At 73.4% G+C, this 45666-nt stretch carries 42 protein-coding genes; 12 read left to right on the top strand and 30 right to left on the bottom strand.

The annotated features are described in order from the left end of the window. Positions 1-152 precede the first annotated feature (152 nt). Positions 153-710, top strand: coding sequence for an SRPBCC family protein (locus NR073_RS09305; protein WP_069942043.1), 558 nt, complete (start codon positions 153-155; stop codon positions 708-710). 150 nt (positions 711-860) lie between these two features. On the opposite strand, the gene NR073_RS09300 is transcribed toward NR073_RS09305, so the two are convergent. Together NR073_RS09300 and NR073_RS09295 are read right to left on the bottom strand one after the other, a co-directional pair. Continuing rightward, positions 861-1178 (bottom strand): putative quinol monooxygenase, encoded by a 318-nt coding sequence (locus NR073_RS09300; protein ID WP_036316747.1) that lies wholly within the window; start codon positions 1176-1178, stop codon positions 861-863. Next, the gene (locus tag NR073_RS09295; RefSeq protein ID WP_256748767.1) at positions 1175-1615 is read right to left on the bottom strand and encodes a hotdog fold thioesterase; all 441 of its coding nucleotides are present in this window, start codon (positions 1613-1615) and stop codon (positions 1175-1177) included. Before NR073_RS09295 ends, NR073_RS09300 begins: the two co-directional genes overlap by 4 nt. Before the next feature lie 48 nt (positions 1616-1663). Between NR073_RS09295 and NR073_RS09290 the strand changes: the two genes are divergently transcribed. Beyond that, positions 1664-2566, top strand: coding sequence for an alpha/beta fold hydrolase (locus NR073_RS09290; RefSeq protein WP_145950798.1), 903 nt, complete (start codon positions 1664-1666; stop codon positions 2564-2566). Between the two features lie 154 nt (positions 2567-2720). Here NR073_RS09290 and adhP read toward each other — a convergent pair whose 3' ends face one another. The 4 genes from adhP to NR073_RS09270 form a co-directional block, all read right to left on the bottom strand. Next, entirely contained in the window at positions 2721-3752 is a 1032-nt protein-coding gene (gene adhP / locus NR073_RS09285) for an alcohol dehydrogenase AdhP (RefSeq protein WP_122054738.1), read from the bottom strand. A 54-nt stretch (positions 3753-3806) separates the two neighbouring features. Next, entirely contained in the window at positions 3807-5330 is a 1524-nt protein-coding gene (locus NR073_RS09280; RefSeq protein WP_036316755.1) for an aldehyde dehydrogenase family protein, read from the bottom strand. 121 nt (positions 5331-5451) lie between these two features. Further along, positions 5452-6921 carry a GAF domain-containing protein gene (locus NR073_RS09275; RefSeq protein ID WP_256748766.1) on the bottom strand — a complete coding sequence of 490 codons (1470 nt, stop codon included), beginning with the start codon at positions 6919-6921 and terminating at the stop codon, positions 5452-5454. Then, positions 6918-7355, bottom strand: coding sequence for a DUF779 domain-containing protein (locus NR073_RS09270; RefSeq protein ID WP_036339549.1), 438 nt, complete (start codon positions 7353-7355; stop codon positions 6918-6920). The genes NR073_RS09275 and NR073_RS09270 overlap by 4 nt, the downstream gene beginning before the upstream one ends. A gap of 297 nt (positions 7356-7652) precedes the next feature. Between NR073_RS09270 and NR073_RS09265 the strand changes: the two genes are divergently transcribed. Next, positions 7653-8213, top strand: coding sequence for a GNAT family N-acetyltransferase (locus NR073_RS09265; protein WP_036341622.1), 561 nt, complete (start codon positions 7653-7655; stop codon positions 8211-8213). A gap of 32 nt (positions 8214-8245) precedes the next feature. Here the strand turns inward: NR073_RS09265 and NR073_RS09260 are convergent, their stop codons facing one another. After that, a complete protein-coding gene (locus tag NR073_RS09260) occupies positions 8246-9901 on the bottom strand; it encodes a thiamine pyrophosphate-dependent enzyme (RefSeq protein ID WP_036341620.1) in 1656 nt (551 codons plus the stop codon). A 167-nt stretch (positions 9902-10068) separates the two neighbouring features. Between NR073_RS09260 and NR073_RS09255 the strand changes: the two genes are divergently transcribed. Continuing rightward, on the top strand, positions 10069-10845 hold the full coding sequence (locus NR073_RS09255; RefSeq protein ID WP_078025677.1) for a CGNR zinc finger domain-containing protein: 777 nt from the start codon (positions 10069-10071) through the stop codon (positions 10843-10845). Between the two features lie 96 nt (positions 10846-10941). Beyond that, complete coding sequence (locus NR073_RS09250) at positions 10942-11928, top strand: L-lactate dehydrogenase (protein ID WP_129867186.1); 987 nt, start codon at positions 10942-10944, stop codon at positions 11926-11928. Positions 11929-11938: 10 nt separating this feature from the next. Here NR073_RS09250 and NR073_RS09245 read toward each other — a convergent pair whose 3' ends face one another. The 4 genes from NR073_RS09245 to NR073_RS09230 all read right to left on the bottom strand — a co-directional run bounded on the left by NR073_RS09245 (position 11939) and on the right by NR073_RS09230 (position 15540). Continuing rightward, the gene (locus NR073_RS09245) at positions 11939-12340 is read right to left on the bottom strand and encodes a hypothetical protein (RefSeq protein WP_049144854.1); all 402 of its coding nucleotides are present in this window, start codon (positions 12338-12340) and stop codon (positions 11939-11941) included. Positions 12341-12530: 190 nt separating this feature from the next. Beyond that, complete coding sequence (locus NR073_RS09240; RefSeq protein ID WP_010079963.1) at positions 12531-13112, bottom strand: hypothetical protein; 582 nt, start codon at positions 13110-13112, stop codon at positions 12531-12533. Between the two features lie 60 nt (positions 13113-13172). Beyond that, positions 13173-14585 carry an MATE family efflux transporter gene (locus tag NR073_RS09235; RefSeq protein WP_135040410.1) on the bottom strand — a complete coding sequence of 471 codons (1413 nt, stop codon included), beginning with the start codon at positions 14583-14585 and terminating at the stop codon, positions 13173-13175. A gap of 1 nt (position 14586) precedes the next feature. After that, positions 14587-15540 carry a CPBP family intramembrane glutamic endopeptidase gene (locus tag NR073_RS09230; protein WP_036317511.1) on the bottom strand — a complete coding sequence of 318 codons (954 nt, stop codon included), beginning with the start codon at positions 15538-15540 and terminating at the stop codon, positions 14587-14589. Between the two features lie 143 nt (positions 15541-15683). Between NR073_RS09230 and NR073_RS09225 the strand changes: the two genes are divergently transcribed. Then, a complete protein-coding gene (locus tag NR073_RS09225; protein WP_020621736.1) occupies positions 15684-16097 on the top strand; it encodes a VOC family protein in 414 nt (137 codons plus the stop codon). Positions 16098-16107: 10 nt separating this feature from the next. Here NR073_RS09225 and NR073_RS09220 read toward each other — a convergent pair whose 3' ends face one another. The 14 genes from NR073_RS09220 to NR073_RS09150 form a co-directional block, all read right to left on the bottom strand. Then, a complete protein-coding gene (locus tag NR073_RS09220) occupies positions 16108-17619 on the bottom strand; it encodes a SulP family inorganic anion transporter (RefSeq protein WP_256748765.1) in 1512 nt (503 codons plus the stop codon). A 63-nt stretch (positions 17620-17682) separates the two neighbouring features. Next, entirely contained in the window at positions 17683-18777 is a 1095-nt protein-coding gene (locus NR073_RS09215) for a hypothetical protein (RefSeq protein WP_049147055.1), read from the bottom strand. 16 nt (positions 18778-18793) lie between these two features. Further along, positions 18794-19480, bottom strand: coding sequence for an ABC transporter ATP-binding protein (locus NR073_RS09210; RefSeq protein ID WP_020621739.1), 687 nt, complete (start codon positions 19478-19480; stop codon positions 18794-18796). Then, positions 19477-20532, bottom strand: coding sequence for a hypothetical protein (locus tag NR073_RS09205; protein ID WP_020621740.1), 1056 nt, complete (start codon positions 20530-20532; stop codon positions 19477-19479). The genes NR073_RS09210 and NR073_RS09205 overlap by 4 nt, the downstream gene beginning before the upstream one ends. Then, positions 20529-21275: a hypothetical protein gene (locus NR073_RS09200; protein WP_227717954.1), complete on the bottom strand. Its 747-nt coding sequence runs from the start codon at positions 21273-21275 to the stop codon at positions 20529-20531. Before NR073_RS09200 ends, NR073_RS09205 begins: the two co-directional genes overlap by 4 nt. A gap of 13 nt (positions 21276-21288) precedes the next feature. Beyond that, a complete protein-coding gene (locus tag NR073_RS09195; protein ID WP_020621742.1) occupies positions 21289-21459 on the bottom strand; it encodes a hypothetical protein in 171 nt (56 codons plus the stop codon). Between the two features lie 372 nt (positions 21460-21831). Then, positions 21832-23937: an ABC transporter ATP-binding protein gene (locus tag NR073_RS09190; protein ID WP_049147053.1), complete on the bottom strand. Its 2106-nt coding sequence runs from the start codon at positions 23935-23937 to the stop codon at positions 21832-21834. Continuing rightward, on the bottom strand, positions 23934-25691 hold the full coding sequence (locus NR073_RS09185; RefSeq protein ID WP_141843677.1) for an ABC transporter ATP-binding protein: 1758 nt from the start codon (positions 25689-25691) through the stop codon (positions 23934-23936). The genes NR073_RS09190 and NR073_RS09185 overlap by 4 nt, the downstream gene beginning before the upstream one ends. Positions 25692-26207: 516 nt before the next feature. Beyond that, entirely contained in the window at positions 26208-26483 is a 276-nt protein-coding gene (locus NR073_RS09175; protein ID WP_044659303.1) for a metal-sensitive transcriptional regulator, read from the bottom strand. Positions 26484-26555: 72 nt separating this feature from the next. Next, positions 26556-27338 carry a sulfite exporter TauE/SafE family protein gene (locus NR073_RS09170; RefSeq protein WP_080696032.1) on the bottom strand — a complete coding sequence of 261 codons (783 nt, stop codon included), beginning with the start codon at positions 27336-27338 and terminating at the stop codon, positions 26556-26558. A 6-nt stretch (positions 27339-27344) separates the two neighbouring features. Continuing rightward, on the bottom strand, positions 27345-27938 hold the full coding sequence (locus NR073_RS09165; RefSeq protein WP_052007121.1) for a rhodanese-like domain-containing protein: 594 nt from the start codon (positions 27936-27938) through the stop codon (positions 27345-27347). Positions 27939-27972: 34 nt separating this feature from the next. Further along, on the bottom strand, positions 27973-29376 hold the full coding sequence (locus tag NR073_RS09160) for an MBL fold metallo-hydrolase (RefSeq protein WP_036384546.1): 1404 nt from the start codon (positions 29374-29376) through the stop codon (positions 27973-27975). Between the two features lie 301 nt (positions 29377-29677). Then, positions 29678-30946: a phosphatidylserine/phosphatidylglycerophosphate/cardiolipin synthase family protein gene (locus NR073_RS09155; protein WP_036316196.1), complete on the bottom strand. Its 1269-nt coding sequence runs from the start codon at positions 30944-30946 to the stop codon at positions 29678-29680. A 24-nt stretch (positions 30947-30970) separates the two neighbouring features. Next, the gene (locus NR073_RS09150; RefSeq protein WP_098094091.1) at positions 30971-31945 is read right to left on the bottom strand and encodes an acyl-CoA thioesterase; all 975 of its coding nucleotides are present in this window, start codon (positions 31943-31945) and stop codon (positions 30971-30973) included. Positions 31946-32065: 120 nt separating this feature from the next. Here NR073_RS09150 and NR073_RS09145 point away from each other — a divergent pair, with 120 nt between their 5' ends. Next, positions 32066-32674 carry a HEAT repeat domain-containing protein gene (locus tag NR073_RS09145; protein ID WP_020628173.1) on the top strand — a complete coding sequence of 203 codons (609 nt, stop codon included), beginning with the start codon at positions 32066-32068 and terminating at the stop codon, positions 32672-32674. 10 nt (positions 32675-32684) lie between these two features. Then, positions 32685-33896 carry a 23S rRNA (uracil(747)-C(5))-methyltransferase RlmC gene (gene rlmC / locus NR073_RS09140; RefSeq protein ID WP_256748764.1) on the top strand — a complete coding sequence of 404 codons (1212 nt, stop codon included), beginning with the start codon at positions 32685-32687 and terminating at the stop codon, positions 33894-33896. 16 nt (positions 33897-33912) lie between these two features. On the opposite strand, the gene NR073_RS09135 is transcribed toward rlmC, so the two are convergent. Beyond that, a complete protein-coding gene (locus NR073_RS09135) occupies positions 33913-34548 on the bottom strand; it encodes a hypothetical protein (protein WP_141843669.1) in 636 nt (211 codons plus the stop codon). Positions 34549-34789: 241 nt separating this feature from the next. On the opposite strand from NR073_RS09135, the gene NR073_RS09130 reads away from it, so the two are divergent. Further along, positions 34790-38167: a beta-phosphoglucomutase family hydrolase gene (locus NR073_RS09130; RefSeq protein ID WP_256748763.1), complete on the top strand. Its 3378-nt coding sequence runs from the start codon at positions 34790-34792 to the stop codon at positions 38165-38167. A 128-nt stretch (positions 38168-38295) separates the two neighbouring features. On the opposite strand, the gene NR073_RS09125 is transcribed toward NR073_RS09130, so the two are convergent. The 3 genes from NR073_RS09125 to NR073_RS09115 form a co-directional block, all read right to left on the bottom strand. Beyond that, positions 38296-39645 carry a sensor histidine kinase gene (locus tag NR073_RS09125; protein WP_256748762.1) on the bottom strand — a complete coding sequence of 450 codons (1350 nt, stop codon included), beginning with the start codon at positions 39643-39645 and terminating at the stop codon, positions 38296-38298. Further along, positions 39642-40307 carry a response regulator transcription factor gene (locus NR073_RS09120; RefSeq protein WP_036382382.1) on the bottom strand — a complete coding sequence of 222 codons (666 nt, stop codon included), beginning with the start codon at positions 40305-40307 and terminating at the stop codon, positions 39642-39644. The genes NR073_RS09125 and NR073_RS09120 overlap by 4 nt, the downstream gene beginning before the upstream one ends. 286 nt (positions 40308-40593) lie before the next feature. Continuing rightward, on the bottom strand, positions 40594-42039 hold the full coding sequence (locus tag NR073_RS09115; RefSeq protein ID WP_256748761.1) for an L-lactate permease: 1446 nt from the start codon (positions 42037-42039) through the stop codon (positions 40594-40596). A gap of 81 nt (positions 42040-42120) precedes the next feature. Between NR073_RS09115 and NR073_RS09110 the strand changes: the two genes are divergently transcribed. From NR073_RS09110 to NR073_RS09100, 3 genes are all read left to right on the top strand, one after another. After that, the gene (locus tag NR073_RS09110) at positions 42121-43275 is read left to right on the top strand and encodes a nitronate monooxygenase (protein ID WP_256748760.1); all 1155 of its coding nucleotides are present in this window, start codon (positions 42121-42123) and stop codon (positions 43273-43275) included. 65 nt (positions 43276-43340) lie between these two features. Next, positions 43341-44684, top strand: coding sequence for a histidine kinase (locus tag NR073_RS09105; RefSeq protein WP_256748759.1), 1344 nt, complete (start codon positions 43341-43343; stop codon positions 44682-44684). Between the two features lie 56 nt (positions 44685-44740). Continuing rightward, the gene (locus NR073_RS09100) at positions 44741-45433 is read left to right on the top strand and encodes a response regulator transcription factor (RefSeq protein ID WP_012751126.1); all 693 of its coding nucleotides are present in this window, start codon (positions 44741-44743) and stop codon (positions 45431-45433) included. Between the two features lie 33 nt (positions 45434-45466). Here the strand turns inward: NR073_RS09100 and NR073_RS09095 are convergent. Further along, the coding region (locus tag NR073_RS09095) for an integrase core domain-containing protein (protein ID WP_256748728.1) at positions 45467-45666 on the bottom strand (200 nt) is incomplete at its 5' end.

The following is a 45666-nucleotide window of genomic DNA, read 5'->3' as shown; positions in this document are numbered from 1 at the left end:
CATGTCCCCAGGGTCTCAGCTGACTCGTGCATCTATTCTCAGACACGCCCTAGGCCCGGGGCGGGCCCCCGGCAAGAGTGCTGTGGTGTCCCGCCGAGGGGGTGCCGTCGCCTCCACTTCCGGTGTCCGCGGCGGTTCCTAGACTGGGCGGCATGAACACCGAGCCGACCCCCTCGTCCGCCACCCCCGAGACCGAGTCCGCCGCCGCGCCGTCGTCGTCCGGGCTGCCGCAGGCCGCCCCGCAGGCGGCGTGGCCCGAGCGCGTGGAGACCGGCGAGCACCAGGTGTCCTACCGGGCCACCGTGGCCGCGCCGGCGCACGAGCTGTGGGCGATGCTCGCGGACCCGCACCGCCATCACGAGGCGGACGGGTCCGGGACCGTGCGGCCGAAGGTGAGCGGGCCGCACCGGCTGGCCGTGGGCGACCGGTTCCGCGTGGCCATGCGGAAGTACGGGGTGCCGTACACGATGACGCTGACCGCCACCGCCGTGGACGAGGACGAGCTCGTGGAGTGGGCCCACCCGGGCGGACACCGGTGGCGCTGGGCGTTCCGGGACAACGGGGACGGCACCACCGAGGTCACCGAGACCTTCGACTACTCGTGGGCCCGGCCGGCCGTGCGCCGCGCGTACGAGCTGCTGCGGGTGCCGGCGGACAACGGGCGGGGCATCCAGTCGAGCCTCACGCGGTTGGCCGGCCGTCACCTCTGAACCGACCGCGTCTCAGTCGGCACTTTCGTTCGGGAAACGGCGGCGTGTCGGGCACTTTCGTTCGGGAAACGGTCGGCCCTCGCGCCGTTTCTCGAACGAAAACGCGCCGGGGACCGCCGTTTCCCGAACGAAAGCGGGGGGGTGCGGGGGTCAGACGGCGGACCAGTGGGTCGCGGCCGGCAGCTGCGCCAGGTGCGGGGTGACGAGCGCACGCCACGCGAGGAACGAGTCGGACTCGCGGAAGGCCACGGTGTGGTCCTCGAGCGTGCGCCAGCCGATCAGCAGCCGGTAGCGCGCCGGGTCCTCCACCTGCCGGGACAGCGCGAAGGACGTCGCGCCCCCGTCCCGGAACAGCGGCTCGGCCTCGGCGACGGCGGCCTCGAACGCCGCCTCCGCCCCCGCCGCCACGTGCAGCTCCACCGACTCGATGACCGGACCGGCCGTCGTCGCGCCCTGCCCGGCGCTCACGCGCGCGCCCGCGGGCTCGTGGAGTGGCCGGTGAACCAGGCTGCGAGCTGGCCGTCCGCCTCGATGCCGACCTCGATCATGCGGTCGCGACCGAACTCCACCGACTGGCGGGCGGTCGCCACGAGGTGCGCGCCGAGCCTGGCGGGCGCCACGTAGGTGATCTCGGCGCGCCGGGTGACGGGGGCGGCGCCGAAGGTCGCCACGCAGTACGCCAGCGCCGAGTCCGCGAGGTGGAACAGGAAGCCGCCGTGGCAGATCTCGTGGGAGTTCACCATGTCCGCGGTGACGTCGCGGTGCAGCACCACGCGGCCCTCGGCCACCTCGCCGAGGGTGACGCCGTGCTCGCGCACCGCGGGGTCGTTCGCGTAGATCTCCTCGAGGCGGGCGAGGATCTCGTCCCGGCTCTGGCCGGACGAGCTCTGGGGGGTCTCAGTCATGGGCCCATTGTGTCGCAGGTCGCGCCGCCCCGCGCCTAGGGTGGCGGCGTGACGCAGACCACCTCCACCCCCGCGCGCCTCCGCGCCCGCGACGGCTTCGTGCTCGCGGCCCGCCACTTCGCCCCCACGACGGCGCCCCAGGCCCGGCCCGCCGGCGCGGTGGTGATCGCCCCCGCGACCGGGGTGAAGGCCACGTACTACCGGCGCTACGCCGAGTTCCTCGCCGGCCACGGGTTCCACGCGGTCACGTTCGACTACCGGGGTGTCGGGGAGTCCCGCGAGCCGTTCGCCGTGGCCCGGCAGGCGCGGTGGGCGGACTGGGGCGCCCTCGACGCGGACGCCGTGCTCGGCTGGGCCCGGACGCACCTGCCCGGCCCCCTCCTGACGGTGGGCCACAGCTACGGCGGGTTCGGCATCGGGCTCGCGGACGAGGCGCGTCACGTGGCCCGCCATGTGGCCGTCGGCGGTCAGCACGCCCACTGGCGGGACTACCGGGCGCGGCCGGGGCGCGTGCGGATGTGGGCGCGGTGGCACGCGGCGATGCCGGCGATCACGCTGGCCCGCGGTCACTTCCCGGGGCGGCGGCTCGGCTGGCTCGAGGACCTGCCGCGCGGGGTCGCCCTGGACTGGGCGCGCAGCCGCCGCGACTTCACCGCGAGCGCCCGCACCGCCGCCGGCCGGGACGAGCTGCGCCGTCGTCTGGCCGCGTTCACGGCGGACGCGCTGATCGTGGCGCCCGTCGACGACGACTTCGGCACCGACGCCGCCCTCGACCGCGCGGACGCCTACTCGCCGGGCCGGCGGACGGTGCGCTGGCGGGTGCGGCCGGAGGAGCTCGGTGTCACGGAGATCGGGCACTTCGGACTGCTCCACGCGCGGTTCGCGCCGACCTTCTGGCCGGCCACGCTGGAGTGGCTGCGCGACGGGGTCGCCCCGGACGCGGCCCGCTGAGGCTCGGGCGTCGGGCGCGCTGCGGCCCGCCCCGTCCCCGCGACGACGACGGCGGCCGCCCCGGCCCGGATCTCCGGGTGGGACGACCGCCGTCGCACTGGTGCGCGTGATGTGCCGATACTACCCCGCGCCCAGCCGACGCCCAGGCGACACGTCAGTCCTGCATCGCGTAGTCGATCACGACGCGGCCCTCGATCTTGCCGTGGCGCATCTCGTCGAACACGTCGTTGATCTCGGTGAGCGGACGGGTGTGGAACGTCGGGTGGATCTTCCCGGCCGCGTAGAACTCGAGTGCCTCGACCATGTCCTGCCGGGTGCCCACGATCGAACCGCGGATGGTCAGGCCCTTGAGGACGATGTCGAAGATCGGCGCGGGGAAGTCGCCCGGGGGCAGGCCGTTGAACACGATGGTGCCGCCGCGGCGGGTCATCGCGATGGCCTGGCCGAACGCCTGGGGGTGCACGGCCGTGACGAGCACACCGTGGGCGCCGCCGATCTTCTCCTGGATCTCCACGGAGGGGTCCGCGACGTTCGCGTTCACGGTCAGCTCCGCGCCGTGCCGAGAGGCGAGCGCCAGCTTGTCGTCCGCGACGTCCACGGCCACCACGCGCATGCCCATCGCCACGGCGTACTGCACCGCGATGTGCCCCAGGCCGCCGATGCCGGAGATCACGACCCACTGCCCGGGCCGCACCTCGGTCTGCTTCAGCCCCTTGTACACCGTGACGCCGGCGCACAGGATCGGGCCGACCTCCATCGGGTCCGCGCCCTCGGGGATCACGGGCGCGTAGCGGGCATCCACGAGCATGTACTCACCGAACGAACCGTCCACGGAGTAGCCGCCGTTGACCTGCTCCTCGCACAGGGTCTCCCACCCGGTGCGGCAGTACTGGCAGTGGCCGCACGCTCGCCACAGCCACGCGTTGCCGACCATGTCCCCGACCTTGAGGTTCTCGACGTCGGGTCCGACCTCCTCGACGATGCCCACGCCCTCGTGGCCCGGGATGAACGGCGGGGTCGGCTTCACCGGCCAGTCGCCCTCCATCGCGTGCAGGTCCGTGTGACAGACGCCCGAGGAGATGAGCTTCACGAGCGCTTGGTGCTGGCCGGGCGTCGGGCGCTCGACCTCCGTGACGTCGGCCTCTGTGCCGAACTGGGTGACGACGGCTGCCTTCATCGTGGTCATGGGGATCACCTTTCGTGGAGTGGGGAGGGGGGGTCGTGCGGTGCCGGCGTCGGCTCAGAAGAACCCGAGCTTGTCCTCGGAGTAGGAGACGAGCAGGTTCTTGGTCTGCTGGTAGTGGTCGAGCATCATCAGGTGGTTCTCGCGGCCGATGCCGGAGGACTTGTACCCGCCGAACGCGGCGTGGGCCGGGTAGGCGTGGTAGTTGTTCACCCACACGCGGCCGGCCTGGATCGCCCGGCCCGCGCGGTAGGCGGTGTTGCCGTTCCGGGACCACACGCCGGCGCCGAGCCCGTAGAGCGTGTCGTTGGCGATCCGCATGGCGTCGTCGAAGTCGGTGAACGTGGTCGTCGAGACCACCGGCCCGAAGATCTCCTCCTGGAAGATGCGCATCGAGTTGTCCCCGCGGAAGATCGTGGGCTGCACGTAGTAGCCGCCGGCCAGTTCGCCCTCCATCTCGGCGCGGGCGCCACCGATCAGCACCTCGGCGCCCTCCTGACGGCCGATGTCCAGGTAGGACGTGATCTTCTCGAGCTGGTCGTTGGAGGCCTGGGCGCCCATCATCACGTCCGTGTCGAGGGGGTTGCCGGTCACGATGCGCGAGGTCCGCTCCACGACGGCGTCGAGGAACTTCTCCGCGATCGACTCCTGCACGAGCGCCCGCGACGGGCACGTGCAGACCTCGCCCTGGTTCAGCGCGAACAGGGTGAAGCCCTCCTGCGCCTTGTCCCAGTAGGCGTCGTCGGCCGCCATGACGTCCTCGAAGAAGACGTTGGGCGACTTGCCGCCCAGCTCCAGGGTCACCGGGATGATGTTCTCCGAGGCGTACTGCATGATCAGCCGGCCCGTCGTCGTCTCACCCGTGAACGCGATCTTGCGGATGCGCGGCGACTGCGCGAGCGGCTTGCCGGCCTCGAGGCCGAAGCCGTTGACCACGTTGACGACGCCGGCCGGCAGCAGGTCCGCGATCAGCTCGATGAACACCATGACCGAGGCCGGCGTCTGCTCGGCGGGCTTGATCACGACGGCGTTGCCCGCGGCCAGCGCGGGCGCCAGCTTCCACACCCCCATCAGCAGCGGGAAGTTCCACGGGATGATCTGGCCGACCACGCCGAGCGGCTCGTGGAAGTGGTAGGCGACGGTGTCCTCGTCCACCTGGGACAGGCCGCCCTCCTGCGCGCGGATCGCGCCGGCGAAGTACCGGAAGTGGTCGATGGCCAGCGGCAGGTCCGCGTTGAGGGTCTCCCGGACGGCCTTGCCGTTGTCCCAGGTCTCCGCGACCGCCAGCATCTCGAGGTTCTCCTCCATGCGGTCCGCGATGCGGTGCAGCACGAGCGCACGCTCGGCCGCCGAGGTGGCGCCCCAGGCCGGGGCGGCCTTCCAGGCGGCGTCGAGGGCGACGTCGATGTCCTCGGCCGTGCCGCGGGCGACCTCGCAGAACACCTTGCCCGTCACGGGCGTGACGTTCTCGAAGTACTGGCCCTTGACCGGGGGTGTCCACTCTCCTCCGATGAAGTGCTCGTAGCGGGACTTGAACTCGACCTTGGCGCCCTCGGTGCCGGGGAATGCGTAGACGGTCATGGTGCTGGCTCCTTTGCCTGCGGTTGCCTCGGCGCCGGTGGCGCCCTGCCGTGGCTGTGACCCTAGTCACAAGGAGGTTGCACGGAGGTTGCAGCCGGGCGCGGGTGAGGGGCGGGCCGGGTCAGGCCAGGTCCCGCTCGATCCGCTCGAGCGTGGCCACGGCGAGCGCCCGCCGCGGCGAGTCCGCCGGCAGCAGACGCAGGGCGGCGCCCCAGAGCTCGACGTCGTCGCGGGCCTCGGGGCGGCCCAGGTAGGCCCAGAGCTGTTCGACATCCGCGTCCTGGGCGACGGCCTCGCGCAGCGCCTCCCCCAGCTCCGCGCGGATCGAGGCGACACCGGGGGACGCCGACCGCGGCAGCACCGGCCCGGCCGCCGCGTGCAGCGCACGGTCCAGATCCCCGGCGCGCAGCGCCTCCCGCGCGCACAGCAGGTCCGCGTGCACCTCCCCCACGAGCCGGTACGGCCGGGACAGCAGTGCCACCGGCGCCCCCACGTCCCGCAGCGCCCGGCGGAGTCGATGCACCTCGGCGCGCAGCGAGATGGCGCGGGCGGGGGAATCGCCCGGCGCGGGCCGGGGCCCGGCGGTCTCCTCCGGATACAGCGCGACCTCGAGCTCGGCGCCGGTCAGGCCCGGGCCGTGCCACGCGAGGAGGGTGAGGATCTCGGCGTGCCGGCCGGTGAGCTCGACCCCGTCCAGCGTGGGCGGCAGGTGGCCGGTGACGCGCAACAGGCCCGCGGCGGCGTCGTGGCGGTGCGGCGCGGCGGCGGGGCTCGGCCCCGGCGAGGCGGACGGCGGAGCCGAGGGGCCCGGCGTCGGGGCGGTGCCGCGGGGACGGCCCCGGGACGGGGCGGGCAGGTCCCGCCAGGCGGCGTGCACGGCGTCCACGGTGGCCTGGAGCAGCGGCAGGGCGAGGTGGCTGACGGCGTCCTCCCCGCCCGTGAGGTCCAGGACCCCGACGAGCCGCCCGGTGGCCGGGTCCGTGAGCGGGACGGCCGAACAGCTCCACGGGTGCACGCGCGGGCTCAGGTGCTCGCCGCGGCTGACCTGCGTGGGGGCGCCGGTCGCGAGGACGATGCCGGGGGCGGAGGTGCCCATGGACGCCTCGGACCAGTCGGCGCCCGCCACGAAGCCCATGGTCTCGGCGTGGCGCACCGCGGTCCGGTCGCCCTCGACCCACAGCAGGTGGCCGCGCGCGTTGCCGATCGCGGCGAGCATCCCGGCCTCGGCCGCGGGCTGGATGAGCATGCGGCGGACCACCGGCAGGGCCACGGCGAGACGCTGCTCGCGGCGGGCGGCGGCGAGGTCGTCGTCGGCGAGGGTGGCCGGGTCGGTCTGGCCGGGCACCGCGGGCGCGGCCGCGGAAGCTCCTGCGTCGAGGGCCGACCCCGCCGGGGTGAGGGCGCCGAGGGAGCGCAGCCAGGACTCGCGGACCTCCCGCCGCAGCCCCTGGAGGGCGGCGCGCAGGCCCTGGTCCGCGCCGGTCGGAGCGGTGGACGACGACGGCGCGAGCGACAGGCGGACCGAGTCGAGGGACTCGTGGGCCCGGTCCACGGCGCGTCGGTAGGCGCCGGTGGCGAGGGTCGAGCTCATCCCGAGCCGGCCATCAACCGCGAACGGATCAGGAACCGCTTGCCTTCGGGCACCTCGACGGAGAAGCCGGAGCCGCGCCCGTCCACCACGTCCAGGGTGAGGTGGGTGTGCTTCCAGTACTCGAACTGGGCGGCGGACATCCAGAACGGGATCTCCACGGCGGCCTGGTCCCCCTCGGCCGGCAGGGCGAAGGTGCCCAGCAGGACGTCGGCGGCGCCGGTCGTGAAGTCGCCGGCGGGATAGCACATGGGCGCGGAGCCGTCGCAGCAGCCGCCGGACTGGTGGAACATGAGCGGGCCATGGATCGGGAGGAGTCGGCGGATCAGCTCGAGCGCCGCGGGCGTCATGGCGACGCGGGACACGGTCTCGCCCGGCATCTCGGGGCGAGCCTCGAGCGCGGGCGCATGCTCCGCCGACGAGGACGGCACGGTCATCGCGGCCTCCTGGGGATGGGCGATCGTCGGTCCCCCCACCCTAGCCTGCAACGTGATCCACGTCACCCCACCTGGCGTCATGGGAGCGCCCCGGAGGGTGCACCGAGTGCTGTGCCGTGGGCTGGGTCGCGCGCAGGGCCAGGTGCTTCGCCGCGAGCCAGACGTTTCGGCTGCAATCAGGGGCTGATCACGACCGAAACGTCTGGCTCACGGCGCAGGGGGTGGGGAGGGGAGGAGGGCTGGGGCGGCGGGCGGCTCACGCGGCCACGCCCGGCGTCCCCCTCGTACACTCGGCACATGCTCCCGGACCCCAGCCCCACCGTCACCGTGGACGGCCTCCTGCTGCGCCCGCTGCGCGCCGCGGACGAGATCGCGGCGCGCGAGGCGGACGCCGAGCTGCATCGGGAGGGGTTCGACTTCCTGATGGCCGGCACCCGCTCCTTCCCCGCGGTCCGCCGCGCGTTCGCCGCCGAGGCGCGCGGCGACGTCGAGCCCGGCCGCGCGCCCGCCTCCTTCTACGTGGGCGTGGACGAGAACGGTGAGCTGGTGGGCCGGGTGTCCGTGCGGTGGGAGCTGAACGAGGCGCTGCGGCACGTCAACGGACACGTGGGCTATGCGGTGCGCCCCGCGTTCCGGCGGCGGGGCCACGCCGCGCGGCTGCTGCGCGGCGCCCTGACGCTGCTGGCCGCACGCGGGGTGCCCGCCGCCCTGCTCACGTGCGACGAGACGAACACCGCCTCCGTGGCCACGATCCGTGCGTGCGGGGGCGTGCTGCGGGACCGGGTCGAGGCGGACCTCGACGGTGCGCCCTTCCCCGTGCCCCAGCTGCGCTTCGACGTCCCCACGACGGCGGCCTGACCGGAGGGACGGCGGGGACCGCGCCGCCGGCCTCAGTAGGCCTTGACGCGCTGCTCCACGATCAGGTGGATGAGCGCGAACCGGCCCTCCTCCTGGACCGCCTTGAGCGCCGCGTCCACGGCCGCCGGCACGTCCGCGTCCCGCTCCACGCGCACCCCGAAGCCGCCGAACGCCTGGGCCATGGCGGCGAAGTCGGGGTTCTTCAGCTGGGTGCCGGAGACGCGCCCGGGGTACTGGCGCTCCTGGTGGGTGCGGATGGTGCCGTACTCCTGGTTGTCCATGACGATCACGAGGGGCGTGGCGCCGTACTGCGCGGCGGTCGCCAGCTCCTGGCCGTTCATGAGGAACTCGCCGTCGCCGGCGATGGTCACCACGGTGCGGTCCGGGAAGTTCAGGGACGCGGCCACGGCACCCGGCACCGAGTAGCCCATGGAGCCGTTGCGGGCCGAGATCATGGAGCGATAGCCCTCGGTCGGGAAGTACCGGTGCGCCCAGTTGGTGTGCTCGCCCGCGCCGAGGGAGATCATCGAGTCCTTCGGCAGCTTCGGCACCAGGTTGGCCATGAGCGTGGCCATCTTCGCCTGGCCCTCGGACGGCTCGGCCGGGGGCAGGGCCGCGAACTTCTCCTGCTCGCCGCGCATGCGGGAGGTCCACTCCTCCCACTCCGGCTTGACCTCGAGCTCCATGCGGACGAGGTCGCGGATGAACCCGTCCGGCTTGGCCACGATCTGGTGGGACACGGGGCCGGAGCGGCCGCGCAGGGACGGGTCGATGGTGACCAGGAAGTTCTTCTTGTCCCAGTTCTGGCGGATGGTGAAGCCATTGGTCACGACGTCGCCCGGCACGGTGCCGACGAACACGATGAGGTCGGTCTCCTCGAGCATGTCGTAGGTCGGCTTCGGGCGGCCGTAGCCGATCGGGCCCACGTAGGACGGCGAGGAGAACGGCACGGTGCCCTCGGTGCGCCACTCGGCGGCGGCGGGGATCTTGTGCTCCTCCAGCCACGTCGTCAGGGTCTGCGCACCCTCGTCCGTCCAGTCGTTGCCACCGGTGATGAACAGCGGCTTGCGGGACTCCTTGAGCGCGGCGTGCAGGGACTTCCAGTCCCCCACGGTCATGCCGCCTGAGGCCACGGGGATCTGCGGGTGCAGGTGCGCATCGATCTCCTCACGGATCACGTCCTCCGGCAGGCCGACGACGACGGGCCCGGGCCGGCCCGAGCTGGCGGCGAACATGGCCTCGGCCACGATCTCGGAGGCGCGCTCCGGGTGGTCCAGGACCATCACGCGCTTCGCACCGGTGCCGAACCAGGCGTGCGGGTCGAACTCCTGGAAGGCCTCGCGGTCGCGGTGCTCGAACGGGATCAGGCCGACGAACAGGACGAGCGCCGTCGAGTCCTGCCACGCGGTGTGCAGGCCGACGTGGGCGTTCGCGGCGCCCGGGCCGCGCGTCACCATGGCGACGCCAGGGACCACGTTCATCTTGCCGTCGGCCTCGGCCATGTACGTGGCGCCGCCCTCGTGGCGGCACACCACGTTCTCGATGCCCGAGTCGTGCAGGCCGTCCAGGACGTCCAGGTAGGACTCGCCCGGCACGGAGTAGACGCGCTTCACGCCGTGGGACTCGAGGGTCTTGACGATGACGTGCCCGGCGGAGAGGCGACCGGTCGCCTGGGAGGTCTGGGACATGGAGGTCTCCTGTGCTGGTTCGGGGGCCCCTCCGGCCCCGTGGGTGCACCCCGCCGTGCAGACGGGGTCCGTGGGGGTCAGGGTACTGGACGGGGCGGCGCCGGAGGCGACCCGATACGCGGCGTGAAGCCGGTGACGGGAGGGCGGGCCCGCCGTACGATTTCCCCATGCTCTCCGCGCCGACGCTCACCCGCCTCGCCTCCCTGGCCGCGTTCCTGAACACCGCCCCCGGCCTGCGGGGCGGTCAGCCGGCGGACGAGCGGTTCACCGCCGCCACGCAGCTGCCCTCCCTCGTCCCTGAACTCCAGGAGGACGAGGTCCGCCTCCGCCTGGCCGCCGCCGCGGCCGTGCGCGGCCGCGAGCTCCGCGGCCGTCTGGCCGAGGTCTGGGCCCTCGCCGCCGTGGACGAGGCGGCCGCCGTGGAGCGCGTGAACGCCCTCCTCGCCGCGGCCGGGCCGCTGCGGCTGACGGCCGGGGGCGACGTCGTCGGGCTGGCCCCGGCACAGGTCCCCGCCGACGCGGTCGAGCGGCTGGCCGCGATGGCCGCCCTCGCGCTGGCGGAGACCGCGATGGACGGCGAGCTGGTCCGCCTGCGCGTGTGCGAGGGCGAGGACTGCGAGAACGCGCTCGTGGACGCCAGCCGGAACCGGTCCAAGCGCTTCTGCGACGAGGCCAACTGCGCCAACCGCACCCACGTGCGCTCCTACCGGGCACGCCTGGCCGAGGCGGCGGAGGCCGCACCCGCGACGGATCCGGCCGGTCCGGAGGAGGCGGAGGCGCCGGAGGCCGTCGCGGATGAGGCGGCCCCCGCCGACAAGCCCCGCCAGGAGACCGAGAAGGAGAAGAAGGAGCGCAAGAAGGCGGAGAAGAAGGCGGAGAAGAAGGCCCGCAAGAAGGCGGAGAAGAAGGCCCGCAAGAAGAAGTCGGACAAGAAGAAGGACTGACCCGGCCCCACCCGCCAGGTGACCCGCCGCTGAACATCCGGGGACGGGGCGGCCTCTGGTTCCGTCGGCCGGCCGGACGCCCCTAGCCTGCGAGACATGAGCGAGCACACCCCCGCCCACACCCCCGCGTCCCTCGGACCCGCCCACCGCAAGGTCGGCGTCGTGGGGGCCGGCGGCGTCGGCACCGCGATCTGCTACGCGGCGCTGATCCGCGGCGTCGCCCGCGAGGTCGCCCTCTACGACATCGACGAGCCCAAGGTCCGCGCCGAGGTCCTCGACCTGGCCCACGGCACCCCGTTCACCTCTGCATCCGCGATGACCGGCGGCGCGGACCCGGACGTCCTGGCCGGCTGCGAGGTCGTGGTGATCACGGCCGGCGCCAAGCAGAAGCCGGGGCAGACCCGCCTCGACCTCGGCGCGCACAACGTGGAGATCCTGCGCGGCCTGCTGCCCCAGGTGCAGGCGCACGCGCCGGAGGCGCTGATCGTGCTCGTCACCAATCCCGTGGACGTCCTCACGCTGGTGGCCCAGCGCCTCACCGGTCTGCCTGCCGGCCGGGTGATCGGCTCGGGCACCCTCCTGGACACGTCCCGCCTGCGGTGGCTGCTGGCGTCGCGGGCGCAGGTCCACCCGTCGTCGGTGCACGCGGCCATCCTCGGCGAGCACGGGGACACGGAGTTCCCCGCGTGGAGCTCGGCGCGCATCGGCCCGACGCCCATCCTGGAGTGGCCGACGCCGGTCGACCCGCTGTTCACCCGCGCCGACCTGGACGAGGTGGCGGACACCGTGGTGCACGCCGCGTACGAGGTGATCCAGGGCAAGGGCGCCACCACGTACGCGGTCGGCGTGGCCACGACCCGCCTGCTCGAGGCGATCCTGCGCGACCAGCACGCCATTCTGCCGGTCTCCACCGTGCTCGACGGCGTCCACGGGCTCTCGGACGTCGCCCTGTCCATGCCGTCCGTGGTGGGGCGCGACGGCGTCACCCGCGTGATCCAGCCCGAGCTGGACGACGCGGAGATGCGGGCGCTGCACGCCTCGGCGGACGCGCTGCGGCGGGAGGCACGCAGCCTCGGGTTCTGAGGCGCCGGGCTCAGGCGCGGGGGGCGTCGCCTCCGGTGCCGCCCTGCTCGCGGCGCTCGGCGGCGGCCTGGGCGCGGCGGTCGGCGGCGGCCTTGCGGAACATCTCCTCGGAGGAGCGGTTCACACCGGAGCCCTGGGAGAGGTGGTCCGGGTTCTCGCGCGCGGCGAGCTGCAGCATGGCCACCACCACGAGCGAGGTCATGAAGAAGACGCCGAAGGCGATCAGCGCGATGTCGACGCGCAGTGGATTCTGGGTGCCGCCGGAGGCGGTGATGCCGGCGATCACCCCGCCGATCAGGCCGAGCACGGCGGAGAAGACGAGCGGGCCCTTGACCGTGGTGCGCAGACCGCCGCGTGCCGGGCGGCCGGATCCGGCGCGATCGGCGGACGGGCGGGGGGACGGTGCGCTCACGGCGGGACTCCTGACGGCTGGGGGCGGCTGGGGCGACACGGCCCGCGCAGGCGCCCGGGGCTGAGGCCCTCGGGGCGCGGCGGACCGGAGCCAGTCTACGCGTCCGGCCGACGGGTGGCCCCTCGGGGCCCCGAGGTCCTCCCCCGGCGAACGTCCGCCCCGCGGGTCAGGACGACGACGTCGGCCCGGTTCAGAGGCCCCTGGCCGTGCCCCGGTCCCGGCGCACCTCGTGGTGGAAGCCGAGCCCGGAGACCATCAGGAGCACGCCGATCAGGATCGCCCCGCCGCCGGCGATGCCGAGCAGGGCGTGCGGGCCGAAGCCCTGCAGGGCGGCCACGACCACGCCGCCCCCGGAGAGCAGGCCCACGAGTCCGGTCCACAGCTGGTCCCGCGCGGGGATGAACTCGCGGCGGTGGCGGGCCCACGCCACGAGCTCGGCGACGCCGCCGAGCACGAGGGCGGCGCCGGCCGCCACGCCCACCGCCGCCGGGGACCCCAGGAACAGCAGCACGATCACGCCGAGCATCCACGCGGCCGCCGCCAGGGACAGCGGGGAGCGCATGGCCACGGGCACCGGGTCGCGGCGCAGGTACTCCCACATCGCCGAACCGGAGAACGCCAGGTACAGCGCGAACATGACCTTCATCCACGTCAGGCCCGGCTCGGCGACGAACACGGTGGTCAGACCGAACGCCAGCGCCACCACGGCGCGGATCAGGATCGGCTTGAACACCACGGACGAGATCTCGAGGGGGGTCTGCACGGTAGCCACCGCCCCAGTCTAGGAGCCGTGCGGCCGCGGTCCGGCCCGCGCGTCACCGCCCGGACGCGCTCACCCGACGCCGAGCCGCATCCATTCGTCGCGCCGGGCCCGCCAGCCGAGGGTGAGCGCCCGCATCCCCATGTAGACCCCCGCGAAGCCGAGCCAGAGCAGGCCCAGCTGCACACCGGCGTCGGGCACGGCGGCGTTCGGTCCGGGCCAGGCCGCGGTCCAGCCGAACCCGCCCGTGGCGAGCTGCGCGAGCACCCAGAGCGCCGGCGCGTAGACCACGAGGTTCACGAGGCCGGCGAGGGCGAGGTAGCGGGCATCGCCGGCGCCGATCAGCACGCCGTCCAGCACGAACACGTACCCGGCCACCGGCTGCCCGGCGGCCAGCACCCACAGACCCACGGTGGCGGCGGCCTGCACGGTGGGGTCCGTGGTGAACAGCCCCGGCAGCACCGGTGCCGCCAGGGCCAGCACGGCCCCGGTCACGACGCCGAAGCCCAGCCCCCAGCGCACCATCGTCCGGGTGAGGCGACGGGCCGCATCCGGCCGGGCGGCCCCGAGCTCGGCGCCGATCAGGGCCTGTGCGGCGATCGCGAGGGCGTCGAGGGCGAACGCCAGCGTGGAGAACAGCGTGAAGACGAGCTGGTGCGCGGCGAGGGTGAGGTCGCCCGCGCCGGCAGCGGCCATGACGGTGAGGAGGATGGCCGCCCGCAGGCTCGCGGTGCGCAGCAGCAGCCACGAGCCCACCTGGGCCGTGGCCCGCATGCCCGACGCGCGGGGCGCCCACGCCGTGCCCGAGCGGCGGAAGCGCGGGGCCAGCACGAACAGGTACGTCACGAGCATCGCCCACTGCACCACGGACGTGCCGACGGCCGAGCCGGCCACGCCCCAGCCCAGCCCGTACACCAGGGCCACGTTCAGCCCGATGTTCGCGCCGAAGCCCACACCCGCCACCACGAGCGGCGTCACGGTGTCCTGGAGGCCGCGGAGCACCCCGGTGGCCGCGAGCACAGCCAGCAGGGCCGGCAGCCCCGGCATGGACCAGCGCAGGTAGGCGACGGCGTGGGCCTGCACCTCGCCCGTCGCGCCGAGGGCCGCCGTCAGCGCGGGGGCCGCGAGCCAGCCGAGGACGGCCAGCACCGCGCCGAGCAGCAGGCCCAGCCAGATGCCGTCGCGGCCGCGGTCCATCGCGGCGGCCGGGTTCCCCGCCCCGATCAGCCGGGCCACCGCCGGGGTGGTGGCGTAGGCCAGGAAGATCATGAGGCCGGTGAGCGTGTGCAGGATGGTGGTGCCGATCCCGACGCCGGCCAGCTGGGCCGTGCCCAGGTGCCCGATGATCGCGGTGTCGGCCAGCAGGAACAGCGGCTCCGCGATGAGCGCGCCGAACGCGGGGACCGCGAGCGCGAGGATGCGCCGCGTGAGGGCGCGCGCGTCCTGCGGGGCGGGCGCCGCCGTCGAGCCGGAGGGTCCTGCCATCTCAGCCCAGCAGGGCCAGCAGCGGGGCCAGCGCCGTGGTCGGGGCAGTGGGGCCGGGCAGCGTGTCCGGCAGCAGGGGGGCCACGAGGTAGAGCATCGCGATGGCGATGCCGTTGTTCACCATGTGCAGCAGCACCGCGTACCCGAACGAGCGGCCCATCAGGATGTAGGACACCGTGATCGCCACCGCGAGGGTCAGGTACGGGACGGTCTCCACGAGCCGGAAGTCGCCGCCGGTGCCGAGGAAGTGCAGGAGTGTGAACGCGAGCACGGAGACCACGGCGCACACCCACACGTTGATCCAGCGGGAGAGCTTGCCGATCAGCAGGTGGCGGAACAGGTACTCCTCCACGAGCGGGGCGGCCACCACGGTCATGAGGATCATGAGCACGGGCGGGGCCTGCGTGGTCATCTCCTCGAGCGCGGCCTGGTTGGCGCTGGTCTGCGCCTCCCCGATGAGGCTCAGCACGATCACGTTCACGACGATGCACGCCAGCCACGTGGCGGGCAGCAGCAACAGCTTCCACCACGTCCCCGTGCGGAACACCCGCAGCGACGTCACGAGCGGGCGCCAGGCCACGGCCAGCACGAGCACCACGAGGATCGCGTAGCTGACGATGTTCACCGTGAACCCGTCGCGGACCAGGTCGAACGCCTCGAGGTCACCGGGGACCAGGCCGAGCGACACCGCCAGCCACAGCCCCAGCCCGAGCACCATGAGCGCCACGTACACGAGCACCACGACGGCGTCGCCCCAGTGGAACCGACCCGGGGTCCAGTCCGGCGCGGGGCGGGCCGCGGGCCGGCGGCCGGGCCAGCCGGCGGGGACGCCACCGGGGGCGCCGGGGTGCCCGTGCAGGCTCGGGGCGACGGCGGCGCGGCGGGCGGACGGCCGGCCCGACGGCGGCCAGCCGGCGGGCGGACCGGCCGGCGGGCCAGAGGGAGGAACGCTCATGGCGGCCACGCTACCAACGGGGGCGGACGCGCCAGGCCGCGGGCGCCGTCGTCGGGAGCGGCTCCGTGGCCCACGCCACGCCCGCGCGCCCGCGACACGCGCGCGGTGGCGGCGGGCCGAACGCCTCGTCTACGGTGCTCCCCATGGCCTTGTTCTCCCAGCCGGTGTTCATCAACCTCCCGACGACGGACACCGAGCGGATCCGTGAGTTCTGGACGACCCTGGGCGCCACCGCGATGGACGACTACTCGGACGAGCACTCGGTGTGCATCGAGCTCACCGAGTCGACGTACGCGATGTACCTCAGCCCCGGCTACTACACCGACTTCATCGGCAACCGTGAGATCGCCGACTGCCTCACCACCAACTCCGCCCTCATGGCGCTGACCGTCGGCGACGCCGCGGCGGTGGACGCCCTGGCGGACCGGGCGATCGAGCTCGGCGCCGCCGAGGTGCCCCTGCCCGAGGACCTGCGCGAGGAGATGGCCGACTCCGGCATGCACTCCCGCGAGATCGTCGACCCGGACGGGCACCAGTGGGAGTTCGTCACCGCCTGAGCCCGCCGGCTCAGGCGCCGAGTCGCCCGGTGAGGCGCGCGTGCATCGCCGCGGAGGCCTCGTTCAGCCCCGTCACCTCGGCGTGGATCCCGTGCCGGGCGTACTTGGTCAGCACCGAGTCGAGCGCGGCCACAGTGGAGGCGTCCCACACGTGCGCGGCACTCATGTCGATCACGACGCGCGGCGGGTCGAGGGCGTACTCGAACTGCGAGTAGAGGTCGTTCGAGGACGCGAAGAACAGGGCGCCGTGCACGCGATACGTGACGGCGTCGCCGTCGTCGTGGACCTCGCGGACCACCGTGACCAGACGCGAGACGCGCTGAGCGAAGAGCACCAGCGCAGCGAGCACGCCCACACCCACGCCGATCGCGAGGTTGTGAGTGAGCACCGTGGCCGCCACGGTCACGACCATGACGGCGGTCTCCGAGCGCGGCATCGCGCGCAGGGTGGCGGGGCGCACCGAATGCCAATCGAAGGTGGCGGCGGCCACGAACATCATCACGCCCACGAGCGCGGCCATGGGGATCTGCGCCACGAAGCCGCCGAAGGCCACCACGAGCACCAGCAGGAACACGCCCGCGAGGAACGTGGAGATCCGGGTGCGGGCGCCGTTCGCCTTGACGTTCATCATGGTCTGCCCCACCACGGCGCAGCCGCCCATGCCGCCGAACAACCCCGAGACCACGTTCGCGACACCCTGCCCCCAGGACTCGCGCGTCTTGTCCGAGCGGGTGTCGGTGATGTCGTCCACGAGCTTCGCGGTGAGCAGGGACTCGAGCAACCCCACGAACGCGATGCCGACGCTGAACGGCAGGATCAACCGGAGGGTCTCCCACGTCAGCGGGACGTCCGGCAGGCCGAGCACGGGCAGCGCATCCGGCAGCGCGCCCCGGTCCCCCACGCGCGGCACGGCCAGGCCGGCGGCCATCACCAGGGCGGTGACCACGACGACGGCCACGAGCGTCGAAGGCACCGCGGTGGTGAGCCGCGGCAGCAGCACCACGATCGCCAGGGCGAGCGCCGTGAGCGGGTACACGAGCCACGGGACGCCGATCAGCTCGGGCAGCTGCGAGGTGAACACGAGGATGGCCAGCGCGTTGACGAACCCCACCATCACCGAGCGCGGGACGAACCGCATGAGCCGGGCCACACCGAACACGCCGAGCAGGATCTGGATGACGCCGCCGAGGATGATCGCGGCAAGCAGGTGCCCCACCCCGTACGCGTGGGACAGCGGTGCGACGACCAGCGCCACCGCCCCCGTGGCCGCGGAGATCATGGCGGGCCGGCCGCCCACGATCGCCGTGGTCACCGCCATGGTGAAGGACGCGAACAGCCCGACGCGCGGATCCACGCCCGCGATGATCGAGAACGCGATGGCCTCCGGGATCAGCGCGAGCGCCACCACGACGGCGGCCAGCACCTCCGTGCCCAGCAGCCGAGGGCTGCGCAGGGTGCGCAGGACGGACTGCCGCTGGAGCGGCGTGAGGGCAGGCGGGGGCGCGGCGGGTAAGGCGGGCATGCTCCCGAGGGTAGCGGTGCGCGGGCGGGGTGCCCGCCGGTGAGCGGGCCCGCCCGCCACCCCTCACGCCGTCCGCATCACCCGCACGGGGTCGCGGAACGCGGCGAACGCCGCCGGGGCGAGGCTGGCCAGCAGCGCGGTGAGGGCGGCCAGCACGGCCACCGCCGCCACGAAGTCCACCCCCAGCGTCCCGCCCTGGCCGGCGACGACGGCGTACCCGGCTCCGGAGCCCAGCACGGCGCCCAGCAGCGCAGGCACGGCGGTGCGCACGGCCACGAGCAGGATCAGGTCTCCGCGGCCGATGCCGAGGGTGCGGCGGCGGCCGAGGTCGCGGCGGCGGATGAGGACGTCGGCGAGCACCACGATGGACACGAAGAACGCGCCGGCTCCGAGGATCAGCAGCAGCAGGGAGCGTCCGAGCCCGGCGAGCTCGCCGGTGATCACCTGGTTGCCGGCGGAGAGGGCACGGGCGGTCTGGATGGAGGAGGCGCGCGGGTCGGGGTCGATCACGGCGAGCGCGGCCTCCTGCATGGCGCGGGTGCCGGCGGTGTCGGCGGCGAGGACGCGGACCTGCTGCATCACGAGGGCGTCCGGGGCGGCGGGGACGGTGAGGGCGTAGCCGTCGAGGTCCTGGAAGGGGTCCTGGGCCTGGAACGCCCCGACGACGGCCCACTGGCCGCCGTCCGTGGCCTCGATCGCTCCGGAGGGCTGGGCGAGGCCGAGCTCGGCGAGCTTGGCCTCGGGGACCACCACCTCGCCGGGGGCGGGCAGGCGGCCGCGGGTCAGCACGATGCCACGGTCCAGGGTGCCGACCACGTTCGTCACGGCCACGCGGGCGCCGCCCCGGCCGATCCCGGTGTTCACGGCGTCCATGGGCGAGTCCCGGGCGAGGGCGGCCTCGGCGGTGTCGAGTCCGGCGAGGGTGGCCGCGGTGGCGCCGGTGAGGAAACCGGTGCCGCCGGTGTCGGTGACGGTGAGCACGCGGGCGCCGGGGCCGGAGAGCTCTGCGGCGACGGCCGCCTCGGTGGCGGCCTGCCTGCCCACGGTGGCCACGGCGGCGAAGCACATGGCGGCCACCACGAGCAGCACGAGGGCGGAGGGCACGGGAGAGGTGCGTGCGGCGGTGACGGCTTCACGCAGCAGGGTGCGCAGGTTCATGGGCGGTCCTCCCGGTTCACAGCCGCACCACCTCGTCGGCGCGGGCGACGACGGCGGGGTCGTGGGTGGCGACCACCACGGTGCGCCCCTCGGCGGCGGCATCGGCGAGGGCGTCCATGACGAGGCCGGCGTTGTCCGGGTCGAGGTTGCCCGTGGGCTCGTCCGCGAGGACGACGACGGGCGCGTTCACGAGGGCGCGGCACACGGCCACCCGCTGCGCCTGCCCGCCGGAGACCTGCCCGGGCCGGTGGTCGGCGCGGTGGGCGAGGCCGAAGCGCTCGAGCAGCGCCCGTGCCCGGTCCTCGAGCGTCTGGCGCTCCAACCCGGCGTAGAGGCCGGGCTCCACCACGGAGTCCAGGATGGGGCGGGACGGGTCCAGCTCCGAGTCCTGGAACACGAATCCCACGGAGGTGGCGCGCAGGCGGGAGCGCTCCCGGTCCGGGCGGGTGGAGGCGTCGACGTCGCCGAGGCGCACCACTCCGGAGGTGGGCGTGAGCATGAGCCCGAGCACGTACAGGAGGGTGGACTTGCCGCGCCCGGAGGGCCCGGTGAGGGCGGTGACGGCGCCCGGCGTGAACGCGTGGGTGAGGCCGTCGAACAGCTCCTCGGCGGCGCGGGTATAGGCGAAGCGCAGGTCCTCGACGGCGAGGGCGGCGGGGACGACGGGGGCGGCGGGCGTGCCCGGGGTGGCGGGCCCCGTCATCGGGTGCCGTTCAGCACGCGCACCTGCTCGCCGGCGTCCACGCCGTCCACGACGGCGAGGCCGTCGGCGGAGCCGAGGACGGTGACGGTGCGGTCCTCCGCGGCGCCGTCCCGGACCACCGTGACCGTCGCGGCGCCGTCTGGCTGGGTGCGCAGGGCGGACACGGGGACCACGGGCCCGGAGACGGGCGGGACCACGCTGACCTGGGAGAGCAGGGAGGTGGTGGCGTCGGCGGGCAGGGTGTCGCAGTCCTCGCCGCAGACCACGCCGCCGTCCGGGGCGGTGAGGGTGATGCGGATCAGGCCCTGCTCGTCGGAGGTGGACTCGCCGGCGACGGCCTTCCATTCGTGTTCGCCGTGGGGCACGGTGACCTGGGTGCCGGCCGGGATGAGGGCGGCCTGCTCCTGGTTGACCTCGAGGGCGAAGTCCGGTTGGTCGCCGGGGCGGGCCACCACGTTCTCGCCGCCGGCGAGGGTGGTGCCGACGGCGGTGGTCTTCGCGTCCACGCTGAGGGGCGCGGGGAGGGCGTCGAGGACCACGAGCTGGCCGAGCTCCACGGTGTCCGCGGCGGGGTAGCCGCGTTCGGTGAGCCAGTCGTCCCAGGCGTCCGCGGTGGCCTCGTCCCACGTGCCGGTGGCCTCCACCTTCGCGCCGGTGGCGGCGAGCATGCGCTGGAACGCGGCGACGTCGTCGCCGGAAGTGCCCTCCCCGAGAGGGCGCCACTGGGGAAGCTCGCCCTGGAGGACGAGCACGGGCTTCTGGGCGACGGCGTACAGCACCTCCCCGGCAGCCACCTCGCCGGACTCTCCGGCCCGGGTGACGACGCCGGTCAGCGCGTTCACCGCCGCCGGCGTCTGCTCGCGCGACACGGAGACGCCGAGGGTGATGACGCGGCCGAGCTCCTGCTCGGCGACGGTGACGAGGGCGCTCGCGGCCGGACGCTGCTCGGCCTGAGCCGGAGGGGTGAGCGTGACCCGGCCGGCCCAGAAGGCGAGCGCGGCGACGGCCACGAGCGCAAGGACGAGGGCGGCCCAGCGGGCGGGGCGATTCATCCGGATGACCCCCAGAAGACATCCTGCGGCGGAAGCTCCGGGCATGTCTGCGCGACCTCGGCCTGGCGTTCTGCCGACACGCCCCTCATGCTGTCCGCGAAGGGCCACCACTGGTGGCGGCCTGGAGTGTAGAACGCGGAGACGAATGCCTCTTTGGAGGGGCGCGCGGAGGTGTCGACCGTGTAGCCGTAGGCCTCGAGACACGGGATGAGGTATTGGTCCCAGTAGTCATAGACGAGGCGGAGCTGCGGATCGGTCCAGTCCTGGGTGTAGCTCGGATCCACCGGGTGCTGTGCGTAGCAGGTCACGTAGGCCGCCTCGAAAGCAGACCTCTGGGACTCAGGTGGGGTGTCGATCTGAATTCCCCCGGTCGGACCGACCGAGTTCGGCCACCCGGCCTCGGCCAGGCATGTGGACACCATGCGGTCCGACTCGAGGGACGTGGCGTACCACCCGGAGCGCTCCACCTGAGGCGGCGCGGGCATTCCCGCCCCCTGAGCGTGCCGCGCGACTTGCTCACGGTAGGCGCGCTCCTTCTCCGCCTCCGTCGTCAGGAGGGGTTCGATCCTCTCGGTGGGAACCCACTGCGAGGCGTCCCAGGTCTTCTCGGCCGTCGCGGTGGGGGGAGCGGCGACCGTGGATGAACCGCCGAGGCCCGCAGACTCCCGACCGACGCAGCCGGTGAGGGTCAGGGCGACGGCCGCCACCAGGGCGGCCGTCGCAGGAATGCGTAATGAAGTCATCGGTGCCGGCGAGTCAGTACGGGTAGTAGCAGTAGCCGTAGGTGCCCGACAGGAGGAGTCCTGCGCTGCAGTCCTGCCGACCGGAGTCCGTCAGCGCCTGCGCTGGCACCGCACCGGAGACGGCCAACGGTCCAGCGACGGCCACGCCGGCACCGACCTTAGAAATCCGCTGCTTCATACCCATGTCGCTCCTCCTTATGGTTCACGCTCAGTCGTGATCTGCGTCACACTCTATGAAGGTGCTCGCCCTGTGTCCAGAGAATTCTCGGTCGGTCCACAGACGTGCCCCACCAGGGAGTCAAGAGGGTCCTGCGCGTGACGGATGCGCAATCTCAGGGGACGAATGAGCGCGGCCACACCGGCAGGGGTGGCCCGACGATCGGGTTTCGATACTCCCGTCACCGCCGCGCGCCCTAGCCCCGTACACCTCCGGCTCCGGAGAGGTGCGGGCTCGTGAAGCTCACCGGCACCTGGATCGAGAAGGTCATCGGGTGGTCCCGTGTCGCAGCGACGCCAGCGGCCAGTGGCTGGGCGCCGGCGCCATCCAGCCCCGGCCTCAGCGGGCGTCCTCGCGCGCGGCGGGCGCGCCGTCGTCGTCCTGCTCCTCCGCCTGTTCCCCGCCCTGGAACTGGCTCCTGTACAGCCGGAAGTACGCGCCGCGAGCGGCCAGCAGCTGATCGTGCGAGCCCTGCTCCACGATGTCGCCGTCCTCCATCACGAGGATGACGTCCGCGTCCCGGATGGTGGAGAGGCGGTGGGCGATCACGAAGCTCGTGCGGTCCGAGCGCAGCGCCGCCATCGCGCCCTGGACCAGCACCTCGGTGCGGGTGTCCACGGAGGAGGTGGCCTCGTCCAGGATCAGGAGCGAGGGCTGGGCCAGGAACGCACGGGCGATGGTGATGAGCTGCCGCTCGCCCGCGGACACGTTGGCGGCGTCCTGCTCGATCACGGTGTCGTAGCCGTCGGGCAGGGTGTGCACGAAACGGTCCACGTAGGTGGCCTTCGCCGCCGCGACGACCTCCTCGTCCGTGGCGTCGAGTCGGCCGTAGCGGATGTTCTCCCGGATGGTCCCGCCGAAGAGCACGGCGTCCTGGAGCACCATGCCGGTGGCGGCGCGCAGCTCGCCGCGGCTGACCGTGCGGGTGTCCACGCCGTCCAGCAGGATCCGCCCGCCGTCCACCTCGTAGAACCGCATGATCAGGTTGACCAGGGTGGTCTTGCCGGCACCGGTCGGCCCGACGATCGCGACCGTCTGCCCCGGCTCCGCCACGAAGTTCAGGTCCGTGATGAGCGGCTTCTCCGGCGTGTAGGAGAAGCGCACATGCTCGAACTCCACGCGACCGCGCAGCGGGCGCGGGAGGTGGGCGACGCCGTCGGGCCCGGGGATGGCGGAGGGCGCCGTTTCCCGAACGAAAGCGCTCTCGGAGGGCGCCGTTTCCCAAACGAAAGTGCCGTCGGGGGTGCGGGCGGGGGTGCCGTCGGGGGTCTCCTCCGGCTCGTCGAGGAGCTCGAAGATGCGCTCGGCCGACGCCACGCCGGAGATCAGCATGTTGGACATGCCGGCGATCTGCCCAAGCGGCTGGTTGAACTCGCGCGAGTACTGGATGAACGCGGTCACGGCGCCGAGGGTCATCTGCCCGTTGGCCACGCGCAGGCCGCCGACCACCGCGATGCCCACGTAGCCCAGCCAGTTCACCCACTGCATGATCGGCATGATCATCCCCGAGTAGAACTGCGCCGTGAACGCGGCCTCGTACAGCTCCTCGTTGCGCTCGTCGAAGCGCGCGGCCATGTCCCGCTGACGGCCGAACACGGTCACCAGCTCGTGCCCCGTGAACGACTCCTCGATGTGCCCGTTGAGCCGGCCCGTCTCCCGCCACTGCGCGGAGAAGAGCGCCTGGGACTTCTTGCCGATCACGCCCACCACCACACCGGCCACCGGCAGGGCGACCAGGGCGATGAGCGCGAGCTGCCAGGACAGCCAGAACATCATGCCGACGATGCCGATCACGGTCAGCACCGAGTACACGAGCGAGGCGAACGCCTGCTGGAGGGCCTGCTGGACGTTGTCCACGTCGTTGGTGGCGCGGGAGAGCAGGTCGCCGCGCTGCCCGCGGTCGAAGTAACTCAGCGGCAGCCGGTTGATCTTGGCCTCGATCTCCTCGCGCAGGCGGAAGACGATGCGCATGACGATGTCATTGAGCACGCGGCCCTGCAGCCACATGAAGGTCTGCGCCACCAGGTACATGCCCAGGACGATGAGGATCAGCCGGCCCAGCTCGGTGAAGTCGATCCCCTCGCCCGGCGTGAACGCCATGCCGGAGAGCATCTCTGCGGCCTGGTCCTCGCCCTGGGCGCGCAGCCCGTCGATGACCTGCTCGCGGCTCAGCCCGCCGGGCATCTGCGCGGAGACCACGCCGCCGAAGATCACGTCCATCGCCCGGCCCAGGACGTGCGGGGCCCACACGTTGAGCACGACGGCGACCAGCACCATCAGCGCGACCACCACCAGGCCCAGCTTCTCCGTGCGGAACAGGCTCATGAGCCGCTTCGCGGACGGCCAGAACGCCTTGGCCTTGCGGGCCGGCCCGCCGCCCCAGTCGTCGGTGGCGCCCTGCTCCTGGATCTCGAGGATCTCCTCGTCCGTCAGGTGCTCGCTCATGCCACGTCCTCCGCGGTCAGCTGGGAGTCCACGATCTCCCGGTAGGTCTGGTTGTCCGCCAGCAGCTCGGCGTGGGTGCCGCGGCCGACCACGCGGCCCTCGTCCAGCACGATGATCTGGTCGGCGTCGGTGATGGTGGCCACCCGCTGGGCGACGACGATCCGGGTCACCCCGGCCGCCGCGCGGTCGAGCGCCGCCCGCAGCCGCGCGTCGGTGGTGACGTCCAGGGCGGAGAATGAGTCGTCGAACACGAGGACCCGCGGCTCGGCCACGAGGGCACGCGCGATGGACAGGCGCTGGCGCTGGCCGCCCGAGACGTCCGTGCCGCCCTGAGACAGCCGCGAGTCCAGACCGGAAGCCGCCGCCTCTCCCTTGCCGGTGGTGCGGGCGCGCACGAAGTCGGCGGCCTGGGCCGTCTCGAGGGCCGCCCAGATGCGCTCGTCCGAGGCGTCCGGGGCCCCGAACTGCATGTTCTCCCGCACGGTGCCCGAGAACAGGTACGGCTTCTGCGGCACGAGGGCCACGGCCTCGGTCAGCTCGGCCCGGGCCAGGTCGGTCACCGGCACGCCGTCCACGAGCACCTCGCCGGACGTCGCGTCGTACAGCCGCGGCAGCAGGCTGATCAGCGTGGACTTGCCGGAGCCGGTCGAGCCGATGATCGCCGTCGTGGTGCCGGGGGCGACGGCGAAGCTCACGTCGTCGAGCACCGGCGCCTCGGCGCCGGGGTACTGGAAGGTGACGTGGCGCAGCTCCACGGCGCCGTCGCGACGCGCGGGGGTCACCGGGCGGACCGGCTCGCCGAGCGTGGGGACGGTGTCCAGGACCTCGCCGATGCGGCGGGCGGAGATCACGGCGCGCGGGAGCATCATCATCATGAAGGTGCCCATCATCACCGCCATGAGGATCTGCAGCAGGTACTGCATGAACGCGGTGAGCGCGCCGACCTGCACGAGCCCCGCGTCCACGCGCTCGCCGCCGAACCACAGGACGGCGGAGGTGGCCAGGTGCAGGATCATCGTGATGACCGGGCCGAGCAGCACGAACAGCCGGCCGATCCGCACGGACGTCTCCGTCAGGGCGGCGTTGGCGTCCGTGAACCGGCGCGTCTCGTGGCGTTCGCGCACGAACGCGCGGACCACGCGGATTCCCTGGATCTGCTCGCGCATCACGCCGTTGACGTCGTCGATGTTGTCCTGCATCCGCTGGAACAGCGGCATGAGACGCGCGACGATCCACGCCACGATCACCAGCAGCACCGGCACGGAGACCCACACCAGCCAGGACAGGCCCGGGTCCTCGCGGATGGCCATGATGATGCCGCCGACCGCCATGATCGGCACGGCCACCATGAAGTTCAGGGCCATGAGGGTGAGCATCTGGACCTGGTTGACGTCGTTGGTGCCGCGCGTGATGAGGGTCGCGGCGCCGAAGCGGCCGAGCTCCTCCGCGGAGAACGCGTCCACGCGGGTGTAGACGGCACGGCGCAGGTCCCGGCCGACGCCCATCGAGACTTTCGCGCCGAACCACACGGCGGCGATCGCGGCGACCACCTGCACCAGCGCGACGCCGAGCATCACGAGGCCGATGTCCCAGATGCGGGCGGTGTCGCCGCGGGCTACGCCCTCGTCGATGATGCGGGCATTGAGGCTGGGCAGGTACAGCATGGCCAGCGTGCTGATCAGCTGCAGCACGACGACGGCCGCGACGGCGCCGCGATAGCGCCGGCCGTGACGGCGGAGCAGGGTCCAGAGCATGGGGCTCCCAGGGAGTCGGGATGGGCGCGCGGCCGCGTGGGCTGCAGTGAGGTGGGCCGAAGGGGGCCGGGCTCATTGTGCCCCAGCCGCGGGAGGGCGCGGGCAGCAGCCGTCGTCGAGGGGACGCGGGCGCACCCCGGACAGCCGGCTGCCGAACCACCCGCTGGCGGACCCGTACGAGGACTGAGCGACGCCAGACGGGGGGCGTGAGCCAGACGTTTCCGCGGCTGAGGGTCCCTCAGAACAGCACGAACATCTGGCTCACGCCCCCGGAACGCCTGGCTCAGCGCCCGAAGAGCCTCGCGAAGAACCTTGCGGCCCCGGCACGGCCCGCGCGGGCTGCGTCGCGCTCGGCATCAGGGTGACGGCCATCGCACCACTGCGCCGCGGGGACGACGGCCTTGAGGGACTCGACGTGCCGGCCGCATCCGGCCCAGGTGGCCCTGCGGCAGACGGGTCAGCGCGCCGGACGGCACATGAGGGATCCTTTCGGCGAGGGGGCTTCGGGGTGGCCGGTCAGGCCAGGGTCATGAAGAGCTTCTCGAGCTCGGCGACGGTGAGCTTCTCCTCGTCCTCCGCCTTCTCGGGGTCGGCGAGGCAATACTGCATGGCGGATGAGACGACCGCGAAGCCGGCGCGATCCAGCGCGGTGGAGACGGCGGAGAGCTGCGTGACCACGTCCTTGCAGCGACCCTCGCCCTCGACCTCGCGGATGACGGCGTCCAGCTGGCCGCGGGCCCGCTTGAGGCGGTTGAGGATCTTGCGCTGGGTCTCGGCGTCGGCGGTGCGCACGGCGACCTCCTTTGTCACGGTGGCGGGGAGGGGAATCATATCCCCAGGGGTATCCGGCGACGTCGCCGGATGTCACACGAGGAGACCGATGAGCTCCCGGACGAGGATCACCAGGCCCATGGCCAGCACGAACCAGCCGAAGCCCTTCTTCAGCGCCTTCTCCGGGACCCGCTTCATGAGCGGAACGCCGATCAGCGCACCGACCACGGCCACACCGGTGACCCACAGCAGCAGGTCCCACGGCAGCGTCACGCTGGTCAGGTAGCCGCCGAGGCCCGCGAAGGACTTCATGGCGATCACCAGCAGGGACGTGCCCACCGCAGCGGACATCGGCAGGCCGCCGAGCAGGACCAGCGCAGGGACCACGAGGAACCCGCCGCCGGCGCCGACGATGCCCGTGACGAAGCCGACGACGACGCCCTCCAGCAGGATCTTCCCGAGCGGGTGGCGGCGGGGCTCGACGTCAGCCGAGGCCTCCACTGAGGGGGCGGCCGCCGGCTGCGTCTTCTTGGGCCGGATCATGGCCCACGCCGTGAAGAGCATCATCACCGCGAAGGCGATCAGCAGCAGGGTCCCCGGCAGGAAGCCGCCGACGACGCCGCCCAGGAGGGCACCCACCATCGAGGCCGCGCCGAAGATCAGGCCGGTGCGCCACCGGACGGTGCCGTGCCGCGAGTGCAGCAGCACTGAGACCAGCGAGGTCACACCCACCACGAACAGGGAGCCCGCGATGGCCTGCTTCGGCTCGAGGCCGGCCACGTACGTCAGCAGGGGCACCATCAGGATCGACCCGCCGCCACCCATGAGGCCGAGCAGCAGGCCGACCACGAGGGCCAGGGCGAGGACGATCCACATCACGGGTCAGCTCCGCTTCCCCGCGCCGGTGGGGATGCGGCCGATCACGTCGCCCGCGGAGCGCTCCTGCGCGGGGCGGTTCCACGGCATCTTGGCCAGCACGGACGCCATGGCGCACGTGTTGGACACGGCGGAGAAGGACAGGCCCGCGCCGATCGCGGCGGGGATGAGGCCGAACCGCTTCGAGCCGACCTGGGAGGCCACGGCCCCGACCAGCGCGATGGACCCGGCGGTCATGCGGACCTGACGGTCCATGGACCAGCGGTTGCCGCTGCGGACGACCTCGCCGCCGGCCTCGGCGTAGGCGGAGATGCCGCCCTGCAGGACGCGCGCGGAGGTGAAGCCGGCCTGGGCCAGACGGTCCTGGGCGGTGCCGGCCCGGCTGCCGGACTGGCAGACGAGCACCGCGGTGCCGTCCAGGCGGGCGGCGACCTCGTCCGCGTGCTCCTGGAGCAGGTCCAGCGGCACGTTGTAGGAGCCGGCGATGTGCTCGGTCTCGAACTCGCCGGGGGTGCGCACGTCCAGCACGACGGCGTCGGGGCGGGCGGCCAGCTCGGCCTTCAGGTCGCGCGGGGCGACGGGGGACAGGGTGACGCTCATGGGAGGGGCTCCTCGGGGTTGGTCTGGGGGTGTGTCAGGACTGCTGCCAGGCGGCGTAGCTGCCCTCGAGCTCGATCACGTCGAACCCGGCGCGGCGCAGCGCCTGGGCGGCCACGATGTTGCGCAGGCCGGACTGGCAGAAGGTCACCAGGGTCTTGTCCTTCGGCAGCTCCTCCTGGTGGAAGAGCACCTTGCCGGCGTTCAGCTGCCGGGCGTCCGCCACGGTGCCGTGGGAGAACTCGGTCTTGTTGCGCACGTCCACCAGCACGGTGTCCTGCTCCGCGCCGACCTCGCCGGCCTCGATGCGGGACCGCAGCTCGTCGGCCTGCACGGTGGGCACCGGCTCCAACGTGAGGCCGTCCACGGAGGTGGTGAACGCGGCGGCGGCGTCGACGCCCACGCGGATCATGTGGTCGCGCATCGTGTGCGCGTCCTCGCGGTCCTCGGCGAGCAGGACGAGGGCGGCGTCGTCGCTCTCCGGGTCGTAGGCCCAGCCGGCGTGCGTGGCGACCTTGCCGCGGGACGGAAAGGCCAGCGCGCCCGGCACGGTGCCGGCGAGGATCTCGTCCACACCGCGGGTGTCCGCGAACACGGCGCCCTCGGCGAGCGTCGCCTGCACGCCCCCGGCGTCCAGCTCCTCGAGCTCGGGCAGCTCGCCCAGGATGGCTGGCCCCTGCTTGTTCTGGCGCTTCATGCGGGCGAAGTAGGCGTGGGCGTCGGGCTGGCCGTCGAGCAGCTCGTCGATGAAGCCCTGCTCGTCGTCGTTCTTCAGGTAGTCGGACCACCACGCGTACTTGCGCTCGTAGCCGACCGTGGTGGAGGGCAGCGCGCCGAGTGCCTTGCCGCAGGCGGAGCCGGCGCCGTGGGCCGGGAACACCTGCACGTGGTCCGGGAGGGTCAGGAACTTCGCCTTGAGGGAGGCGAAGAGCTGCTGGGCGCCCTCGAAGCGGGTGTCGACGCCGCCGGCGGCCTCGTCCAGCAGGTCCGGGCGGCCGAGGTCGCCGGAGAACACGAAGTCGCCGGTGAGCATGTAGCCCGGGGCGTCCGCGAAGGCGCCGTCGGTGACGAGGAAGGACAGGTGCTCGGGGGTGTGGCCCGGGGTGTGCACGGCCTCGACGGTGATGTTGCCGAGCGTCACCGTGTCGCCGTCCTTGAGGAGGTTGCCCTCGAAGCCGTAGGCCCAGTCCTCGCCGCCCTCGCCGGACAGGTGGATCTGGGCGCCGGTGGCGTGGGCCAGCTCGCGGGTGCCGGAGAGGTAGTCCGCGTGGATGTGGGTCTCGGTCACGTGGGTGATGGTCATGCCGTTCTTGGCGGCCAGGTCCAGGTACACCTGGATGTCGCGGCGGGGGTCCACCACCATCGCCTCGTTCTTCGCCTGGCAGCCGATCACGTAGCTGGCCTGGGCGAGGTCCTCGTCGTAGATGCGCTCGAGCAGCATGGTTCTCCTCCGGGTCGGGGGGTCTCGATGTCCATCCGATACCCCCTGGGGTATGTCGAGAACGAGCGTAGGGTATACCCCCAGGGGTATGCAAGAGAGAGGGTGAGCCCGGGCGGCGACGGGAAGGGACGGCACGGTCGGGAGACGTCGCCAGGGGGCGTGAGCCAGATGATTCCGCTGCGGATCGGGCGTCAGAACGGCAGAAACGTCTGGCTCACGCGGCGGGGGGCGTGAGCCAGATGATTCCGCTGCGGATCGGGCGTCAGAACTGCAGAAACGTCTGGCTCAGCGCCCGGGGTCCTCAGAGCAGGGGACGCAGTGGTACCAGCAGGGCCTCGACCACGCGGGCGAGGCCGTGACGGTCCTCCCAGCGCGGGGTGTCGATCCGGACGGCCCGCTGGGCGTCGAGAGCGAAGATCTCCTCCATCCGGGCGGCGAAGTCGCGGTCCACGACCACCACGTTGGACTCGTAGTTGAAGCCCAGGGAGAGGCGGTCGACGTTGGCCGAGCCCACGGTGGACCAGATGCCGTCCACGGTGGCGGTCTTCGCGTGGATCATGCTGGCCCTGTACAGCAGGATCGTGATGCCGGCCTCGAGCATCTTCCCGAAGAAGCCGCGCGAGGCCCAGTCCGCCACGATGTGGTTGGAGTCCTCCGGCACCATCACCTGCACGTCCACCCCGCGCCGGGCCGCGTGCAGCAGCGCCTCGAGGACCTGCTGGTCCGGGATGAAGTACGGCGTGTTGATGAGGATGCGGTGCTGCGCCCGCTGGATGGCGTCGAGGTAGCTCAGCCGGATCGGGTAGACCAGGAGCGGCGGCTGGTTCGCGGCCACGGTGACGCGCGGGTCCCACGTGTCCGGGGGGCGCCAGGACATCTGCTCGCCCGCGCGGTGGTGGGCGTTCCACTTGATGGAGATCGACTGGCCCAGCGCCCACACCGCCGGGCCGCGCTCACGCACGTGGGTGTCCCGCCACAGGCGGGCGTAGTCGTCGCCGATGTTGAAGCCGCCGGCGAAGCCGACCTCGTCGTCCACCACCATGATCTTCGAGTGGTTGAACCCGCTGTGCCGGACCACGCCTCGCCAGATCGGGCGGGCGAAGGCCGGCAGCCGGAACACGTGGATGCGCGGGTCCAGCTGACGGTAGAAGCGGGGCGGGACCACGAGGTTCCCGAACCCGTCATAGGAGACGTAGACCTCCACGCCGCGCGCGGCCGCCCGGTTGAAGGCGTCCATGAACCGCTGGCCCGTGGGGTCGCCCTTCCAGATGAAGGTCTCGAACTTGATGATCCGCTGCGCTCCGTCGATCGCGGCGATCATCTCCTTGTAGAGGTCCTCGCCCGAGGTGAAGATGCGCAGCTCGGAGCCCTCCACGTGGGCGTCGAACACGCCGGGGTTCGGCGCGGGTCGGCGCACTCGGCCCCCACGCTTGACCATGTCCACGCCGGTGAGCCCGGCGGCGACCGTCAGCGGCAGTCCCACGAGACCGACGCCCGCGGCCACGGCCGCTCCCCGGAGGAGACGACGGACCGGCAGGCGGGACAGGGACGGCAGGGACGGTCGACGCATTCGCTCAGTCTACTCAGGGCCCCGTCAGCGCGGATAGGGCGAGCGGCGCGTCTCGGTCCAGGCCGCGCTCACCTCGGAGCGCATGCGCACGAGTTCGACCGCCGTCTCCTGCAGCCTCCTGGCGCTCTCGCTCTCGGGGACGTACTGCCGCACCCGCTGGGCCTGGTCCTCCGCGGAGACGTCCACCATGACGGCGATCGAGTGCGCCACCAGGCGGGACTCCGCCCCGGTGCGTCGGCTCGCGTAGACGCGCAGCGCCACATGCATGGACCGCTCCGTGGTGTTCACCAGGAGGGCCTCCACGCGCACGAGGTCGCCCACGTGGATGTTCCGCACGAAGCGCACACCGCCGCCGAACACCGCGACCACGGATTCATGTCCGGTCCAGCGGGCGGCGCAGACGGCGGCCGCCTCGTCCACCCAGCGCAGGATCGCGCCCGCGTTGATGGTGCCGCCCACGGTGGCCTCCGCGTTGGGGGCCAGGAACGCGAGGGTGCTCATCTCCTCGGGGGCCTCCCCGGGCGCGGGGAACGGCAGTCGGGCCATGCCGCGCTCGACGGCGCGGCGGGCCACGGTGGAGCGGCGGGCCTGTTCGTCGCGCTCGATCTGGCCGGGGGTCGAGGGCTCCCAGACCGGCACGGTCACGGGCACCCCGCCCTCCTCCGCGGCGTAGACCACGAGGGACGAGGTGGCGACCACGGGGTCGCCGTCGTCGTCGCGGATCTCCGGCAGCAGCAGGCGGGTCTGGACGTGCACCTCGGCGCCGTCCGTGTGGACCACGCGCGCCTGCACCACAGCGCGGCGGTCCACCGGCACGGGGTGCCGGAACTGGGTGTGCCCCATGTAGCGGGCACGCACGAACGTCCCGGCCCAACTCGCCGCGACGGCGTAGCCGGCCTTCTCGATCCAGGAGATGACGGTGCCGGCGTCCACCAGGCCGGTGGGATGATCGAAGCTGTCCGCCCGGAATTCGAGGGCGAGGGCTCCGGGGGGTCTCATGCCGTCGAACGTATCACCCGAGTCCGGGCCCTGTGCGGCCGGTCACGCCCCGTCCAGGAGTCTGCGGGGAACCTCCCGGCCGCGCCCCAGGCGGGTCCGCGCACGGGGGACAATGGACCCATGACCGCCTTCGACCGTCTCCCCCTGCCCGCGGAGCCCCAGACTCCGCACGACCGCCTGCGCCGCCGCACCGAGGCCGCCGTCGCCGAGCGCGGGGAGGCCGCCGTCGCCGGGCTGGCGGTGCGCCTGATGACCGGCGCGGCCACTCCCGATGACGTCACCTCGGGCGCCGCCCGCGCCCTCACCGGCGACGACGGCGACCTCAGCCCCGCCGCGACCGGCGCCCTGGCCCTGATGCACGCGTGGCACCGCAGCGCGCTGCCCGCCCTGACCGGGGCGCTCACCGCCCCCGAGGCGGACGTCCGCTCGGCGGCCCACCTCGTGCTCGCCTCCCGCGCCGGCTCGCTGCGCCGCGATGCCGCCGTCGACCGCACCCTCGTGGACGCGGTGCGGGCCGGCTGTGCCGACCCGGACCCGGAGGTCCGCGCGTCGGCCGCGTCCGCACTGGGTGCCCTCGCCCGCCCCGAGGACCTCGAGTCCGCCCTGCCCGTGCTCACCGGCATGGTGATGGACGTGGACGCGGACCTGGCCGCGGCCGCCGAGCTGGCCCTCGAGCAGCTCGCGATCCGCCTGGACCGGCCCGGCCTGCGGGTCAGCCTCGAGGGCTGAGGCGACGCCCGTGCAGTGCCCCCACTTCGATGTCGGCGAGTGCCGTTCCTGCCCGCTGATGGGCGTGCCGTACGCCCGGCAGCTCGCGGACAAGCAGGCCGCGGTCCTGGCCGCGCTGGCGGACGCGCTCGATGCGGACACGGTCGTGGCCGAGCCGTTCGCCTCCGCGGAGGCCGGGTTCCGGAACAAGGCGAAGCTCGTGGTCACGGGGTCGGCGGCGGCGCCGCGGCTGGGCATCCTGGACCCGCGGCAGCACCCCCGCCATCACGACGGCGCCGGCGTGGACCTGCGCGACTGCGGCCTGTACGAGGCCGGCATGGAGGGCGTGTTCGACGCGTGCGCGGCGGCGGTGACGGCGGCCGGGCTGGAGCCCTACGACGTCGCCGCCCGCACGGGCGAGCTGAAGAACGTGATCGTGACGCTCTCCCCCGACCGGGAGGCGATGGTCCGGTTCGTGCTGCGCTCCGCCGACCGGCTGGACGCGCTGCGCGCGGCGGTGCCGGGGCTGCTGGATGACCTCGCGGCGCGCGGGACACCCGCCGCCGTGGTGAGCGCGAACCTGCTGCCCGAGCACGTGGCCCTGCCCGAGGGCGACGAGGAGATCGTGCTCGCCGGCGGGCCGACCCTGCGGATGGAACTGAACGGGATCGGCCTGCGGCTGCGCCCGCAGGGGTTCTTCCAGACGAACACCGCGGTGACCGAGGGGCTGTACGCGACGGCGGCGGCGTGGGTCGCCGAGGGCGGTGTGCCGGCGTCGGCGTGGGACCTGTACTGCGGGGTGGGCGGGTTCGCGTTCCACCTGGCCCGGGCCGGCGTGCGGGACGTGTGGGGCATGGAGTCCTCCGCCGAGGCGGTGGCCGCGGCCCGGGAGACGGCCGCGGAGCTCGGCCTGGCCGACCGGGCGCGCTTCTCCGCCGGCGACGCCACCTCCGCGCTTTCGTTCGAGAAACGGCGGGCTCCGGAGGCGCTTTCGTTCGAGAAACGGCGGTCCCGCCCGGACGCCGTCGTCGTGAATCCGCCGCGGCGGGGCATCGGCGCCGAACTGGCCGACGCGCTGGAGGACTCGGGCGTGCCCACCGTCCTGTACTCCAGCTGCAACCCGGCGACGCTCGCGCAGGACCTGGCCCGGATGCCGAGCTATCGGGTGACGCGGGTGCAGGTGTTCGACATGTTCCCGCAGACCCGGCACGCGGAGGTGCTCACGCTGCTGACCCGGCGGTGACGGAAGCCGGGACGCGTCACCGCGGGCTCCCCGCCCGGCGGTTCCGCTTCTTCAACTCGTCGAACACGTCGAACAGCGTGTTCATCGAGGGCGCCAGAGCCGCCTGCGTCCGCACGCAGGGCTGCGGGTTCGTGAGGCCACCGGCCTGGAGGGGCCGCCCCGAGTCCCACCGGTTGGCCTTCCGCAGACCCCCCTCATTCCACAGCTTCTTGCCGACGAACAGACACAGCTGGAAGGTGTGCTCCGCCTGCGCCCCGGCACCACCCACCTCCTGCACGTCGACCCAGTCCACCGACCAATCCCGCGTCCACACCCGCCGCTCATCGAACGTGACATGCCGAGGCCGGAACAGACCCATCGTCGCGGCGGGAAGCACCGCCAACGCCAGCGCCAACCCGATGAACGACGCCACACGCCACACCCCGAACCCGGCCGAGACATCCTCCGGCGGCCGGAAGATCACCCACACGAACACCGCGATGCACACCACGACGATCAGCCACAGGAACAGCCACCGCGCCGGACGCACCCGCGCCTGCACCGGCAGACTCGCCAGGATCTCCTCCCGCGTCGCCTTCTTCCGCAACCGCGTCGGCTTCGCATCTATCACTTGCTCCTCATCCAGTTCATGAGCCCTCCGCCCCCCGGCCATCTCCGCCGAGTGTGTCCTGCTCGTTCCCGGGCCACGCTTCCGGCGCGCGGGGGCACATGTCCGCCCCGTCGGCACGACCCTATTCCCGGAACCCACCGCGCCGCAGCGACATCACCGCAGCTGAGAACCGCTGTGATGTCGCTGCGGTGCGGTCGGCCGGAACGACGGCGCGCTCGCTGCGGTGAACATCGCCGCGGCACTCCCCGTGCGGCCCCACTTCCCCGCCCGTAGGCTGGTTCCCATGTCGCAGACGCTCACCCCCGCCGCTCCGCAGGACCTGAACGCCCGCCGCCACCGGCTCCGCCGCTACCGCGCCGTCATCTTCGACATGGACGGGGTCATCACGGACACCGCCGGCGTGCACGCGCAGGCGTGGAAGGAGCTCTTCGACGGGGCGCTGCCCGCCGTGGGCGCGCTGCCCGCCAACGCCGCCGTCGTCGCCGCGGACCCGGACGTGCTGCGTCCCTTCGACGCCGCCGCCGACTACCTGCACCACGTGGACGGGCGCCCCCGCGAGGACGGAGTCCGCACGTTCTTCGCCTCCCGCGGCCTGCAGGTCCCGGAGGCCGACGCCCCCGAGGCGGACGCGGCCCCGGAGCTGACGGTCCTCGCCCTCGCCGAGCGCAAGCAGGGCTACTTCGAGCAGGTCCTCGAGCGCGACGGCGTCCGCGTGTTCCCGGAGGCCCAGGACCTCCTCGAGCGGCTGCGGGCCAAGGGTGTGCCGGTCGCACTGGTCACCAGCTCCAAGAACTCCCGCGCCGTGCTCACGGCCGGCGGCGTGCTGGACTTCTTCCCCGTGATCGTGGACGGGAACACCGCCGTCGAGCGCGGGCTGCCGGGCAAGCCGGACCCGGCGATGTTCTGGGAGGCCGCCCGCGAGCTGGGCGTCGACGTCGCGGACGCGATGGTCCTCGAGGACGCCGTCTCCGGCGTGAAGGCCGCCTCGGACGGCCGCTTCGGCCTCGTGATCGGCGTGGACCGCGAGCCCGAGCTCGGCAAGGGCCGACTCAAGGCGGCCGGCGCCCACCTGGTGGTCCAGGACTACGGGACCCTGCATCTGGAGGACCGCACCACCACCCCGTTCGACCCCGCGTGGGTGCTGCGCTGGGACCGCTTCGACCCGGCCTCCGAGGGCACGCGCGAGGTGCTGTGCACCCTGGCCAACGGGTACTGGGGCACCCGCGGCGCTGTGCCCGGCACGCACATCTCCTCCGTCCACTACCCCGGCACCTACATGGCCGGGGTGTTCAACCGGCTGACCTCGATGGTCCAGGGCCGGGTCGTGGAGACCGAGCACATGGTCAACATCCAGGACTGGACCCCGCTCGTGGTGACCCCGCGCCACGGCCGCCCGCTGCTGCCGGGCGAGGAGAACCTCGTGGAGTACGGCCAGGAGATGGACCTGCGCCGCGGCGTGCTCTCCCGCACCATGACCTTCGAGGACGAGCAGGGCCGGCGCACCACGGTCCACACCCGGCAGTTCACCTCGCTGGCCAACCGGCACCTCGCCGCGATCGAGCTGACCGTGGTGGCGGAGAACTGGTCCGGGGACCTCACGGTGCGCTCGAAGATCGAGGGCCGCGTGGCCAACCTCAACGTCTCCGACGACCGCACCCTCGCCAACCAGCACCTCGAGCCGGTCCAGGCCCGGGAGATCGACGGCGAGACCGTCCTGCTCGAGACCGCCACCAACCAGTCCGGCATCCACGTGGCCGTGGCCACCCGCACCCGCCAGGTGGCGCCGGTGGGCCACCACGAGCCCATCCGCCGCCCCGTGGACGGCTCGGACCTGGTGGTCGGCCAGGACATCCTCCTCCACGTGGACGAGGGCGTGCCGCTCGTGCTGGAGAAGGTCGCCGCCGTCGCCACGAGCCACGACCACGCCAGCGCCTCCGTGTGGGAGTCGGCGGTGAAGGACGCCCAGCGCGCCCAGAACTTCCGCAACCTGCTGACCCTGCACGAGCAGCGCTGGGGCACCAACTGGGACCGGTTCTCCGTGCGCATCGACCTGGCCGAGCCGTACCGGCACCACCGCCGCTCCACGGCGGCGGAGACCGGCGGCGAGTACGCGCCGCCCGTCGTCGCCGCCGGCCACTCGGCCCCGGTGGGGTCGGCGGTCCCGATGGGCAAGGACGGCGCGTCGCTGCGCCAGCAGCTCGCGCTGAACCTGCACACGTTCCACGTGCTCCAGACGGCCTACGGCCGCCGCCGGGACCTGGACGCCTCCGTGGGGGCGCGCGGCCTGCACGGCGAGGGCTACCGCGGCCACATCTTCTGGGACGAGATCTACGTCTACCCCATGCTCACGCTGCGCCGCCCCGAGATCACCCGCGGCCTGCTGATGTACCGCTACCGGCGTCTCAACGAGGCCCGCGCCAACGCCCAGGCCGCGGGCTGGGCCGGCGCCATGTACCCGTGGCAGTCCGGCGCGGACGGCTCCGAGGAGACGCCCACCGAGCTGTGGAACCCGCGCTCGCGCATGTGGATGCCGGACAACTCCCACAACCAGCGGCACGTCTCCCTGGACATCGCCTACTCGGTGCTGCGGTACATCGAGATCACGAAGGACACGTCCTTCATCTCGGACTACGGCGCGGAGATGCTCGTGGAGATCTCCCGGTTCTTCATGTCCATGACCCTGCACAACGCCGTCACGGACCGCTACGAGATCCACGGCGTCATGGGCCCGGACGAGTTCCACGACGGCTATCCCGAGACCCCCGGCTCCGGCCTGCGCAACAACGCGTACACGAACGTGCTGACCTCGTGGGTGCTCGCGGAGACCGCCCGCCTGGTCCGCTGGCTGGACACGATCGACGACGGCCTGCCCGAGCTCATGGAGATCTCCGAGGAGGAGATCGAGCGCTGGGAGGAGGTCAGCACCCGCCTGACCGTGCCGTTCTTCGAGGAGGGCGAGGAGGCCGGCATCCTCGCCCAGTTCGAGGGCTACCAGGACCTGCTCGAGTTCGACTGGGAGGCCTACCGCGCCAAGTACGGGAACATCGGCCGCATGGACCTGATCCTGCAGGCCGAGGGCGACGCCACCAACCGGTACAAGCTCTCCAAGCAGGCCGACACCCTCATGCTCGGCTACCTGTTCTCCTCCGAGGAGCTGGACCGGATCCTGCGCCGCATGGGCTACGAGCTGCCGCAGGAGGCGTTCGAGCGGATGGTCACGTACTACGAGGCCCGCTCGACGCACGGTTCCACGCTCTCCCGCCTGGTGCACGCGTGGGTGGCGGCCCGCACGGACCCGGACCGCTCGTGGGACCTGTTCACGGAGGCCCTCGAGTCGGACCTCTCGGACACGCAGGGCGGCACCACCAAGGAGGGCATCCACCTGGGCCTGATGGCGGGCACCGTGGACACGGTGATCCGCTGCTACGCGGGCCTCGAGACGCGCGACGACGTCGTCCGGCTGCACCCCCGCATGCCCGCCCAGCTGCCCGGCGCCCGCTTCACCATCCGGTTCCGCCAGCAGCCCGTGGTCATCCACATGACCCAGCGGGAGGTGACGGTGGCCGCGGGCGAGGGCATGTGGCACGACGTGCCGATGATCATCGCCGGCCGCGAGCACACCCTCTCCCCCGGCGAGAAGCTGACGGTCCCGCTGGACTGAGGGCCGCCGTCGTCGGCCACCCCACCCCGTCCCTTTGGGGGCGAAAGTGGGCGGTATCCGCGCGGGATACCGCCCACTTTCGCCCCCGGACGCGGGAAAACGCGGGAGGACGCGGCTGCCGCCCCGGCTCAGCGCAGCGGCAGCTCGGCCCGGACCACCCAGCAGCCGCCCAGCGGGCCGGCCATGAGGGTGCCGCCGAACACGGCCACGCGCTCGCGCATGCCGGCCAGGCCGAAGCCGCTGGCCATCGCGACCACCACGCGGTCCCGGCGGGGCTCGCCCTCGTCCATGGGGCTGGCGATGCACAGCACGAGGCGGTCCGCGCCCTCGAGCTGCGAGGTCAGGCGCACCGTGCCGCGGCGCGGGGCGTGCTTGAGGATGTTCGTCACCGACTCCTGCACCACACGCAGCACGGTCAGCTCCAGGGAGCGCGGCAGCTCGTCCAGCTCGGTCAGCGAGCGCTCGACCGCGAACCCGGCCGCGTGCAGCTGGGCCTCGAACTCGTCGAGGCGGGCCGGCAGGTCCACGACGGCGTCCCCCTCCGCCGTCTGCGCGTTGCGGGAGGAGCCGCGCAGCGCGGTGAGCATGCGGCGCAGGTCCACGAGGGACTGCCGGGCGGCCTGCTCGATGGCCTTCTCCGCGGCGGCCCGCTTCTCCGGGTCCTTCTGGGTGGGCAGCATGGCGGCCTGCATCGAGATCACGGTGAGCCCGTGCGCGACGACGTCGTGCAGCTCCGCCGCGATCCGCTGCCGCTCCGCCTCCGCGGCGCAGGCGGCGGCCTCCTCGGCCCGGCGCAGGGCCGCCTCGCGGTCCCGGGCCCGATGCCGGGATCGGCGGATCATGAAGGCCGGCACCGCCACGCACAGCGCGACGATGAGCGTGATGACCATGACGCCCTTGAGGCTGTCCTCGTCCGCCCACGTGCCGTCGGTGAGGACCTCGCCCGCGACGGTGAGCAGGATGAGGGCGCCCAGGGCGAACCAGACGAACACCCGGTGCGAGTACCGCGTCACCATGGCCGCGCCCAGGACGACCCCGCCACTGAACGCCTGCGGGGTGAGGTGCGCGTGGTCCGCCTCCACGAGGCCCACCAGACCGAACGTGCTCCCGAGCAGCACGAACACCGCCGCGAGGGTGGGCTGCCACCCGAACAGCAGCGTGACCAGCACGCTCGCCAGGAACAGGACCCAGCGCAGGAGCGGCTCCCGCCCCTCACCCGTCAGCCCGCCGTCCTCCTCGAGGATGCCCGCGAGTTCGGGGTCAGCGCTCAGCCCGGCGGCCACCGTGGGCCCCAGCACCAGGGTGAGGATCTCCCCCAGCACCATGAGCCCGACGATCACGTAGAGGACGATCCGCATGTGCCGGGAGACGGGTTCCGTGCGCAGGATCGCGGGCAGGCGGGAGTCCAGGGGAGACTCGGCGGGCGGGCGCGACGTCGCCGTCGTCGTCCGAGCCGGGGCGGGCGCCGCGATGCTCATCCGATGTCCACGAGGCCCGCGCGGGCGGCGCGGATGAGGATCTGCACGCGGTCACGGACCTGCCACTTGTCCAGGACCTTGCCGATGTGGGACTTCACCGTGGCCTCCGCGAGGAACAGGGCGCCGGCGATCTCCGCGTTGGAGGCGCCCTTGGCGAGCTCGCGGACCACGTCCAGCTCGCGCTCGGTGAGGCGCTCGTGCGGGGCGAGGGGCTCGGCCGGGCAGGGGTCGGCGTGCTCGGGGGCCGCGGTGACGGCCTCCACCAGGTCCGCGGCCACGCGGGCGGAGAACACGGCGTCCCCGGCGTGGACGCGGCGGATGGCGTCCACGACCTCGGCCGGCGGTGCGTCCTTCACGAGGTAGCCTGCGGCGCCGGCGCGCAGGGCGGGCACGAGGTACTGCTCGGAGGAGAAGGTGGTGATCGCCAGGACGCGCACGCCCGGGGCCTCGGCGGAGATGCGCGCGGTGGCCTCGACGCCGTCCATGCGGGGCATCTGCATGTCCATCAGCACGACGTCGGGGGCCAGCGTGCGGGCCGCCTCGAGGGCCTGGACCCCGTCCTCGGCGGAGCCGACCACCTCGAGGTCCTCGGCCTGGGCCACGAAGTGCTCGAGGGCGGTGCGCATCAACGCCTGGTCGTCGGCCACGACTACTCGGATCATGGCGTCCAGCCTAGGCGGCGCACAGGCCGCCGCGCGTCCGCCGAAGGTCGACGTCGGCCCCCGCCTCGGGGCGGATCCGGCTGGCCACCCCGCCCGGCCGGCCACCGCAGTCCCGGCGCCTCCGTGGGCAGAACCCACAACCCCGTCGCCTCCGTGGGCAGAACCCACAACCCCGTCGCCTCCGTGGGCAGAAGAGAGGGCACTTCTGCCCACGGAACGCTCTGGCCTGCCGCTTCCGCCCACGGAACCGGGCCGCCCCACCCGGGCCCCGCTCCACCCCCGCGCGTCACCGCGGCAGCAGGAACCAGCCCATCACGGCCATGCCGAGGATGCCGGCGAGCATGGCCGGCAGCAGCACCACGAACAGGTTCCGCCGCGTCACGGTCCAGCCGGGCATCTGCGGCGACTGGGCCCCCGCGGCCATGCCGTGGGCCACCTGGATGCGGGCGGGCCCGGCGACGATGCCCCAGCCGGCGGCCGCGTTGTGCAGGCCGTTGGACCAGGGCGGGGGGACGCCCAGGGCGGCGCCCGTGTCCATCTGCAGGGGGCCGATCAGGGCCATGGCCCCGGTGTTCGAGGCCGTGATGAAGCCGGCGAACGCGCCGAGGAACGGCATCGCCACCAGGTAGGACTCCCCCATCCCGCTGAGCGCGCCCGCGAGCGCCTGCGAGACCCCGCCGGCGGAGAGGATGAGCCCGAACGCCACGTAGAGCGCGTTGGGGATGGCGGTGCCCACCCACAGCTTCCCGGCCTCGCGGGGGACGCGGCGGCGGGCGGCGGCGTCGAGGTGGAGCAGCCACACGCCCACGCCCACCGCCACGAACGCCCACAGCGCCGGCGTCCCCACGAGGGCCGCCGCCCCCTCGAGCCCGAACGCGCCCTTCACGGTGGTGCCCAGCACGGTGCCGGCCATGAGCGTCAGGTACGGCACCACGTCCCGCCCCGGCCCGGGCAGCAGCCGGCCGCCGCGGATCACGAGCAGCCAGGCCACGGTGAGCACGAACGTGGCGACGGCGCCCGCCGGCGCGGTGCCGACCACGAGGTTCGCCCCCAGGATCAGCGCCCACTGGGCGACCCCGGAGAGCACGGCGATGCCGAGCCAGGGCAGCGTGCGGGCCGGGCCGACGTCGACCCGCATGCCGCGCGCCCCGCGCAGGAGCAGCACCGTGGTCACGCCCGCCACCAGGCAGGCCGGCAGGTTGAACACCGCGGCGGTGACCCCGATCTCCCGGAAGTCCAGGCCGAACAGGCGGGCGCCCATGAGCGTGCCCGGCGCCATGGACCCCCACGGGCCGATCGTGAGCGCGAGGACGGAGATCAGCGCGGACCGGAACGCCGTGTAGCCCAGGCCCACCAGCAGCGGAACGCCCACGATCAGGGAGACGCCGAACCCGGTCACCGTCTCGAGGAACGGGATGACGCCGTGCACCATGAGCAGCGCGGTCGCGATCGTGGGGCCGTTGCCCGCCGACAGCCACGCGGCCAGGCGCGCGTGCCCGCCCGAGTACTCCATGACGCGGGACAGGGTGATGCCGCCGGCGATGATCGCCAGGATCTCGAGCAGCGTGGGCACGCCGGCGCCGATCGCGCCGCCCGGGGCCACGCCGAAGACCGTGAGGGCCAGCAGCACGGCCACGGCCGTCCCGGCGGCCGGGGCCACCCACGCGGGCAGCCGGGTGAGCAGCAGCACGAGGGTGAGCAGGATGGGTGAGAGCGCCAGCAACACCTCCACGGCGCACCCCCTCTCCTCGTGTACTGCGCCCCACTGTAGGCGCGGGGTGGGGCCGACACCCCTCCCCTTACTCTGGGGGTCATGACGCAGCCATCCCACCCCGACGACGTCACCCGCGCCCGCCTGATCCCGCCCGTGCCCGTGGCGGTGGCCCCGATGGCCGGCGGCCCCTCGACCCCGGAGCTGGTGGCCGCCGTCGTGGGCGCCGGCGGCGGCGGGTTCCTCGCCGGCGGCATGCGGACGGCGGCGCAGGTGCGCGCGCAGGTGGACGCGCTGCGCGCGCTGCTGGGCGCGGAGGGGCCGGACCGCTGGGGTGTGAACCTGTTCGTCCCGGACGCGGTGAACACGGCCATCCCGGACGCGGCGCGCACGGAGGCGGCACGGTCGGCGCGGACGGCGGCCGTCGCCGCGTACCGGGCGGACCTGACGGCCGACGGCGCCGCCGACCTGCCCACCGCCGCGGACGTCGTCCCGGACCCGGACGCCGAACGGGCCGACTTCGACGCCCTGCTCACCGCCGCCGAGGAGCAGGCGTGGCCGCTGGTCTCCTTCACGTTCGGCCTGCCGGCCGCGGACGTGTTCGCCCGGCTGGCCGCCGCGGGCATCCCGGCCGGGGCCACCGTGACGGACGCGGCCGAGGCGCGGGCCGCCCTCGAGCACGGAGCCGCGTTCCTCGTGGTGCAGGGCCAGCGCGCCGGCGGCCACCGGGGCACGTCGGACCCGGCCGCGGAGCCGACCCGCGCCGAGCTGCCGACGGTGCTGGCGGCGGTGCGCGACGTCGTCGGGACGGGGCCCGCGAGCGCCGTGCCCGTGGTGGCCGCGGGCGGCGTGGGCACCGCCGAGGACGTGCGCGCCCTGCTGACCGCCGGCGCGGACGCCGTCTCGGCCGGCACCGCGTTCCTCCTCGCCCCGGAGGCGGGCACCTCGGCGGCGCACCGGGCCGCCGTCGCGGCGTGTGCGGCCGGGACACGCTTCTCCGCCGACGACGGCCGGGCCCGCACCGGCCTGACCCGCGCCTACACGGGGCGGTGGGCGCGGTCGCTGGCCACCTCGTTCATGGCGGAGCACCCGGACGCCCCCGCCGCGTACCCCGAGGTCAACGTCCTGACGAAGGGGCTGCGTGCCGCCGCCGCGGCCGCCGGCGACCTCGAGCGCGTCCACCTGTGGGCCGGCACCGAGGCGCACCGGGTCCGGGAGGCGCCGGCCGCCGACGTCCTCGCCTCCCTCGCGCCCTGAGGACCGCCCCGGATCATCCCGCGGGCTGACGCCGGCCCCTCGGCCCGCGGCCTAGGCTGGCCCGCGTGAACCCCCTGCGCCGCCTCGACCAGTGGACGCGCCTGCACCCCGTGCGCACCGACGTGATGGCCGCCGCGGCACTGTTCATCGTGCTCGTGGTGCTGCCGTGGATCGCGCTCGGGCCGATGGTCGCCCCGGACCCCCAGGGCCGGCAGACGGCCGTCTCCCTCCTGGCCGGGGCCGGCATGGTCCTGCCGTGGGCCGTGCGTCGGGTGCGCCCGGTGGCCTCGGCCGCCGTCGTGACGGCCGCGGCCGTCCTGCACCTGCTCGCCGGGCCCGAGTTCAGCATGTCCCTGCTGATGGTGCCGCTCACCGTCTACAACCTCGCCGCGAACGCGCCCCGGAGCATCTCCGTGGCCGGGCTCCTCACGGGGCTGGCCGGCGGCGTGGCCAACGGGGTGAAGGTGTGGCTGTTCCCGGCGCAGTTCGTCACCCCCGACGGCCTCACCGTCCGCTCCCCCGCGGAGCCGCTGGCCATGGTCATCATGGCGATCGGCTGCGGGCTCGTGGTGCTCACCGCGTGGGCGTTCGGCGACGTCGTGCGCAACCGCCGCCTCGCCGTGCGCGCCCTCGAGGACCGCGCCCACCGCCTCGAGGTGCAGTCCCGGCAGGAGCGCGAGCTCGCCGCCGCCGACGAGCGCAGCCACATCGCCCGGGAGATGCACGACATCGTCGCCCACTCCCTGCAGGTGGTCATCTCCCAGGCCGACGGCGCCCGGTACGCCGCCGCCGCCAAGCCCGCGCTCGCGGTCACCGCGCTCGAGACCATCGGCCAGACCGGCCGCTCCGCGCTCGCGGACATGCGCCAGCTGCTCGGCGTGCTCCGCGAGACCGGCGAGACCGTGGCCGGGGTGCCCCGCGTGACCGACGACGACGACGCCCGCGCGCGTCCCGACGTCGTCGCCGCCCCCGATGGCCGCGGCGCCCGCCTGCCCCCGGGCCGCCGGCCCCAGCCGCGGCTCGCGGACCTGCCCGCGCTCGTGGAGACGATGCGCCTGTCCGGACTCGAGGTGTCCCTGCTCGAGACCGGCACGCCCCGCCGTGCGCTGCCGGCGGGAGGCGAGCTGGCCGCGTACCGGATCGTGCAGGAGGCGCTGACCAACACGCTGCGCCACGGCGGGCCGGACGCGGACGCGTTCGTCACGCTCGCCTGGACCGCCCGCGGCCTGGACCTGCAGATCGACGACGACGGTCGCGGCGCCGCCGCCGACCCCGCCACCCGGGGAAGCGGCCAGGGTCTGCGGGGGGCCGCCGAGCGGGCGGCCCTGTTCGGCGGGACGCTCGAGTCGGGGCCGCGCGTGGGGGCCGGGTACCGCGTGTCCGCCCACCTGCCGTACTCGGCGGTGTGAGGGGCGGCCGCCCCCGTCCCGCCCGCTCACCCCGCCCGACTTGAGAGGATGACCCCATGAGCTCCGAGGAGACCGCCCCCGTCCGCGTGGCCCTGGTGGACGACCAGGCGTTGATCCGGTCCGGGCTGGCCATGCTCGTGGACTCGCAGCCGGACCTGACGGTCGTGGCGGAGGCGGGCAGCGGGCGCGAGGCGGTGGCCTCGGTGTCGGTGGCGGGTGCCGACGTCGTGCTGATGGACGTGCGCATGCCGGAGATGGACGGCATCGAGGCCACCCGCGCGCTGCTGCGCCGGCCGGATGCCCCGCGCGTCGTGGTGCTGACCACCTTCGACCTGGACGAGTACGCGTTCGACGCGATCGAGGCGGGCGCCAGCGGCTTCCTGCTCAAGGACGCCCCTCCCGAGGAGCTGCTCGCCGCGATCCGCACGGTGCACCGGGGCGACGCCGTGATCGCCCCGTCCACGACGCGCCGGCTCCTGACGCACATGGCCCCGCGTCTGCGCTCGGACCAGGTCCGCAGCGCGGAGTGCGAGGAGCAGCAGGCGGCGGTGGCGTCGCTGACCCCGCGCGAGCGCGAGGTGCTGGTGCTCATGGCGCAGGGCGCCGCGAATCTGGAGATCGCCGCCGAGCTCGTGCTCTCCGAGGCGACGGTGAAGACGCACGTGGGCCGGGTGTTGGCCAAGCTCGGCGCCCGCGACCGCGTGCAGGCCGTGCTCATCGCCCACCGCGCGGGCCTCGTGCAGTTCTGACCCGCCGTTCCGGCACGCCCTGCAGCCCCCGCCCTAGGTGTAGGAGGGCATGACGTTGTTGACTCGGGCCGGGGCCAACGAGGCCGGAGGGGCGTCCCCGCAGGAGGTATGAGGCCGATGGTAGTTGTAGTGGTTCACCCACACGGCCAGCGCCTCACGCCGAGCTGTCTCTGAGGTATACGGGCGGGCGTAGAGGACCTCATCGACCATCAGCCGGTTGTACCGTTCGACCT

It is taken from the genome of Micrococcus sp. Mcc28 (assembly GCF_024519775.1).
Taxonomy (GTDB): domain Bacteria; phylum Actinomycetota; class Actinomycetes; order Actinomycetales; family Micrococcaceae; genus Micrococcus; species Micrococcus luteus.
The sequence above is the reverse complement of the archived record's forward strand: the minus strand, read 5'-3'. Positions and strand labels throughout refer to the sequence as shown.

Bases quoted from the DNA above. Each gene is read 5' to 3' on its own strand.
- NR073_RS09190 (WP_049147053.1), bottom strand. From the start codon at position 23,937: ATGAGCGAGCACCTGACGGACGAGGAGATCCTCGAGATCCAGGAGCAG.
- NR073_RS09260 (WP_036341620.1), bottom strand. From the start codon at position 9,901: ATGTCCCAGACCTCCCAGGCGACCGGTCGCCTCTCCGCCGGGCACGTC.
- NR073_RS09305 (WP_069942043.1), top strand. From the start codon at position 153: ATGAACACCGAGCCGACCCCCTCGTCCGCCACCCCCGAGACCGAGTCC.
- NR073_RS09170 (WP_080696032.1), bottom strand. From the start codon at position 27,338: ATGTGGATCGTCCTCGCCCTGGCCCTCGTGGTCGGCCTGCTGCTCGGC.
- NR073_RS09270 (WP_036339549.1), bottom strand. From the start codon at position 7,355: ATGACCGTGCCGTCCTCGTCGGCGGAGCATGCGCCCGCGCTCGAGGCT.
- NR073_RS09275 (WP_256748766.1), bottom strand. From the start codon at position 6,921: ATGAGCTCGACCCTCGCCACCGGCGCCTACCGACGCGCCGTGGACCGG.
- NR073_RS09155 (WP_036316196.1), bottom strand. From the start codon at position 30,946: ATGCGTCGACCGTCCCTGCCGTCCCTGTCCCGCCTGCCGGTCCGTCGT.
- NR073_RS09220 (WP_256748765.1), bottom strand. From the start codon at position 17,619: ATGCCCGCCTTACCCGCCGCGCCCCCGCCTGCCCTCACGCCGCTCCAG.
- NR073_RS09120 (WP_036382382.1), bottom strand. From the start codon at position 40,307: ATGATCCGAGTAGTCGTGGCCGACGACCAGGCGTTGATGCGCACCGCC.
- NR073_RS09250 (WP_129867186.1), top strand. From the start codon at position 10,942: ATGAGCGAGCACACCCCCGCCCACACCCCCGCGTCCCTCGGACCCGCC.
- NR073_RS09165 (WP_052007121.1), bottom strand. From the start codon at position 27,938: ATGAGCGTCACCCTGTCCCCCGTCGCCCCGCGCGACCTGAAGGCCGAG.
- NR073_RS09235 (WP_135040410.1), bottom strand. From the start codon at position 14,585: ATGGCAGGACCCTCCGGCTCGACGGCGGCGCCCGCCCCGCAGGACGCG.
- NR073_RS09255 (WP_078025677.1), top strand. From the start codon at position 10,069: ATGCTCTCCGCGCCGACGCTCACCCGCCTCGCCTCCCTGGCCGCGTTC.
- NR073_RS09210 (WP_020621739.1), bottom strand. From the start codon at position 19,480: ATGACGGGGCCCGCCACCCCGGGCACGCCCGCCGCCCCCGTCGTCCCC.
- NR073_RS09280 (WP_036316755.1), bottom strand. From the start codon at position 5,330: ATGACCGTCTACGCATTCCCCGGCACCGAGGGCGCCAAGGTCGAGTTC.
- NR073_RS09265 (WP_036341622.1), top strand. From the start codon at position 7,653: ATGCTCCCGGACCCCAGCCCCACCGTCACCGTGGACGGCCTCCTGCTG.
- NR073_RS09225 (WP_020621736.1), top strand. From the start codon at position 15,684: ATGGCCTTGTTCTCCCAGCCGGTGTTCATCAACCTCCCGACGACGGAC.
- NR073_RS09135 (WP_141843669.1), bottom strand. From the start codon at position 34,548: ATGGCCGGGGGGCGGAGGGCTCATGAACTGGATGAGGAGCAAGTGATA.
- adhP (WP_122054738.1), bottom strand. From the start codon at position 3,752: ATGACCACGATGAAGGCAGCCGTCGTCACCCAGTTCGGCACAGAGGCC.
- NR073_RS09185 (WP_141843677.1), bottom strand. From the start codon at position 25,691: ATGCTCTGGACCCTGCTCCGCCGTCACGGCCGGCGCTATCGCGGCGCC.
- NR073_RS09200 (WP_227717954.1), bottom strand. From the start codon at position 21,275: ATGACTTCATTACGCATTCCTGCGACGGCCGCCCTGGTGGCGGCCGTC.
- NR073_RS09215 (WP_049147055.1), bottom strand. From the start codon at position 18,777: ATGAACCTGCGCACCCTGCTGCGTGAAGCCGTCACCGCCGCACGCACC.
- NR073_RS09125 (WP_256748762.1), bottom strand. From the start codon at position 39,645: ATGAGCATCGCGGCGCCCGCCCCGGCTCGGACGACGACGGCGACGTCG.
- NR073_RS09230 (WP_036317511.1), bottom strand. From the start codon at position 15,540: ATGAGCGTTCCTCCCTCTGGCCCGCCGGCCGGTCCGCCCGCCGGCTGG.
- NR073_RS09195 (WP_020621742.1), bottom strand. From the start codon at position 21,459: ATGGGTATGAAGCAGCGGATTTCTAAGGTCGGTGCCGGCGTGGCCGTC.
- NR073_RS09205 (WP_020621740.1), bottom strand. From the start codon at position 20,532: ATGAATCGCCCCGCCCGCTGGGCCGCCCTCGTCCTTGCGCTCGTGGCC.
- NR073_RS09130 (WP_256748763.1), top strand. From the start codon at position 34,790: ATGTCGCAGACGCTCACCCCCGCCGCTCCGCAGGACCTGAACGCCCGC.
- NR073_RS09110 (WP_256748760.1), top strand. From the start codon at position 42,121: ATGACGCAGCCATCCCACCCCGACGACGTCACCCGCGCCCGCCTGATC.
- NR073_RS09100 (WP_012751126.1), top strand. From the start codon at position 44,741: ATGAGCTCCGAGGAGACCGCCCCCGTCCGCGTGGCCCTGGTGGACGAC.
- NR073_RS09160 (WP_036384546.1), bottom strand. From the start codon at position 29,376: ATGCTGCTCGAGCGCATCTACGACGAGGACCTCGCCCAGGCCAGCTAC.
- NR073_RS09295 (WP_256748767.1), bottom strand. From the start codon at position 1,615: ATGACTGAGACCCCCCAGAGCTCGTCCGGCCAGAGCCGGGACGAGATC.
- NR073_RS09145 (WP_020628173.1), top strand. From the start codon at position 32,066: ATGACCGCCTTCGACCGTCTCCCCCTGCCCGCGGAGCCCCAGACTCCG.
- NR073_RS09150 (WP_098094091.1), bottom strand. From the start codon at position 31,945: ATGAGACCCCCCGGAGCCCTCGCCCTCGAATTCCGGGCGGACAGCTTC.